Source organism: Nitrosomonas sp. Is37 (genome assembly GCF_033063275.1).
In the GTDB taxonomy this organism is placed as follows: Bacteria; Pseudomonadota; Gammaproteobacteria; order Burkholderiales; family Nitrosomonadaceae; genus Nitrosomonas.
In genome coordinates this window covers 57672-115342 of sequence record NZ_JAWJYP010000002.1, presented here as the reverse complement: position 1 = coordinate 115342, position 57671 = coordinate 57672, and the positions used below count along the sequence as shown (strand labels likewise).

Annotated in this window: 52 protein-coding genes (2 of these 52 cut by a window edge); 15 read left to right on the top strand and 37 right to left on the bottom strand. The window is 44.1% G+C overall.

Features of this window, described 5'->3' with window-relative positions:
- The 6 genes from R2Q26_RS01560 to R2Q26_RS01535 form a co-directional block, all read right to left on the bottom strand.
- A protein-coding gene (locus R2Q26_RS01560; protein WP_317534653.1) for an ATP-binding protein crosses the window boundary here: on the bottom strand, positions 1 to 1163 show its 5' portion. 175 nt of this gene lie to the left of the window's left edge; the window shows 1163 of its 1338 coding nt (coding positions 1-1163); its start codon is at positions 1161 to 1163; its stop codon lies beyond the left edge, outside the window.
- Entirely contained in the window at positions 1160 to 1843 is a 684-nt protein-coding gene (locus R2Q26_RS01555; protein WP_317534652.1) for a response regulator transcription factor, read from the bottom strand. Before R2Q26_RS01555 ends, R2Q26_RS01560 begins: the two co-directional genes overlap by 4 nt.
- Positions 1844 to 1860: 17 nt before the next feature.
- Entirely contained in the window at positions 1861 to 2079 is a 219-nt protein-coding gene (locus tag R2Q26_RS01550; RefSeq protein WP_317534651.1) for a hypothetical protein, read from the bottom strand.
- A 127-nt stretch (positions 2080 to 2206) separates the two neighbouring features.
- A complete protein-coding gene (locus tag R2Q26_RS01545; RefSeq protein ID WP_317534650.1) occupies positions 2207 to 2491 on the bottom strand; it encodes a PepSY domain-containing protein in 285 nt (94 codons plus the stop codon).
- A gap of 60 nt (positions 2492 to 2551) precedes the next feature.
- Positions 2552 to 2917, bottom strand: a complete 366-nt coding sequence (locus R2Q26_RS01540) for a hypothetical protein (RefSeq protein ID WP_317534649.1) — start codon at positions 2915 to 2917, stop codon at positions 2552 to 2554.
- A 463-nt stretch (positions 2918 to 3380) separates the two neighbouring features.
- Complete coding sequence (locus R2Q26_RS01535) at positions 3381 to 3710, bottom strand: hypothetical protein (protein ID WP_317534648.1); 330 nt, start codon at positions 3708 to 3710, stop codon at positions 3381 to 3383.
- Between the two features lie 328 nt (positions 3711 to 4038).
- Here R2Q26_RS01535 and R2Q26_RS01530 point away from each other — a divergent pair, with 328 nt between their 5' ends.
- From R2Q26_RS01530 to R2Q26_RS01495, 8 genes are all read left to right on the top strand, one after another.
- Positions 4039 to 6534 carry a 3-hydroxyacyl-CoA dehydrogenase/enoyl-CoA hydratase family protein gene (locus tag R2Q26_RS01530; protein ID WP_317534647.1) on the top strand — a complete coding sequence of 832 codons (2496 nt, stop codon included), beginning with the start codon at positions 4039 to 4041 and terminating at the stop codon, positions 6532 to 6534.
- 43 nt (positions 6535 to 6577) lie between these two features.
- Positions 6578 to 7777: an acetyl-CoA C-acyltransferase gene (locus R2Q26_RS01525; RefSeq protein ID WP_317534646.1), complete on the top strand. Its 1200-nt coding sequence runs from the start codon at positions 6578 to 6580 to the stop codon at positions 7775 to 7777.
- A gap of 1363 nt (positions 7778 to 9140) precedes the next feature.
- On the top strand, positions 9141 to 10805 hold the full coding sequence (ettA, locus tag R2Q26_RS01520) for an energy-dependent translational throttle protein EttA (RefSeq protein WP_317534645.1): 1665 nt from the start codon (positions 9141 to 9143) through the stop codon (positions 10803 to 10805).
- 29 nt (positions 10806 to 10834) lie between these two features.
- A complete protein-coding gene (locus R2Q26_RS01515; protein ID WP_317534644.1) occupies positions 10835 to 11617 on the top strand; it encodes an N-acyl homoserine lactonase family protein in 783 nt (260 codons plus the stop codon).
- A gap of 316 nt (positions 11618 to 11933) precedes the next feature.
- The gene (gene rimO, locus R2Q26_RS01510) at positions 11934 to 13250 is read left to right on the top strand and encodes a 30S ribosomal protein S12 methylthiotransferase RimO (protein WP_317534734.1); all 1317 of its coding nucleotides are present in this window, start codon (positions 11934 to 11936) and stop codon (positions 13248 to 13250) included.
- 41 nt (positions 13251 to 13291) lie between these two features.
- Complete coding sequence (locus tag R2Q26_RS01505) at positions 13292 to 13744, top strand: SixA phosphatase family protein (protein ID WP_317534643.1); 453 nt, start codon at positions 13292 to 13294, stop codon at positions 13742 to 13744.
- A gap of 34 nt (positions 13745 to 13778) precedes the next feature.
- Positions 13779 to 14318 carry a pseudouridine synthase gene (locus tag R2Q26_RS01500; protein WP_090568580.1) on the top strand — a complete coding sequence of 180 codons (540 nt, stop codon included), beginning with the start codon at positions 13779 to 13781 and terminating at the stop codon, positions 14316 to 14318.
- A gap of 178 nt (positions 14319 to 14496) precedes the next feature.
- Complete coding sequence (locus R2Q26_RS01495; protein ID WP_317534642.1) at positions 14497 to 15687, top strand: fatty acid desaturase; 1191 nt, start codon at positions 14497 to 14499, stop codon at positions 15685 to 15687.
- Between the two features lie 204 nt (positions 15688 to 15891).
- Here R2Q26_RS01495 and rng read toward each other — a convergent pair whose 3' ends face one another.
- From rng to R2Q26_RS01450, 9 genes are all read right to left on the bottom strand, one after another.
- Positions 15892 to 17346, bottom strand: a complete 1455-nt coding sequence (gene rng, locus R2Q26_RS01490; RefSeq protein WP_317534641.1) for a ribonuclease G — start codon at positions 17344 to 17346, stop codon at positions 15892 to 15894.
- 34 nt (positions 17347 to 17380) lie between these two features.
- Positions 17381 to 18004, bottom strand: coding sequence for a Maf family protein (locus R2Q26_RS01485; RefSeq protein WP_317534640.1), 624 nt, complete (start codon positions 18002 to 18004; stop codon positions 17381 to 17383).
- 101 nt (positions 18005 to 18105) lie between these two features.
- Positions 18106 to 18573 carry a 23S rRNA (pseudouridine(1915)-N(3))-methyltransferase RlmH gene (gene rlmH, locus R2Q26_RS01480; protein ID WP_317534639.1) on the bottom strand — a complete coding sequence of 156 codons (468 nt, stop codon included), beginning with the start codon at positions 18571 to 18573 and terminating at the stop codon, positions 18106 to 18108.
- Positions 18574 to 18599: 26 nt separating this feature from the next.
- Positions 18600 to 18953, bottom strand: coding sequence for a ribosome silencing factor (gene rsfS / locus R2Q26_RS01475; RefSeq protein ID WP_317534638.1), 354 nt, complete (start codon positions 18951 to 18953; stop codon positions 18600 to 18602).
- Entirely contained in the window at positions 18940 to 19626 is a 687-nt protein-coding gene (gene nadD, locus R2Q26_RS01470; protein WP_317534637.1) for a nicotinate-nucleotide adenylyltransferase, read from the bottom strand. The genes rsfS and nadD overlap by 14 nt, the downstream gene beginning before the upstream one ends.
- An 87-nt stretch (positions 19627 to 19713) precedes the next feature.
- Positions 19714 to 21063 (bottom strand): dihydrolipoyllysine-residue acetyltransferase, encoded by a 1350-nt coding sequence (gene aceF, locus R2Q26_RS01465; protein ID WP_317534636.1) that lies wholly within the window; start codon positions 21061 to 21063, stop codon positions 19714 to 19716.
- Between the two features lie 82 nt (positions 21064 to 21145).
- The gene (aceE, locus tag R2Q26_RS01460) at positions 21146 to 23803 is read right to left on the bottom strand and encodes a pyruvate dehydrogenase (acetyl-transferring), homodimeric type (protein ID WP_317534635.1); all 2658 of its coding nucleotides are present in this window, start codon (positions 23801 to 23803) and stop codon (positions 21146 to 21148) included.
- Positions 23804 to 23844: 41 nt separating this feature from the next.
- Entirely contained in the window at positions 23845 to 24702 is an 858-nt protein-coding gene (gene folD, locus R2Q26_RS01455; RefSeq protein ID WP_317534634.1) for a bifunctional methylenetetrahydrofolate dehydrogenase/methenyltetrahydrofolate cyclohydrolase FolD, read from the bottom strand.
- 153 nt (positions 24703 to 24855) lie between these two features.
- Complete coding sequence (locus R2Q26_RS01450) at positions 24856 to 25524, bottom strand: hypothetical protein (RefSeq protein WP_317534633.1); 669 nt, start codon at positions 25522 to 25524, stop codon at positions 24856 to 24858.
- Positions 25525 to 25727: 203 nt separating this feature from the next.
- On the opposite strand from R2Q26_RS01450, the gene argS reads away from it, so the two are divergent.
- From argS to R2Q26_RS01435, 3 genes are all read left to right on the top strand, one after another.
- On the top strand, positions 25728 to 27479 hold the full coding sequence (gene argS, locus R2Q26_RS01445) for an arginine--tRNA ligase (RefSeq protein ID WP_317534632.1): 1752 nt from the start codon (positions 25728 to 25730) through the stop codon (positions 27477 to 27479).
- A gap of 29 nt (positions 27480 to 27508) precedes the next feature.
- A complete protein-coding gene (locus R2Q26_RS01440; RefSeq protein WP_090568612.1) occupies positions 27509 to 28120 on the top strand; it encodes an SPOR domain-containing protein in 612 nt (203 codons plus the stop codon).
- 80 nt (positions 28121 to 28200) lie between these two features.
- A complete protein-coding gene (locus R2Q26_RS01435; protein ID WP_317534631.1) occupies positions 28201 to 28842 on the top strand; it encodes a thiol:disulfide interchange protein DsbA/DsbL in 642 nt (213 codons plus the stop codon).
- A 58-nt stretch (positions 28843 to 28900) separates the two neighbouring features.
- Here the strand turns inward: R2Q26_RS01435 and R2Q26_RS01430 are convergent, their stop codons facing one another.
- The 7 genes from R2Q26_RS01430 to ilvD form a co-directional block, all read right to left on the bottom strand.
- Positions 28901 to 31045 carry a bifunctional (p)ppGpp synthetase/guanosine-3',5'-bis(diphosphate) 3'-pyrophosphohydrolase gene (locus R2Q26_RS01430; protein WP_317534630.1) on the bottom strand — a complete coding sequence of 715 codons (2145 nt, stop codon included), beginning with the start codon at positions 31043 to 31045 and terminating at the stop codon, positions 28901 to 28903.
- 419 nt (positions 31046 to 31464) lie between these two features.
- Positions 31465 to 31668: a DNA-directed RNA polymerase subunit omega gene (gene rpoZ / locus R2Q26_RS01425; protein ID WP_090568623.1), complete on the bottom strand. Its 204-nt coding sequence runs from the start codon at positions 31666 to 31668 to the stop codon at positions 31465 to 31467.
- Positions 31669 to 31717: 49 nt separating this feature from the next.
- Positions 31718 to 32323, bottom strand: a complete 606-nt coding sequence (gene gmk, locus R2Q26_RS01420; RefSeq protein ID WP_317534629.1) for a guanylate kinase — start codon at positions 32321 to 32323, stop codon at positions 31718 to 31720.
- Positions 32324 to 32448: 125 nt separating this feature from the next.
- On the bottom strand, positions 32449 to 32913 hold the full coding sequence (gene msrA / locus R2Q26_RS01415; RefSeq protein WP_317534628.1) for a peptide-methionine (S)-S-oxide reductase MsrA: 465 nt from the start codon (positions 32911 to 32913) through the stop codon (positions 32449 to 32451).
- A gap of 269 nt (positions 32914 to 33182) precedes the next feature.
- The gene (locus R2Q26_RS01410; RefSeq protein ID WP_317534627.1) at positions 33183 to 33494 is read right to left on the bottom strand and encodes a c-type cytochrome; all 312 of its coding nucleotides are present in this window, start codon (positions 33492 to 33494) and stop codon (positions 33183 to 33185) included.
- A 20-nt stretch (positions 33495 to 33514) separates the two neighbouring features.
- Positions 33515 to 35584, bottom strand: coding sequence for a thioredoxin domain-containing protein (locus tag R2Q26_RS01405; RefSeq protein WP_317534626.1), 2070 nt, complete (start codon positions 35582 to 35584; stop codon positions 33515 to 33517).
- Between the two features lie 105 nt (positions 35585 to 35689).
- The gene (ilvD, locus tag R2Q26_RS01400; RefSeq protein ID WP_317534625.1) at positions 35690 to 37363 is read right to left on the bottom strand and encodes a dihydroxy-acid dehydratase; all 1674 of its coding nucleotides are present in this window, start codon (positions 37361 to 37363) and stop codon (positions 35690 to 35692) included.
- Positions 37364 to 37476: 113 nt separating this feature from the next.
- Between ilvD and lgt the strand changes: the two genes are divergently transcribed.
- Positions 37477 to 38292, top strand: a complete 816-nt coding sequence (gene lgt, locus R2Q26_RS01395; protein ID WP_317534624.1) for a prolipoprotein diacylglyceryl transferase — start codon at positions 37477 to 37479, stop codon at positions 38290 to 38292.
- A 544-nt stretch (positions 38293 to 38836) separates the two neighbouring features.
- Here the strand turns inward: lgt and R2Q26_RS01390 are convergent.
- Together R2Q26_RS01390 and R2Q26_RS01385 are read right to left on the bottom strand one after the other, a co-directional pair.
- Positions 38837 to 39058 carry a type II toxin-antitoxin system HicA family toxin gene (locus R2Q26_RS01390; RefSeq protein ID WP_317534623.1) on the bottom strand — a complete coding sequence of 74 codons (222 nt, stop codon included), beginning with the start codon at positions 39056 to 39058 and terminating at the stop codon, positions 38837 to 38839.
- Positions 39051 to 39272, bottom strand: coding sequence for a type II toxin-antitoxin system HicB family antitoxin (locus R2Q26_RS01385; protein WP_317534622.1), 222 nt, complete (start codon positions 39270 to 39272; stop codon positions 39051 to 39053). The genes R2Q26_RS01390 and R2Q26_RS01385 overlap by 8 nt, the downstream gene beginning before the upstream one ends.
- A 760-nt stretch (positions 39273 to 40032) precedes the next feature.
- On the opposite strand from R2Q26_RS01385, the gene R2Q26_RS01380 reads away from it, so the two are divergent.
- Complete coding sequence (locus R2Q26_RS01380) at positions 40033 to 40749, top strand: Crp/Fnr family transcriptional regulator (protein WP_317534621.1); 717 nt, start codon at positions 40033 to 40035, stop codon at positions 40747 to 40749.
- A gap of 25 nt (positions 40750 to 40774) precedes the next feature.
- On the opposite strand, the gene R2Q26_RS01375 is transcribed toward R2Q26_RS01380, so the two are convergent.
- From R2Q26_RS01375 to ppsA, 4 genes are all read right to left on the bottom strand, one after another.
- Positions 40775 to 41077, bottom strand: a complete 303-nt coding sequence (locus tag R2Q26_RS01375; RefSeq protein WP_317534620.1) for a hypothetical protein — start codon at positions 41075 to 41077, stop codon at positions 40775 to 40777.
- 475 nt (positions 41078 to 41552) lie between these two features.
- Positions 41553 to 41870: a hypothetical protein gene (locus R2Q26_RS01370; RefSeq protein ID WP_317534619.1), complete on the bottom strand. Its 318-nt coding sequence runs from the start codon at positions 41868 to 41870 to the stop codon at positions 41553 to 41555.
- A gap of 645 nt (positions 41871 to 42515) precedes the next feature.
- Positions 42516 to 43346: a pyruvate, water dikinase regulatory protein gene (locus R2Q26_RS01365; protein ID WP_317534618.1), complete on the bottom strand. Its 831-nt coding sequence runs from the start codon at positions 43344 to 43346 to the stop codon at positions 42516 to 42518.
- Positions 43343 to 45715: a phosphoenolpyruvate synthase gene (gene ppsA, locus R2Q26_RS01360; RefSeq protein WP_317534617.1), complete on the bottom strand. Its 2373-nt coding sequence runs from the start codon at positions 45713 to 45715 to the stop codon at positions 43343 to 43345. The genes R2Q26_RS01365 and ppsA overlap by 4 nt, the downstream gene beginning before the upstream one ends.
- 352 nt (positions 45716 to 46067) lie before the next feature.
- Between ppsA and R2Q26_RS01355 the strand changes: the two genes are divergently transcribed.
- Entirely contained in the window at positions 46068 to 46229 is a 162-nt protein-coding gene (locus R2Q26_RS01355; RefSeq protein WP_317534616.1) for a hypothetical protein, read from the top strand.
- A 336-nt stretch (positions 46230 to 46565) separates the two neighbouring features.
- On the opposite strand, the gene R2Q26_RS01350 is transcribed toward R2Q26_RS01355, so the two are convergent.
- The 9 genes from R2Q26_RS01350 to R2Q26_RS01310 all read right to left on the bottom strand — a co-directional run bounded on the left by R2Q26_RS01350 (position 46566) and on the right by R2Q26_RS01310 (position 57181).
- Complete coding sequence (locus tag R2Q26_RS01350) at positions 46566 to 47123, bottom strand: hypothetical protein (RefSeq protein WP_317534615.1); 558 nt, start codon at positions 47121 to 47123, stop codon at positions 46566 to 46568.
- 320 nt (positions 47124 to 47443) lie between these two features.
- Positions 47444 to 50020 (bottom strand): cyanophycin synthetase, encoded by a 2577-nt coding sequence (gene cphA, locus R2Q26_RS01345; protein WP_317534614.1) that lies wholly within the window; start codon positions 50018 to 50020, stop codon positions 47444 to 47446.
- A 20-nt stretch (positions 50021 to 50040) separates the two neighbouring features.
- Complete coding sequence (cphA, locus tag R2Q26_RS01340) at positions 50041 to 52344, bottom strand: cyanophycin synthetase (protein ID WP_317534613.1); 2304 nt, start codon at positions 52342 to 52344, stop codon at positions 50041 to 50043.
- Positions 52345 to 52673: 329 nt separating this feature from the next.
- Positions 52674 to 53144: a DUF1854 domain-containing protein gene (locus tag R2Q26_RS01335; protein WP_317534612.1), complete on the bottom strand. Its 471-nt coding sequence runs from the start codon at positions 53142 to 53144 to the stop codon at positions 52674 to 52676.
- Complete coding sequence (locus tag R2Q26_RS01330) at positions 53141 to 55408, bottom strand: ABC transporter ATP-binding protein (RefSeq protein ID WP_317534611.1); 2268 nt, start codon at positions 55406 to 55408, stop codon at positions 53141 to 53143. Before R2Q26_RS01330 ends, R2Q26_RS01335 begins: the two co-directional genes overlap by 4 nt.
- A 166-nt stretch (positions 55409 to 55574) precedes the next feature.
- Entirely contained in the window at positions 55575 to 55769 is a 195-nt protein-coding gene (locus tag R2Q26_RS01325; protein ID WP_317534610.1) for a hypothetical protein, read from the bottom strand.
- A gap of 100 nt (positions 55770 to 55869) precedes the next feature.
- Entirely contained in the window at positions 55870 to 56256 is a 387-nt protein-coding gene (locus R2Q26_RS01320) for a DUF3106 domain-containing protein (RefSeq protein WP_317534609.1), read from the bottom strand.
- Complete coding sequence (locus tag R2Q26_RS01315) at positions 56235 to 56612, bottom strand: DUF3619 family protein (RefSeq protein WP_317534608.1); 378 nt, start codon at positions 56610 to 56612, stop codon at positions 56235 to 56237. The genes R2Q26_RS01320 and R2Q26_RS01315 overlap by 22 nt, the downstream gene beginning before the upstream one ends.
- Positions 56609 to 57181: an RNA polymerase sigma factor gene (locus tag R2Q26_RS01310; protein WP_317534733.1), complete on the bottom strand. Its 573-nt coding sequence runs from the start codon at positions 57179 to 57181 to the stop codon at positions 56609 to 56611. The genes R2Q26_RS01315 and R2Q26_RS01310 overlap by 4 nt, the downstream gene beginning before the upstream one ends.
- Before the next feature lie 438 nt (positions 57182 to 57619).
- Between R2Q26_RS01310 and R2Q26_RS01305 the strand changes: the two genes are divergently transcribed.
- A protein-coding gene (locus R2Q26_RS01305; RefSeq protein ID WP_317534607.1) for an acyltransferase crosses the window boundary here: on the top strand, positions 57620 to 57671 show its start. It continues 1061 nt past the right edge of the window; only the first 52 of its 1113 coding nucleotides appear in the window; it begins with the start codon at positions 57620 to 57622; its stop codon lies beyond the right edge, outside the window.

Below are 57671 nucleotides of genomic sequence, written 5' to 3'. Positions count from 1 at the left end.
TTGATACCGGGACCATCGTCTTCTACTTTGAGCACGATATCATCGTGTGCATACCGGGCTGATATGGCAACTGCTTGCCGACACCATTTGAATGCGTTATCAATTAAATTCCCGAGCAGCTCCATCAAATCACCCTCATCCATCCTCAAACAAAGCTCAGGCTCAATTTCAATGACAATCTCTGGACATTTCTCGAAATGGGCGCGATTGACCGTATTAACAATTTTCTCAACAACTGGGCGTAATGCAGTCAGCCTTGTTCCAGGCGAGCTACCAGCTGTCGCAGCACGACGTAACTGATACTGAATAATGCTATCCATCTGATCGATCTGTTCATCGAGAACAGCTTGCATATTCTGTGAAAGTTTTTCAGTTCTGCTTGCACCTCGCAGAATAGTCAGAGGTGTTTTAAGGCTATGCGCTAGATCGGCTAGTGCATTGCGGTAACGCTGTTGATGTTTTCGTTCGTGTTGAATCAACGAATTGATATTGTCGGTAAGGCGTTTTAATTCGACTGGGTAGATCCCTTGCACACTTTCTTGCATTCCTGATTCAACGGCATTCAGCTCTGACGAAACCTGTCGCATCGGTCGAAGTCCCCAATGCAACACCAGCATCTGCATAATCAATAATAATAACCCCATCACCCCCAGCCAGCCCCACAAATCTCTACGATAGCTGTCTATTTGTGCTTCAAGCGAGATACTCTCCATGATCACATGAAAAGTAAGCGGATAATCACCCCCATCTGTTTCCCAGTCTACAGCAAAACTATAAATGAAGTGTGGCTCATCATTAAGCATAATCTGCTCGAATTTTTTCTCTCCCTCTAATAGAATGGCTCGTGCCGGTATGGGGATACTCAAAGTAGAAAACGATCTCCAGATAGGGGTATTTGTCTGATCAGTAATAAATGCATAAACACCTGAATTGAGCTGCTCGAATTCAATTAGAGCCGGGAGCTCTTCTGGCATGGATAAACTACCATTGTCATCCACTTCAACCTCCCCCATCAGTAGAAAAAGCTTGCCAAGCATCCGATCTTGTAGCGCTCTCTGACCACTATCGTAAAAAGCACGATCCAGCGTCAACGCAGTACCCACAATAAAGATAAAAAGCACCAATGAGGCACTGAATAGAATACGCTGATTAAGTGATTTCATGATGATGAGGATTTGATCGCAAAGCGGTAGCCACGTCCACGTAACGTTTCTATTGGGTTAAGCTTTCCGTCAGGATCAAGTTTACGGCGCAAACGTCCAATCATAACCTCTAACACATTACTATCATGATTATCATCGTGGGAATAAAGATAATCAGTAAGTGTCTGTTTTGAAATGACTTCACCCTGATGACGCATAAAATGCTCCAGTAAGCGATATTCAAAAGTAGTCAGATCAACGAGGTCATCACTTAATTTGACCGTTTGTTCGGTCAAATTAAGTGTAATAGGTCCAGACTTCAACGTTGTACTCGGAATGGCAGTTGCACGACGCAGCAGTGCCTTGAGTCTGGCTTGTAATTCTTCCATTTGAAATGGCTTGGCAAGATAATCATCCGCACCCATCTCCAAACCTTTAACCTTATCTTGCCAGCTATTGCGTGCTGTAAGAATAAGTATGGGCAGCAAGCTTCCCCGCTTTCGTAAAGCAGCAATAACTTCTAGGCCAGATAAACCAGGCAAACCGATATCAACAATAGCTGCATCTAATGGATACTCACTTGCGATATACAAACCTTCCTCACCGTTATCACAAGTATCGACCATGTATCCATCCGCTTCCAGTTGCTGACTAATTTGCTTTTGCAACTTGGTTTCATCTTCAATAACTAAGATTCGCATGATGTCAATCGAGTAGCTTAAATAGTCAGATATTGTGTTAAACCTAAAAACCGCAGTTGGACGGGATGGAGCGTGTGGTGATCCAGGTGCGAGGCAAGGCGCGATGAAGTCGCAGGGTCTCCTCCCACAACAAAGAGCAACGCCGTATTCGTGCCTGGAGCGACATACGATGCACCTTGTAGCGGCCTCACCATTCTAGTGAACAAGAAAATCTCTAAAATACCTCTATATATCATGGGATTAACTCTCCAATCAAGCGGTCAACTGCGGTTTTTAGGTTAAGTGTTTATTCAGTAAAGATCTGCAAACTTGATAATCCAGTTGGGCAGAATTGCATGGAGATACTCTCTGTTTTAATGAGTATTAATGAGTAGCGATAACCGCACCACTATTAGCGTCTATTGTCACAATGCGTACAGTTCCTCTGCTACTTAAAATCTTGACACGATAGCTATCAGACGCACGCTGGACAGATAAAAGGCGCCCTGGAATATGTTGCTGTGCAATGGTAACTGCTTGTTGTTGGGAAATTTCCGTATGCTGAGTGCTTGGTTGATAATAAGGAGAATTTTTCTGCGCAAGAGTGACCGCAGGCATAAAGAATGCAATAAAAATAGCAATCACCAAGCAATATCGATATGTCATCATTCTCTAATAGCTATAAGCCAGCCGGTGGCAGAATAACGTTTTCTACACCGGGCATGATCCTTAATAGCCTAACATAAAACGGGCATCTCCCGTGCCAATACCCAGGAAAAAGTTACCCGGTGCTACGCCATAAGCGGGTGGATAATAAGGTTGGTCATAATAAATGTTCCGCGTAATGTAATGATTATGGTGATGATGCGGCCGGCCATAACCACCATATCCTGGTCCGGGGTCGTAATAATGATGTTCATGATAGTCATCATAATCATCGTCATAGTCATCGTCATAGTCATCATCATGGTCATGATGATGGTAGTAGTGGTGACCTCTTCCAGCTTCAACTACCATGGGAACCGCTAGCGCAACACTCAACAACAATGCAGCTAACAATTTTATTAGCGTATTCCTTTTAGTTCTCATCTTCATGGTATGCCTCCTTGATTATTTTTATTGATCAGAATTTCTTCTGTTGGTGATCACTTTATCCTGGAGATCATAAACACAAGCTGAACAATCAGAAAAGAATAAAAAATAGGATTTGCTATTTGCAGGAATCATGGGTACGCATGATCGCAGCACATTTGGTCAATGCTAAATAATAAAACATTATTATTTGGACTGCCCGCTGAATCTGGCGATCCTTGCCCGAATATTTCGCCAGGACGCAGAATGAGAGAGTGAAGCGTTCTGTGCGCAGGTTTGCGTGTATTGCGTCAAGCTAATAACCGAGTCTATTGATGTGAAGCAGAGGCACAAAAATGCCACAAAACGATCGCTAGCGCCAGCAAAGGTCAGTCAGTGCAAGTTGGTTTTATCCCTAAGATACCCTAGCATCCTGATTCTTGCCCCTTTGCATTGATACAAGCATCGGTCTAGTAAAATACTCCAGTTAATAGCCTAACATAAAACGGGCATTTCCCGTGTTAATGCCAAGGAAGAAGTTTCCCGGTACTGCGCCATAATAACCACCATAAGCGGGAGGATAATAGGGTTGGTTGTAATAAATATTCCGTGTATTGTAATGATGATGGTGGTGACGATGGTCATGATGATGGTGACGATCATGATCATGATGATGGTGGCGATGATGATGATGATGGTGGTGGTGGCGATGATGGCCTCTGCCAGCTTCAACTACCATGGGAATCGTTAAAGCAACGCTCAACAACATTCCAGATAATAATTTTACTGGTATGCTTATTTTAGTTCTCGTTTTCATGTTACACCTCCTTAGTTGTTTTTTTATTGATCAGAATATTTTTCTTCTGTTGCTGATCACTTTATCCTGGGGATCATGAATACAAGCTGAACAATCTAAAAAGAAAGAAACAGGATGGCAAATGTTTGTACCTTATTTTGCTTAAGTAATTAACATCAATCTTTACAAAAATGAAACAGTTCCCGCTTGCTCTTTGAAGTTCATACTTGTAATCTTTTGATCAAAGAGCTTGAAATAGTCATCTGAATAAGATGTAATCAAGGAATCATGCAGGAATGTGCTGCCTTAGCAGCTTCATCCAATAACCAGATCGAGCGGAGGGATAAAATTGAGTGACTATCGCTTTATTGTGCGCAAAGCCGCAGTACTGGGTGCAGGAGTCATGGGGGCGCAGATTGCAGCGCATTTGGTAAATGCTAACATTGAAACACTGTTATTTGAGCTGCCCGCTGAATCTGGCGATCCCAGTGCGCCAGCAGCGAAAGCAATCGAAAAACTAAAAAAACTCGAGCCTGCTCCGTTATCTATAGCTTCCAAAGCAGCTTGTATTCAACCCGCGAATTATGATCAGCATCTCGGGTTACTCACGGACTGTGATCTTGTTATCGAAGCGATCGCTGAACGTATAGATTGGAAAACCGATCTGTATACTAAGGTTGCGCCTCATCTCGGTCCGCATACCATTTTTGCCAGCAATACGTCTGGTTTATCGATTAATCAATTGGCGCAAGCCTTCCCTGAGGAATTACGTCATCACTTTTGCGGTATCCATTTTTTTAATCCACCGCGTTATATGCATTTGGTCGAGATGATTCCTTGCAAAGAGAGCGACGTCAGAATACTTGATGATCTGGAAGCATTTTTAGTGACTTATCTGGGTAAAGGAGTCATTCGTGCGAAAGATACGCCTAACTTTATCGCTAACCGTGTAGGTGTGTTTTCCATGCTGGCGATTATGCATCATGCCAGAGAATTTGGCTTAGGCTTTGATCTGGTTGACAAGCTGACAGGGTCCCTCATTGGTCGCCCTAAGAGCGCCACTTTCCGCACTGCGGATGTGGTGGGACTGGATATTCTGTCACACGTCATTGATACCATGCATAAAGCACTGACCGATGATCCCTGGCATAACTATTACATCACTCCCAGTTGGTTACAAACCTTGATCGATCAAGGCGCACTCGGCCAAAAATCAGGAAAAGGAATCTATCAAAAAATTAATAAAGAAATTCGGGTACTCGATTTAGCTACAAATACTTACCGTCTTTCTGAAGGTACATTGGATAGCGATGTTGAATCGCTGCTCAAACAAAAGAATCCAGTCGAAAAATTTGCAGCTTTGCGAACCAGCGAGCATCCACAAGCTCAATTTTTGTGGGCAATACATCGCGATCTGTTCCATTACTGCGCTGTACATTTGACCACAATTGCAGATAATGCACGTGATCTTGATCTCGCGATTCGCTGGGGGTTTGGCTGGAATCAGGGGCCATTTGAAATCTGGCAAACTGCCGGTTGGAATCAGATAGCTGCCTGGATCAATGAAGATATCGCTGCAGGCAAGAGCATGAGTAACACTCTCCTCCCTGCCTGGGTCCAGGAGGCAGGACAAAATGCCGTACAAGGTGTACATACCACGCAAGGCTCCTACGCACCGCTAGCGCATGCAATGCAACCACGATCAACATTGCCGGTATATCGCAGACAAGTGTTTCCTGATCGCTTGGCAGGTGAAGAAAGGAAATACGGTGAAACCATCTTTGAAACAGATGCTGTTCGGATGTGGCATACCGGCGATGAAATTGCGATTGTCAGCTTCAAAAGTAAGATGCATACAATCGATATCGAAGTGCTCAATGGGTTACAGCAGGCAATCGAGGAGGCAGAACGTCATTGGCGTGCACTTGTGATTTGGCAAACCGCCCCCCCTTTCTCGGCAGGTGCCAATCTGCAGAAAGCCAGTGAAAAACCAAAAAGCGAGGAGCCTCCTTCTGCTTTTGATCAATTCATGAAGAAGGTCAAGAAAACAGCTCAATCGACCATTCTGCAGGCTGCGCGTAGCCTGGATCTGACGGATGCTCTGATGGCTGGTAAGCTTGCGGAAGTAGAAACGCTGATTACGCGCTTTCAGCAGCTATCGCAGCATCTCCGATACTCCACGATTCCAACGGTGGCAGCTATTGATGGACTTGCTCTGGGAGGAGGCTGTGAGTTCGTGATGCATTGTGATCGCGCCGTAGCCACACTGGAGAGCTATATCGGTCTAGTTGAGGCAGGCGTGGGCTTATTGCCTGCCGGTGGGGGCTGCAAAGAACTGGCGTTAAGAGCAGCACGAAATGCAATAGATGGTGATCCTTTTCCCCAATTGAAACATTATTTCCAGACAGTCGCAATGGCCCAACTCGCAAAAAGTGCTGAGGGAGCAAAAGAACTAGGCTATTTACTGCCGGCTGATCCGATCATCATGAACCGTTTTGAGCTTCTTCACGCAGCGAAGATACAAGCACTTGCCCTGGCAGAATCAGGTTATCGTCCACCTTTGATACCGCGCGGAATCCCAGTTGCAGGATCTACTGGGATTGCGACAATCAAAGGAACATTAGTCAATATGCTAGAGGGGCACTTTATTTCTGAGCACGATTATCTGATCGGCAGCAAAATCGCCCATGTCATGTGTGGGGGTGACTTGACGCCGGGCAGTCTGGTTGATGAAGAGTGGTTTCTCAGGTTGGAGAGAAAAGCATTCATTGAATTACTGGCAACAGAGAAAACTCAAGCGCGTATCGCGCACACCTTGAAAACAGGGAAACCACTCAGAAATTAGTCATCGTGATTAGATCCTTATTTAAAGATTGATGGAGAAAACCATGAACAAACAAACTCAGGATGCCTATATCGTCGCTGCTGTACGCACACCCGTCGGTAAAGCCCCACGCGGAATGTTTAAAAATGTTCGCCCCGATGACATGCTTGTCCACGTCCTGCAAGCAGTGTTGAAACAATGTGAGGGACTTGATCCGGCTGCAATCGAAGATGTGATCGTCGGTTGTGCTATGCCGGAGGCGGAACAAGGAATCAATGTAGCGCGTGTGGCATTGTTGCTGGCTGGATTGCCCAATAGCGTATCAGGCATGACAGTCAATCGCTTTTGTGCGTCCGGGTTGCAGACAGTTGCATTGGCTGCAGACCGTATTCGCCTGGGGGAAGCGGATGTGATGATTGCGGGTGGCACTGAAAGCATGAGCATGATACCAATGATGGGCAATAAGGTTGCCTTGAATCCAGCTATGTTCATGCACGATGAAAATGTAGCTATTGCATATGGAATGGGTATCACCGGCGAGAAAGTGGCTCAGCGATGGAAAGTCTCTCGTGAACAGCAGGATGAGTTTGCGTTGATGAGCCACACACGAGCCTTGAAAGCAATCGAAACGGGCGAATTCAAACAGGAAATTGCTCCCTACCCGATCGAAGAAAAAAGACCGGATTTAACTTCACACGAAGTCATAACTGTGAAATCTGTGAAAGACACCGATGAAGGACCTCGCGCCGATACCAGTTTAGAAGCGCTTGCGAAATTGAAATCAGTCTTTGCAGTCAATGGCTCGGTCACGGCAGGAAATAGTTCACAAATGTCAGATGGTGCAGGTGCAGTAGTGCTCATGAGCGCAACCGCATTACAACGCTTCAATTTAGAGCCAATTGGGCGGTTTATTGGATATACAGTAGCAGGCGTTCCACCCGAAATAATGGGAATTGGTCCAACCAAGGCGATTCCCAAGGTACTGAAACAAGTTGGTATGAAACTGGAAGATCTTGACTGGATTGAACTGAATGAAGCATTTGCTGCACAAAGTCTCGCTGTTATCAATGAATTAGGACTGGATCGAGTCAAAGTGAATCCCCTGGGAGGGGCTATTGCACTGGGTCATCCACTTGGCGCAACGGGCGCAATCCGCGTCGCGACGCTGCTGCACGGCTTACGTCGACATCACCTGAAATATGGCATGATTACAATGTGTGTAGGCAGCGGGATGGGAGCAGCTGGAATATTTGAAGCATTATAAACTAGCCTGATTAGGTTGACGTTTTTTTGAGTCATTCCATTTCCAAATCAAACATGACGCAAGAGCGAGCCGCAGACAGTATAAATAATACGGCAAAGTGAAGCCGACAATGTCAGGTTTGATTTAGAAATGAAATATAAAGTCGAAGAAATTTATTTTGCTAATACGAGAACGTATTCATTTTTTGTAATTTCGCTTTTTTCTGAATGAATTCTACTCTATGAACGTATCCTCCTACAGCTTCTGCGACTCGTCGAAATTCAACAGCAGGAATATCTTGAGGAACGATAAATACTTGACTAGCACCTGATCTGAAATAAACCAGAACTCTCATAATATTTCTCCCTGTAGTTCGTTTTTGTTTAATTCAATATTCCTTCTTTGGGAAAAACCCCCGAATCTTCTCCTTAACGCCAAGATGAATAATGGTTTTTACCGTATCAATCGGAATTGAATGAGTAGGACGTTCAGACACTACTTCTAAAAGGAATTTGATGGTCTCAGACATGAAGGCTTGCAGTTTACTCAAGCGGCTCACCCCCATGGTATGTGATAATAATACTTCATCTCGCGTCCCATCTGGTAATCCTTTTTGTCTTATAAAAACAGTGATATCCAGCGATACAGCTCAGAATATTAAATCACTGATTCCATCCAGGTAAATTGCCAAATATTAATAATTAAAGACTATATTAAAATTGAAAATAATTAAATACGTGCAAATACGTAAAGGCTAATCTTTAATTAAAATCAAAGTCTGAAAAATCAATACTAATATACGATTTATTTCAATAATCTGTCTAAGACTTTATCAAAAAATGGGGAACATTTGTGATGTTTGTGAATCTCATAATGATAACAATATCAATATTGACGCCCAGCCCCATCCAAGCTAGGAAAATAGCTTACAAAATCCTTGATAATACCTATACCCGGATAGACGCAGCTCACTGTAATGTCTTGTCGGTTACTATCTTATTAACTATAGAGAGTAGGCGCTGTCGGTAATTGATTTTGGTCGCACCTTAAAATCATCGACTAAAGGCTTAGTAATATAGTGATTACCTATCTATTTTAAATAAGTCATAACTTACATAATAATCAGTTGCTTACTCTAATGACTTCCTTTAGATCTTTTAGAAACACTAAGCTATAGAAAATCTGGATTTAATGGAGTAATCATCAAATGAGTAATAATTGAATTAACTCCCAGTAGATGGGATGGGCTGGTAAAATATGATGTAATTTAGCAGCTAGACACGAAGTTCATTTGGTGTCTGCTGCCTGGCAGTAATAAAAGCTCAAATTTTAGAGTAACGATTAAATCCAAGTTCTTAATAATCCACATCTTTTCCCATACTTTATGGCTCAATATGTTTTGATCATGAATCGTGTAAATAAGGTTGTTCCACCTAAACGCACGATTCTTAAAGATATTTCACTCAGTTTCTTTCCCGGCGCAAAAATAGGATTACTGGGGCTAAATGGCTCAGGTAAATCGACGTTATTAAAAATCATGGCTGGTGCAGACAAGGATTTTGAAGGTGAAGTCACGCCAATGCCTCATCTCAAGATTGGACATTTACCGCAGGAACCACAGCTTAACCCGGAACAGACTATACGTGAAGCAGTCCAGGAAGGATTAGGTGATATATTCAGCGCTCAGCAGAAACTGGAAGAAATTTACGCGGCTTATGCTGAACCGGATGCAGATTTTGATGCGCTGGCTGCAGAGCAGACACGACTGGAAGCCATCCTTGCAACAAGTGGGGGTGATACTGCTCAGCAAATGGAAGTAGCCGCTGATGCGCTGCGTCTCCCTGAATGGGATGCTGTCATAAAGAATCTTTCAGGTGGTGAGAAACGACGTGTAGCACTGTGCAGGCTGCTGTTATCAAAACCGGACATGTTATTGCTGGATGAACCTACCAACCACCTGGATGCTGAATCTGTGGAGTGGCTGGAACAATTTCTGGTGCGTTTTCCTGGTACAGTAGTAGCCGTAACGCACGATCGTTACTTCCTGGACAATGCCGCCGAATGGATACTGGAACTCGATCGCGGTCAGGGCATTCCCTGGAAAGGTAATTATTCAAGCTGGTTAGAGCAGAAAGAAGTTCGCCTCAAACAGGAAGAATCTTCCGAATCTGCTCGGCAGAAAGCGCTCAAAAAGGAACTGGAGTGGGTACGACAAAATCCCAAGGGACGGCAGGCCAAATCTAAGGCGCGGATTGCCCGTTTTGAAGAGCTCAACTCTCAGGAATATCAAAAACGCAACGAAACACAGGAAATCTTTATTCCGGTGGCCGATAGACTGGGTAACGAAGTCATTGAATTTACCAATGTCTCCAAAGCATTTGGCGATCGATTACTGATCGACAATTTGAGCTTCAAAATACCGGCCGGTGCCATTGTCGGTATCATCGGTCCCAATGGTGCAGGTAAATCAACCTTATTTCGCATGATTATCGGTCGTGAACAACCAGATACGGGTGAGGTTAAAATCGGCGAAACAGTCAAATTTGCTTACGTCGATCAGTCGCGTGATATCCTCGATAGCAACAAAACTGTCTTTGAAGCTGTGTCAGATGGGAACGATATCTTCACTGTCGGCAAATATGAAACGCCATCTCGTGCTTACATTGGTCGCTTCAATTTCAAAGGACCAGACCAGCAAAAAATGGTAGGACAGCTTTCCGGGGGCGAACGGGGGCGGTTACACTTAGCCAAGACATTGATTTCTGGCGGCAACGTGCTGCTGCTCGACGAGCCATCCAATGACCTCGACGTGGAAACACTGCGGGCATTGGAAGATGCACTGTTAGAATTTGCAGGTTGCGTACTGGTCATTTCGCACGACCGCTGGTTCTTGGATCGTATTGCGACGCATATTCTGGCATTTGAAGGTAATTCCCAGGTCACCTTCTATGCCGGTAATTATCAGGAATATGAAGCAGATAAACGTCAGCGACTGGGTGAAGAAGGCGCCAAACCGAAACGGATCAGATATAAACCGATTACACGCTAACTAAATCACTGGCTACGGTTATTAAGAAAATGCCCCATGCACTCAAAATCTGGACGTTGCTTACCGGAAACATCCGCTATGAGAAAATCATTTCAACGCGTAATCGTGGCCATGGACAGTGGATTGAAGCGCCTATTCTGGCTTATCTGATAGAAACACCCAATGGGCGTATCTTGTATGACGTAGGGTGCGACTACCGGAAATTGGCTAACCCCGCTCTTCGTACACGCCATTTTACTTCAATGCACTCTACTGTAGAAACGCCCAGGATGCAGGCAGACCAACGTGTTCCCCACTATCTTGAACGATTAGGCTTAACGCCTGCCGATATTGATTTAGTATTTATCAGCCATCTGCATTTCGATCACGCAGGCGGTTTGTGTGATCTGCCTGGATGTGAGGTTCACATTCATCGGGATGAGCTGACAGCGGCCCGGACAGGGCTAGATAACGGAGTATTTGCAGATGAACTGGCTAACTCGGATCAATGGTACTTACAAACGGATGAATACGAAGTAGCTCCAGGAGTAGAGGCCATTACTACGCCCGGTCACACTGCAGGGCACATGTCGCTGTTCATACACTTGCCCAAAGGCCGTCCGGTCATTCTCTGTGGTGATGCAGCCGATCTGAATGAAAATCTGACTGATGAGATTGCGCCTGGCTGCTGCTGGCAGGATAACGTAGAGCAAGCACTCGCCAGTATTCGTAAGCTTAAATCACTTGCTCTCATCGAGAATGCGCAGCTATGGCCCAACCACGACCTTGCATTTTTCAAAACTTTACCTGAATTTCCGCAATGGCACGACTGATACGGACCTGGCAACCACCATCACCCGCTTATCCATTACCACTTTATGATCTTGATAATGCTCCAATATCAGCTTATTTAACGGTCAATTTGTTTTAAAATAGTGCACCTACCCCAAAAAGATACAAATGTAATTCCATTTTATAAATCAAACATGACACAAGAGCGGGCCGCAGACAGTAATTCATAATACGGCAAGGAGAAGCCAACAAAGTCAGGTTTGATTTAGAAACAGAGTAAGTTTTTATCCTTGATTATCCTGCTTTCTTTATAATTTTAATCAGTCGATCTTCATCTTTAGCAATAAATAAATGAATATGCACAATAAAATCCCACGCGTTGGTTTCGTTTCACTTGGTTGCCCCAAGGCAACCGTTGATTCCGAGCGCATCCTGACACGTTTGCGGACAGAAGGTTATCTTATTTCACCCAACTACGAAGATTCAGATTTAGTTGTGGTCAATACTTGTGGTTTTATCGACAATGCCATTGCTGAATCACTCGATGCTATTGGCGAGGCGCTCACCGAAAACGGTAAAGTCATTGTCACCGGTTGTCTTGGCGCGAAAGGAGATATTGTGAAGCAGGCACATCCCAATGTACTGTCTGTCACGGGCCCGCAGGCAACCGATGAGGTCATGGAGGCCATTCATACGCATTTACCCAAATTGCACGACCCTTATGTTGATCTGGTACCGCCACAAGGGATAAGGCTGACACCTAAACATTATGCCTATGTAAAAATTTCCGAGGGCTGTAACCATCGCTGTACCTTTTGCATTATTCCCAGTATGCGCGGCAATCTTGTCAGTCGCCCGGTAGGCGATATCATGCAGGAAGCGCAGAACCTGGTGGATGCTGGTGTCAAGGAATTACTCGTCATTTCACAGGATACCAGCGCCTATGGCGTTGATCTGAAATACCGCAGCGGCTTCTGGAAAGGTAAATTTGTTAAAACACGCATCACTGAACTTGCTCAAACTATGGGAGAACTAGGTGTATGGGTACGCCTGCATTATGTCTACCCCTATCCCCATGTCGATGAACTCATTCCGCTGATGGCAGAAGGTAAGATTGTTCCCTATCTGGATATCCCCTTTCAGCATGCAAATGCACGTATTTTAAAGCTTATGAAACGCCCTGCTGATAGTGAGGATGTGCTTGCCCGTATCCAACAATGGCGCAAAATCTCCCCTGACATCACGCTGCGGAGTACGTTTATCGTTGGTTTCCCGGGGGAGACAGAACAAGAATTTGAAGAACTACTGAATTTTCTTAAGGCAGCTCAACTGGATCGAGTCGGTGCGTTCATGTATTCGCCAGTTGATGGTGCAGTTGCCAATAGTTTACCCAATCATATTCCGCCTGAATTACAGCAAGAACGTTTAGCGCGCTTGATGGCGTTACAGGAAAAAATCAGCGCACAACGGCTTGCACAGAAGGTAGGCAAGACTATACAGGTGCTGGTTGATGAGGTCGATGAGCAAGGTGCAGTCGCACGCAGTCATGCTGATGCACCGGAAATCGATGGGCTGGTCTATGTTGAAAACGGGCATTCACTACAACAAGGTGACGTAGTAAAAGTACGTATCACACATTCTGACGAACATGATCTTTGGGCGGAAACTATATGATCGATCAGCTCTAGCCGTTATCTATGCTAAAGGAGGACAATTTGGAACTTATCTTGTGGCGCCATGCAGAAGCAGAAGATGGATTCCCCGACACTGCACGCAAACTGACTGAGAAAGGATTAAAGCAGGCTCACAATATGGCTCAATGGCTCAAACCTAGACTACCTAAAAACACACGCATCATGGTCAGTTCCGCAAAACGAGCTCAACAGACTGCTTTGGCACTGAGCAATCATTTTGAAACTACGCAGGAAGTAGGAACCAGCACCACTGCCGATAGAATACTTGCCGCTGCTAACTGGCCCTACGAGGAAAGCTCAATTCTGGTAGTTGGTCATCAGCCCACTTTGGGAAATGTTGCTGCTTCATTGATCTGCCAAAACCACGCTGGCTTTAGCATCAAAAAAGGAGCAATCTGGTGGTTTAGCTATAAACAAAGCGCCGATACTGAAAATACCATCCTGCGTGCCGTTATTTCTCCCGATATGGTGTAAACATAACAATACATTCTCCCGCTGGAATTGAGTCATGGCACACTTGATTCTTTTCAATAAGCCGTACGGAGTAATTTGTCAATTTACACCCCAGGCTGGATATCAATCATTAAAAGATTTTGTTCCCATACCTGATTTTTACCCAGCTGGACGACTAGATGCCGATAGCGAAGGATTAGTCATCCTCACCGATGATGGGGAATTACAACATAAAATTAGCGATCCAAGGTTCAAGCAACCGAAGAAATATTGGGCGCAAGTAGAGGGTATACCCGATCAATCAGATCTCCAGCAATTATGTGAAGGAATAATATTGAAAGGTTATAGAACCCAACCCGCAAAAGTACGTCTCATACATGAACCGGATCATCTTTGGTCACGAAATCCACCCATACGCTTTCGCAAAAATATCCCTACTTCCTGGTTAGAACTTATCCTTACCGAAGGTAAAAACCGACAAGTACGCCATATGACTGCAGCGATTGGATTCCCCACCCTACGATTGATTCGCACTACTATTGGTAAGTACAGACTGGCAGGTCTTCCACCAGGTAAGTGGAGGATTATTAAATAATTTCCTGCTTGGATATCTATTAAACAATTTCGATTTCCACATAAAATAACAAGCAAAAAAATTGCATAACTTTTCTGTAATAAATTGTCACGAAATTTCTTGACTAACCTTATACATCTCTTTAGATTGCATTATTCGACCATGGCCCGTTTTTAAGAGGAGGAATTAAAATAATATTATGGATATAGACATTGTTTCAGCATTATCTGGACTAATTGATTTACCGTGGTGGGGGTATATCATCGTTACATTAGTAATTACCCATATCACGATTGCAAGCATCACGATTTATCTCCATCGGCATTCGGCTCACCGAGCATTGGATTTGCATCCTATCCCTAGTCATTTCTTTCGTTTCTGGCTATGGTTGACTTCCGGTATGGTTACCAAAGAATGGACCGCTATTCACCGCAAGCATCACGCAAAATGTGAAACTTTAGATGATCCGCACAGCCCTCAGATCTTTGGAATTAAAAAAGTATTGTCCGAAGGAGCAGAACTTTATCGCTTAGAAGCAAAAAACAAAGAAACTTTGGAAAGGTACGGGCACGGTACACCAGATGATTGGATAGAACGCAACGTTTATACAAAATTTAGCGCATCTGGTATTGGGCTGATGCTAATTATCAATTTCATTCTGTTTGGCCCTATTGGTATTACTATATGGGCAGTACAAATGATGTGGACGCCTATATTCGCTGCGGGAGTCATTAATGGCATTGGTCACTATTGGGGATATCGTAATTTCCAAGCAGAAGATGCCAGTCGCAATGTCTCTCCCTGGGGCATTCTGATTGGGGGAGAAGAATTACACAATAATCATCATGCCTACCCTACTTCAGCCAGACTATCCAATAAATGGTTTGAATTTGATATTGGCTGGCTGTACATACGTATTCTGGAAATGATGGGATTAGCAACCGTCAAGAAAATTGCACCTAAGCTTAACATCAACAAAACCAAAACCAAGTGTGATTCTGATACCCTCCAGGCAGTTATTGCCCATCGTTATGAGGTACTGGCGAAATATACCCAGTCTCTCAAGGCAATGCTCAAGAAAGAAGTGGAACATTTACGAGAAGCCGCTTCCCAGCATGGGATAGATGGAAACACACTGAAACGTTGGATATTGGCAGATGCGAAAACCTTGCAAGAAGAAGAACGTATCAAACTAAATCTGGTTTTAAGTAAAACCAAGAACCTTGATAAGGTTTATACGATGCGCGAGGAACTTGCAGCTATATGGCAACGCTCTGCCGCTTCGAAAGATGAATTAGTTAAACAACTCGAAGATTGGTGCCATCGTGCAGAAGAAAGCGGAATTGAAGTTCTAGAAAAATTCTCACGTCGGCTACGTTGCTATGCATAATTAAGTTATAACTCCGGGCAAAGGCTTTGGGATTAACGCTTATCCTTTGCTCGGTAACCCTGTAATCCCATTTCTAAATCAAATCTGACTTTGTCGACTTCTCCTTGCCGTATTATTTATACTGTCTGCGGCTCGCTCTTGCGTCATGTCTGATTTGGAAATGGAATTACCTTCCCCCGACAATCTCAGTATTCATTCCTAAATTTATATCAAAATAACATCATATTGCTCTTGTGTGTAAGACGCTTCCACTTGTAAGCTAATAGGTTTTTCAATAAAATCAGCAAGTTGAGCCAAACTTTGTGATTCCTCATCCAGAAATAAATCAATCACTTGCTGCGAAGCAAGAATACGAAATTCATGAGCTTCAAATTGTCGTGACTCCCGTAACAACTCACGTAAGATTTCATAACAGATCGTTTGCGCTGTCCGGATTTGCCCTCGTCCCTGGCAAGTTGGACATGGCTCACATAAAATGTGAGCAAGACTCTCGCGCGCGCGCTTCCGTGTCATCTCTACCAAACCTAAGGCAGAAAATCCATTGACCGTCATACGTGTCCTGTCTCTCATCAAAGCTTTGTTGAATTCTGCCAATACTGCCTTTTTATGCTCTTCATCCTCCATGTCGATAAAATCGATGATGATGATGCCTCCCAAATTGCGTAAACGGAGTTGCCGCGCTATGACCTGTGCTGCTTCCAAATTGGTCTTAAATATGGTGTCATCAAAATTACGCACACCAATGAAGCCACCCGTATTGACATCCATGGTAGTCAGCGCTTCGGTCTGATCAATAATGACATAACCGCCTGATTTCAGATTAACTCGCCGAGCGAGTGATCGTTCAATTTCTTCTTCGACGCCATATAAATCGAAGAGAGGGCGCTCCCCGGTATAATGATCGATTCTGCTTACAACATTGCTCATATAGTTTTGAGCAAAAGGGATCAATTTCTGGAAAGTTTCGCGCGAATCTACCAGGATGCGGTATGTATCATCATCAACAAAATCGCGCAAAACACGATGACTTAGATCTAAATCCTGATAAAGGAGCGCAGGAGTATTAACTGTTAATGCCCTATTCTGAATATCATACCAAAGCTTGTGCAGGTACTCTATATCTGCATGCAGATCTGATTCGCTTGCCGCTTCGGCCATTGTTCGTATGATGTAACCTCCCTTGATATCAGCTGGAAGAATATGTTGCAGCTTCTCGCGCAATAATTCACGCTCAACATTATCTTCAATACGCTGAGAAACACCAATATGAGATTCTTGCGGTAAATAAACAAGCATTCGCCCAGCAATACTGATTTGAGTAGAAAGTCTTGCCCCCTTTGTTCCAATTGCGTCTTTAATCACTTGAACGAGGATATTGTTTCCCTCGTGCAGTAATCTCTCAATGGGTCTATCCTCTGTACCATTTGAACTTAATTCCTTAATATCTCCCACATGGAGAAATGCTGCTCGTTCCATGCCGATATCGATAAAGGCAGATTGCATACCAGGTAGTACACGGCTAACCCGACCATTGTAAATATTACCAACAATACCCCGGCTGCTCGCTCGCTCTATATGTAATTCTTGCACAACACCTTGCTCTATAACAGCAACACGTGTTTCCTGTGGTGTAACATTGACAAGAATTTCGTTACTCATTTAGAAGGTATAGCACAATCTAATTTCCTGGTTCTCAGGAAAATACTTTTATTCCTGACTCTTCCAGTAATTGAGCCGTCTCAAATAATGGTAGCCCCATGACTCCACTATAACTACCAAAAATCTCAACAATAAATGCAGCTGCCATACCTTGGATTGCATAAGCCCCTGCTTTATCAAAAGCCTCACCACTTGCAATACATGCTTGAATCTCTCGTTTACCAATATCGCGAAACCGCACTGTAGTGATTGACAAACGATTTTTGATATTACCCTGCAGATTCAGAGCGATAGCAGTCAATACCTGATGCGTTCTGCCCGAAAGTGCAGCCAACATCTCCTCGGCATGAGCGGCATCTCTGGGTTTCCCGAAAATACATCCATCCAATGCAACGATCGTATCAGCAGCTAAGACAGGAAACAATGGCAACTTGCGTTGTATCAGACGTAACCTCCCTGCCTCCGCCTTGGCATGAGTAATACGATAAACATAATCAGTTGGAGATTCGTTCAGAAGGGGTGTCTCATCAATATCAACAGCCCGAGATGCAGTTTCTCGCATGAGCAACACGCTGTGCCTTACCCCAATTTGTTTCAGCAGCTCCCTTCTACGGGGACTACGAGAAGCCAGATAGATATAATTTCCAGCAAGCGTCATAATGTTTAAAGTTTATAGAGTGAGTGTTTATTTCAGTTTATTTTTTAATAACTTCTTTTAGACAGTAGACTCGCTACAACTTAGAAACAATCTACCGCAAGCTACATACGATGGTAAGGATGCTGCCTGATAATTGATAAAGCTCGATAAAGTTGCTCTGCCAATAATACACGTACTAAACCATGGGGAAGCGTAAGTCTTGAAAGTGCCAGCATTTCATTAGCCATACTCTTGATATTACGATGCAATCCATCTGCACCCCCAATAATAAATGCAATATCTCTACCATTTCTCATCCAGTCAACCAATGTCTCAGCTAACTGGATTGTAGTGAATTGTTTACCTTGCTCATCCATGGCAACAATGTAACAAGTCGATGGTATTGCCGCCTGGATACGTTCGCTCTCAGCAAATAACAACTGTTCGTTTTGCTTACTGCCTCGTTTCTCTGGTTTAATTTCGATCAGATGAATGGGTATTTCCCTTGGCATGCGTTGGGTATATTTCATAAAGCCGGCAACCACCCAATCGGGCATTTTATTCCCTACGGCTAGGATATAGAGTTTCATTATTTAGATGCGCTTGCCCTCTCATATTACCTCAAGGAATTTTTTTCCTTGACTGCGCTGGACTCTGCCCATAACGATTCCAAATCGTAGTATTCACGAATGGCGGGTTGCATGATATGCACAACGACATCGCCTAAATCCACCAATAACCATTCGCCAGCTTGCTCGCCTTCGATACTATAGACTTTACCTCCCGCGGTTTTTACTTTTTCCTGCACATGATGAGCTAACGCTTTGGTCTGGCGGGTTGAAGTTCCGCTAGCAATGATCATGTAATCAAATAATGAGGTAATCTTCCCCGCTTCCAATACAAGAATATCTTGCGCCTTCAAATCTTCTAATGCAGCAATGACTACCCTTAATAGCTCATCTGTTTTCATTTTTCCTCGTGTAAACATGATGTGTGCCAATATAATTCAATACATTATCGGGAAGCAGATAACGTGCACTTTTTCCTGCTGCGATATAGGTTCTGATGGTTGTTGAAGAAATATCCAATAATGTGGTCACGGCTGTAAAAACAAACCCGGATGATACACGCCTCAAGGCGTTTACATCATCTGTCCAGCGATCTAAGCATGCATCTCGTAACTTCGGTGGTAAACACGCTTGATTCATAACAGAAATATGACCTGGACGATTGACGATTACCAAATGACTTAATTCAAACAACTCACGCCAAAGATGCCAATCTGGCAGCTTCAGGAATGCGTCTACTCCAATAATAAAACAGAATGCTACCTTTTCTCCTATGAATTCATCTCTTAACTCACGCAGCGATTCCACACTATAACTTTCTTCAGAACGCCTGAGCTCTCGATCATCTAGAAAAAATCTTCTGTTATCACGAATAGCTTCATGAAGCATGACCTTACGGTGATGCTGCGAAGCAACTGGTTCATTCCGCAAGCGTGGACGCCCTGCAGGAAGAAAACGAACTTCATCCAGTTGTAAAATTTCAACAAGCTCTTCTGCAACCCTTAAATGTCCAAAATGCACTGGATCAAATGTCCCTCCATAAATTCCGATTAGGGAGAACGGATCATCAGACATCGTTTAAGAAGTAATTCAGAGGAAGAAATGTTGAGAAATACGCACTATTAGCAGAATAATGCTATTTTATGACCATATCAGAAATTATCAAAATAATGCAAGACGCATATCTGCCAATATATTCGCCAAATGTGAAGTAAAACGAGCAGCCGATGCACCATCAATCACTCTGTGATCATAAGATAGCGACAGAGGAAGAATCAGACGAGGAATGAACTCTCCATTACGATAAATTGGCTTCAAGCTTGCTCGCGAGACTCCCAAGATTGCAACTTCAGGAGCATTGATAATAGGTGTAAAGGCTGTACCACCTATTCCGCCAAGGCTAGAAATAGTAAAACTAGCCCCTTGCATATCAGTCGGTTTTAATTTTCCTTCGCGCGCAAGTGAAGAAAGTCTCCCTAGCTCATCAGCTATCACAATCACACCTTTCTGATCAGCATCGCGAATAACAGGTACGACAAGACCATTGAGCGTATCTACCGCGAATCCTAGGTGATAATAGCGTTTAAGTATCAGAAAGAATTCTTCATTACTCCTATCCAGTGAGGCGTTAAACTCGGGATATTTTTTTAATGCTGTAGTTACGGCTTTCATGAGGAAAGCAAGTATGGTTAGTTTGATTCCATTCTTCCGATGACTTTCGTTATATTCTTTTCTGAGCGCCTCTAGATCCGTAATATCAGCCTCGTCAAACTGGGTCACATGTGGAATCATGACCCAATTACGATGCAGATTAGCGCCTGAAATTTGCTTAATACGAGTTATCGGCTTTGATTCAATGGGTCCAAATTTTGCAAAATCGACCTGAGGCCATGGTAATAAATCAAGCCCACCACCTAGCCCTGGCTTTTGTAATTTCATCAACTCTCGTTTGACAAAAGCCTGGATATCTTCCTTCAGTATCCGCTGTTTTGGGCCGCTTCCAACAATCTTGCTTAAATCCACACCCAATTCCCTAGCAAAACGTCTAACTGATGGACCCGCATGGGGCATGCCCGCAGTAATAAGCTTGGACTGATTCACTTCTGCAAACTGTGCAGGCAGCTGTAGTGGCTTGCTCTGATAGATTTCTTGACTTGGGGAAGTAACTTCAAGTGCGATTTCAGGTTTAGTGCTCACAGTCTCACTGATACTTGCTATTTCTTCAGCCCGAACAGCCTCAGTAGTCATAACCTTACTCTCTTCTTCAGAAGGAGCTACTTCCATGACAAGAATTTCAGAGCCTTCAGAAACCTTATCACCCACTTTGATACTAATTTCCTTGACAGTACCGGAATAAGGCGAAGGAACTTCAATTGTAGCCTTATCTGATTCCAGCGTAATAAGCGAATCCTCAGCCTTGATGGTATCACCGGCTTTGACGAGTATTTCTATGACTGGCACATCCTTAAAGTCGCCAATATCAGGAATCTGTACCTTTTTAATTTCGCTCACACGCTTTCCTCAGTTTACATTCAATCTATATCTATCAACCACAAAATGATTACTTTCTTGGGTATTTAAATATACTCGCCGTCTATTGGGTAACGGGATCTGGCTTATCCGGGTCGATACCAAACGCTTTGATTGCCTGCGCGACCTGTTTTGCCGGGACCTTGCCTTCTTCTGATAAGACCTTAAGTGCCGCAACCGCAATGTAATAGCGATCCACTTCGAAAAAATGTCTGAGTTTCTCGCGCGTATCAGAACGCCCAAACCCATCCGTACCCAGCACACAATAGCGCTTTGGAATGAATGCGCGTATCTGATCTGCATAGATCTTCATATAATCAGTTGCAGCCACCACAGGTCCTTCGCGATCTTTCAAACAAGTTTCAACATAGGATAATTTAGCAGGTTCAGTTGGGTGCAACATATTCCAGCGCGCAATACTGAGTGCTTCACGACGCAATTCAGTGAAGCTTGTGACACTCCAAATATCTGCGACAACATCGTATTCTTTTTGCAAAATGTCTGCTGCTGCAATAACTTCACGCAATATCGTCCCTGAACCAAGCAGTTGTATTCGTGCTCCTTTACTACGCTTACTGCCTTCCCTAAGCAAATAAATTCCTTTCAATATACCTTGCTCAACCCCTTTAGGAAGATCAGGTTGAGCGTAATTTTCATTCATCACAGTAATATAGTAAAACACATCTTCCTGTTCTTGATACATGCGCCGCAAGCCATCTTGAATGATTACCGCTAGTTCATAGGCATAAGTAGGATCATAAGATATGCAGTTTGGAATAGTAGAAGCAGCAAGATGACTATGGCCATCTTCATGCTGCAGACCTTCGCCATTTAATGTGGTTCGCCCAGCTGTGGCACCTAGCAGAAAACCACGACAGCGCATATCACCCGCAGCCCAAATAAGATCTCCGACACGCTGAAAGCCGAACATAGAATAATAAATATAAAAAGGAATCATCTGCACACCATGTGTGCTGTATGCAGTGGCTGCTGCAATCCAGGAAGACATGGCTCCAGCTTCGTTGATACCTTCCTGGAGAATCTGACCATGCTTATCCTCTTTGTAAAACATAAGCTGATCAGCATCCTCGGGGATATAAAGTTGTCCTATTGATGACCAGATAGCGAGTTGGCGAAACATTCCTTCCATACCAAACGTTCGTGACTCATCCGCGACGATAGGTACGATATGTTTACTGATATTTTTATCCTTGGTCAGAATATTAAGAATACGCACAAATGCCATTGTAGTAGAAGATTCTCGTCCTTCACCACTACCTTTCAGTAAAGTTTCAAATGCTGACAAAGGGGGCGTTTGCAAGGCTTCTGCCTTTCGTCGACGATGATGTAAAAACTTACCCAAGGCCTTACGTCGGGCTTGCATATAAGTAAATTCCGGCGAATCCTTGTCAAATTTAAGGTAGGGAATCTCGTCGATTTTGTCATCCGGCACAGGCAGACCAAATCGATCACGAAATGCCTTGAGTGAGGTCGTGCCCATTTTCTTCTGCTGATGAGTAATATTCTGTGCCTCGCCCGACTCACCCATACCGTACCCCTTGACAGTCTTGGCAAGTATCACGGTAGGCTGCCCTCGATGCTTGACTGCAGCAGCATATGCAGCATAAACCTTATGCGGATCATGCCCACCCCGATTTAACCGCCAAATATCATCATCTGACATATTAGCAACCATTTCGAGTAACTCAGGGTATTTACCAAAAAAATGCTTTCTGACATAAGCACCGTCTCGCGCTTTGAAAGTTTGATACTCTCCATCCACACATTCCATCATGCGTTGCTGAAGAAGCCCTTTAGTATCTTTTGCCAGAAGAGGATCCCAATAGGAACCCCAAATTACTTTGATAACATTCCAGCCTGCTCCTCTAAATGTTGCCTCTAATTCCTGTATGATTTTGCTGTTACCCCTGACAGGACCATCAAGACGTTGGAGGTTACAGTTCACCACAAAAATCAGGTTATCCAGATTTTCGCGTGAAGCAAGTGAAATTGCTCCTAGCGACTCAGGTTCATCCATTTCACCATCACCCGTGAAAGCCCAGACTTTGCGACCTTCGGTGCTGGCTAATTGGCGACTATCCAGGTATTTCATAAATCGTGCCTGATAAATTGCCATGTGTGGTCCCAATCCCATTGAGACGGTTGGAAATTGCCAGAAATCTGGCATCAACCAGGGATGGGGATAAGATGACAATCCTTTTCCGCCTATTTCCTGACGGAAATTATCAAGTTGCTCCTCAGTTAATACCCCATGCAGAAATGCATAGGCATAAATTCCCGGAGATGAATGCCCTTGAACATAAACGAGATCACCTCCTCTCTGCTCGTTCGCTGCTCGCCAGAAATGATTGTAACCAACATCATATAAGGTCGCTGCTGAGGCAAAACTGGCGATATGTCCTCCCACATTTGTATTTCGATTAGCGCGCGCAACCATCGCCAGAGCATTCCAGCGTACATAAGAACGAATACGATGCTCTATGGCATGATCCCCGGGCGAACGCTCCTCTTTACCTACTGGGATCGTGTTGATATAAGCCGTATTGGCACTATAAGGAAGATATGCACCAGAACGCCGCGCTTTTTCAACCAATTTCTCCAATAAATAATGAGCGCGCTCCGCCCCTTCATTGACAAGAACAGACTCCAATGCCTCCAGCCATTCCTGTGTTTCCTGTGGATCAATATCCTGTGAATTCATAATGGTTTGGAAATAATATACTGGTCAGTTTTAGACAAAAATTACGTAGCCGCCCTGGCGCGCTCAGCTGCTTCAATGGTATTACTCATTAACATGGTAATCGTCATAGGCCCAACCCCTCCCGGAACGGGTGTAATATGGCTGGCTTTTTCTTTTACCGAAGTAAAATCCACATCACCGCATAATGTCCCATCATCCATCCGGTTAATCCCAACATCAATCACAGTTGCGCCTGACTTGACCATTTCGGCAGTAATCATACGCGGTTTCCCGGTAGCCACTACTAAAATATCCGCACTCCGGGTATGTTCCGCCAAATCTCTTGTTTTAGAACTACAAATAGTGACTGTAGCCCCTTTCTCCAGAAGCATCAATGCCATAGGTTTACCCACAATATTACTGCGCCCTACAACGACTGCATGCTGTCCCTCGATTAGCACATCTCGCTCTTTTAACATCATCATGACACCATAAGGTGTACAGGGAAAAAACAAAGCATTGCCTGTTGCGAGTGCGCCGACGTTACAAGGATGGAATCCATCCACGTCTTTCTCAATCGCGATGGCAGCAATAATTCGATGACTCTCAAAGTGTGGTGGCAAAGGTAACTGCACTAAAATTCCGTGAATCTCGGGATTTGCATTCAATGCATGAATCTGCTGAAGCACGGTCTCTTGAGATGTCTTACCAGGAAAATTGTAAACCTCAGAGCGCATTCCTGATTCTCTACAGGCTTTGGCCTTATTACGCACGTAAATAGCAGAAGCTGGGTCATCGCCTACTAGAATAACAGCCAAACCAGGCTGCATTCCATGCTTTGCAAGATTCTCAGCGCGTAATTTTAATTCTGTACGGATTTTACTCGCAATTACTTTGCCGTCAAGGATATCAGCATTCATTACTTTATAAGAAATAGGCTAAATTGAATACTTGCGCAAAAAGATATCTTTTAGCTCACAACCATTGCAGCTGTACTTGCTTTGATAGAAATTTGGATAATACACGATGCTAATTCTTATCTGAAAATTAAAATGAATGCTTAAGAATTCATATCATTTTACTTTTGCAGCAGCTGTTGTTTCCGAATGTTTTCTTTTCTTGAACTTAATCCGATAAATCAGCAAGCCGATCAGAGACACTGAAAATACAAAAAGAAATGCTGTCAGTAAGCCAGAAGCTAAAATAAAAATATCGCTACTTTCAGGCATAAAAAGGGTGACAAACCATACTCCGGCAAAGCCCGTCAATAATCCACCAAATAATATGATTTTCTTCCCTAGATCATAATGTCGCCATAAAGAACCAGAAACTCCAACCTCATCAACATAATGATCAAAAATCTCAGCCAAACTCTCATCTCCCGGTTTTGATTCATAACCAATTGCTATCGCCAAAGCATCATCCCCGTCTTCCAGACTAGACATTTTCTTTAGAAAGTCTACTTGTTTTTGTGCTCGCTTAGGTTTGATGCCATCCTTAATCATCATTGAACATAGGGTTGAGAAAGCTTTCTCACGAGCTATTTCCGCAGAATCATGCATTTCATAGAACTGCCACATCACTCCGACCAGATAAAGCTGGATTGTCATTTCCTTGAATTGAGGAGCAAAATCATAGCGTTTGCGCTTGATATGCGAGATCTGTTCATTCAGCACTTCTTTCGCATGCTGAATGCAATCATCTAGTGTTACCGCTTCTTGATTGACCATTGAATCATTCATGCTTATAACCTTTATTTTTCCGAGGAAAATTTATAACCTAACACATTATAACCTGCTAGCGAACACTAAAACCCAGAAAATAGGAGATACGCAAATTAAATAGTAAATAGTTACTACTACCTAGGGTACAAACTATTAATACTATAGACTTGGCTTGCCTCTTCCTCGTTATAATAGCGCCTTATTAAATTGATTTTCTCATCATGACAGTATCAACTCAATGTAATTATAAATCCCATCTCTCCCAATTACTGCTCCTGGCCACCAAAAAGATTCTTCCTCAAAATTACGAAATTAATATTGAATTAGTGCGCCCCAAGCAAGCTAATCATGGTGATTATTCAAGTAATCTGGCAATGCAATTAACCAGGTATTTACACAAAAATCCGCGTGAAATTGCAACAGCACTTATTGATGCGTTACCTGATTCCCCTTATCTGGAAAAAGCTGAAATCGCAGGCAGTGGTTTTATTAATCTCTTTTTGAAAGTTTCAGCAAAACAGCAGTTTTTATCTGGTGTGTTACAACAGGGTGATAAATTTGGCCATAATAATTTAGGAAAAGGAAAAGAAATTCAGGTTGAGTTTGTTTCTGCCAATCCTACTGGACCTCTACATGTTGGGCATGGGCGTGGTGCAGCCTATGGCGCTAGCTTGGCAAACATCATGGCCGCCAATGGTTATTCTGTCACTCGAGAGTATTATGTTAATGATGCAGGTAGACAGATGGATATATTGGCACTCTCTACCTGGCTACGTTACCTTGAGCTATGTGGATATACCTTTCCTTTTCCCGAAAATGCCTATCAAGGCATCTATGTAACTGACATGGCCAAGTTAATTCATAGTGCGCATGGTAATCGCTATGTTCACCAATCTAATTTAATATTACAGACACTCGTCCCAGTTGAAACAAAGCTTGCAGCTGATGAACACCTGGATCAGTTGATCGCTATAGCAAAAAAAATGCTAGGAGAAGATTACGCCTATATCCACAATTTTGTGCTGACTGAACAACTAGGCGATTGTCGCAATGATTTAATGGAATTTGGTGTGGAGTTTGATACCTGGTTTTCAGAACAATCGCTATTTGACAACGGCATGGTTGCGCGTGCTACTCAATTACTTGATGAAAAAAATACTTTGTATAAGCAAGACGGTGCTACTTGGTTTCGCTCTACTTCTTTTGGAGATGAAAAAGATCGTGTAGTACAACGCGAAAATGGGCAATATACTTATTTTGCTTCCGATATAGCCTATCATCTCAACAAATTTGAGCGTAATTTTGCTTATATCATCAATGTGTGGGGAGCAGATCATCACGGTTATATTGCGCGAGTAAAAGGTGCAATTGAAGCATTAGCGCTTGATCCCGATAAACTTGAGATTGCTTTGGTTCAATTTGCTGTGCTCTATCGGGATGGCAAAAAAATTTCTATGTCTACCCGCTCTGGAGAATTTGTTTCACTACGGGAATTACGTCAAGAAGTTGGCAATGATGCGGCACGGTTCTTTTATGTATTACGTAAAAGCGATCAACATTTGGACTTTGACTTGGATCTTGCAAAATCACAATCCACTGATAATCCAGTATATTATGTGCAGTATGCCCATGCACGCATAAATAGTGTACTCATGCAATGGGGGGAAGATGAAACCACACTCTCGATGGCTGATACCGATTCGTTGACGAACCAGTCAGAACTAATGCTTCTGCAAAAATTAATCGATTACCCAGATATAGTGGAAGCAGCGGCAAGGGAACGCGCTCCTCACCTGATTGCTTTCTATCTTAAGGAATTAGCTAGCGAATTCCATAGTTATTATAATTCAACTCGCTTTCTCGTGCCAGAACAATTACTTAAACTAGCGAGACTAGCATTGATTGCAGCTATTAAGCAGGTGCTAGCAAATGGGTTGAAATTATTAGGAGTAACCGCTCCCAGCAAAATGTAGCAGAAATCATATATAGTATAGGAATTTTCATGAGCAGAGACTACAAATCCAAGGGTATGGCAACCGCAAAAAGCAGTGGTTCACTTATTCTAGGACTCTTTATCGGATATGCGCTTGGCATAGCAAGCGCAATAGGTGTATGGGCATTAATCAATCAAGCTCCAAGCCCGTTCCTAACTGAAGAAAAATCAGCCAAAACTAAACCTCACGAAAGTATTGCCAAAAACTCACAGAATGATAGCGTTAACAAGGAAATTGATCAGGTAAGTGCGAATAAGCCTCGCTTTGATTTCTATAATATACTCCCAGGCATAGAGGAGCCTTTAGCCGAAGAACCATTCGGTCAAGGAGTGAAGCAGTCACCTCCTCCCGTAACAAATGATGCGAGCTCGGCAAGTAATTATTTCCTACAGATTGGCTCGTACAAAAACTCAGGTGAAGCGGAAAGAATGAAAGCAGAACTGGCATTACTCGGCGTGATTGCTTCTGTTCAAACGGCAGAATCTTCTGACAAAGGTACGCGATATAGAGTTCGTATAGGCCCTTACGCAAAAATCACTGAAATTGATCAAATACGCGCTTCATTGCAAGAAAATGGAATAGAAGCCAGTTTTGTCAGAGCTCCCAAGAAAACACCATAGCAATATAGCAATCCTGATTGAGTAAACTTAATTACTGGGTAGTAGTTAGCTAAACAACTTATAGAAGAGCAAAATAAAATATGAATAAATTCTTTAAATTTTTCCTAACATTCATTACCCTTAGTCTCTCAGGGATGTTGCTTGCACATGCAGAAATCATTGAAGGACGCGATTATATTGTTCTCGCGAATCCTCAGCCAACTGAAGATCAACGAAATATTGAAGTCATTGAGTTTTTCTGGTACGGCTGCCCGCATTGCTATGAATTACATCCATATATAGATAATTGGCGCAAGAATGCTCCCAAGGATGTGAAATTTCGATATATTCCAGCAATTTTCCGTGCTAATTGGACACCTGCAGCAAAAACTTTCTATGCGATGGAAGTGTTAGGTATTACAAAAGAACTTCACGATAAGGTATACAAAGCTATTCATCGTGACAAAATTGATTTGTCGAAGGAAGCTGTACTATTTGATTGGATTGAAAAACAAGGAATTGAGCGCGAAAAATTTATCAATGCCTATAATTCTTTTTCCGTTCAAAATCAAGTAGCAAAGATTTCACAAATGACAAGACAATATAAATTAACCGGTGTACCGGCTTTAGTGGTTGAAGGAAAATATTTAACTAGTGGAAAGATGAGCGGTACACCGCGCGACACGATTCAGGTATTGAATGAATTAATTGACAAAGCGCGGAAGGAGCGAGCTTCGAATTAAACTATTCTAAAAACCATTATAGAATGATTGCTTGCTGAGCTTTTTAGGCAATACACGCCTAATTCTTCGCTCGGCCAAGTTTCACAACTTCCTGAATATGCCTCAAACCTCGCATGATTTGAGCAAGATGACGGCGATTCCTAGCCTGCAAAATGAAGTGCATCATGGTGTAATCTTTATCGCTTTCCATAGTGACATCATCGATATTCGAATCAGCCCTAGCAATTTCTGCGGCGACTCTAGCAAGTACACCACGTTGATTTACCACTGTCATGTTAATGACTACTTCAAAAGTTCTAGATATATCTTTGCCCCATGTCACATCCAATACATTCTCGGATTTTCTCTGAATTCTCATCACAACTGGACAATCATGGACATGAATCACTAATCCCTGATCTTTTTTAATCAACCCAACAATCGTATCCCCAGGAATAGGGTAACAGCATCGAGCAAACTGTACTGTCATACCTTCCGTCCCAAGAATCACAACGGGATTACTGGCGCCAGGGACTTCAGATATTGATTCTCCAGGTACCGCTAAACGCTTAGCAACGACGGCTGAAAGTTGTTTTCCTAAGGTGATATCGGCAAGCAAGGCTTTTTTTGACTTAGCACCGCTGTCCCTGACAAGTCTCTCCCATTGTGTGTCAGTGATAGAATCAGGGTTGATCCCAAATGAGGATAGAGCTTGATTGAGTAAACGCTCACCTAATTTTACTGACTCGTCATATTGAATGGTTCTAAGAAAATAACGAATGCTTGAACGCGCTCTTGCTGTAGCAACATAAGAGAGCCAGGCAGGATTGGGGTTAGCATTGGGCGCAGTTACAATCTCAACACGATCGCCATTCATTAATTCAGTACGCAATGGCACATTCTCTCCGTTAATTTTTGCTGCAACACAACAATTACCCACATCTGTATGTATCGCATAAGCAAAATCAACTACTGTAGAACCTCTTGGTAACTCAAGTATTTTTCCTTGGGGCGTGAACACATAGACCTCACCAGGAAACAGATCGACCTTGAGATGCTCCAGAAACTCAATTGAATCGGAAGAATCGCTTAAGGTTTCCAGTAAGCTTTTTAGCCACTGATTTGTTTTTAGATGCAGCTCATTCACCTCTGCACCATTGCTTTTATAGAGCCAATGGGAAGCTACGCCCATTTCAGCAATCCGATGCATCTCATAGGTTCGAATTTGTATTTCTATTGGCAAACCATAAGGCCCCAGCAATGTATTATGAAGCGATTGATAGCCATTAAGCTTAGGAATCGCAATATAATCCTTAAATTTACCAGGGATGGGTTTATACAAACTATGTAAGGCGCCTAATGCCAGATAACACGAAGGAATATCCCTCACTAACACACGAAAGCCATAAATATCCAGCACCTCCGAGAAGCTCAGATGCTTCTCAAGCATTTTTTTATAGATACTATAAAGATGCTTCTCTCTCCCGGTTACAATGGCATCTACACCGGCATCTTTAAGTCGATTTTTTATCGCTTCAAGAATTTTGCCCACTACTTCGCGACGGTTGCCACGAGCTGCTTTAGTTGCTTTCACCAGCACCTTGTAACGATTGGGATAGAAATAACGAAAGCTAAGCTCCAGCAATTCTTGGTAAATACTGTTTAAACCCAAGCGATGTGCAATAGGCGCATATATCTCCAAAGTCTCCCGTGCGATGCGACGCTGCTTTTCAGGACGCATAACTTCCAGCGTGCGCATATTATGTAAGCGGTCAGCCAATTTAATAAGGATAACCCTTACATCATGCGCCATAGCTAATAACATCTTACGGAAATTTTCAGCTTGTGCATCAGCTTGGGTCTGGAATTCAATCTTCTTCAATTTAGAGACGCCATCTACCAGCTCTGCAACTGATACGCCAAATCTTTCGGCAATTTCTTCCTTGGAGATAGTCGTATCTTCAACAACGTCATGTAATAATGCAGCAGCAAGCGTGATTACATCTAGATGGAGTTCACAAAGGATATGAGCAACCGTCACGGGATGAGAAATATAAGGTTCCCCAGTCATACGGAATTGCCCAGAATGGGCACCATGACTGAAAAAATACGCATTCTTGAGTAAAGCTAGATCTTCAGGCTTAAAATATTTCGATACCTCAGAAAATAACGACTCAGCTCCAGACGTTATTACATGAGAGTTCGATAATGAAAACTCTGACATAAGCATTTCCCAATTTTTCGCGGTGCTAATTCAACTTTATTTTACAAATAGCAGATTATTCCATTTCTAAATCAAGCCTGACTTTATCGACTTCTTCTTGCCGTATTATTTATACTGTTTGCAGCTCGTCTCCGCGTCATGTTTGATTTGGAAATGGATTTTTTTCTGTAATTGCAACTACGATGTTGGAATTACAAATATTTCTGATCAAATACGTTTGAGATAAAAATCAACATAATATATCCAGGATACTCCTGAATTTATAGTGATTTTTGTATTATGCAAGATCAGAGGAGTGAAATTAAAAAATTTTAATAGGCAATTTAATAATACTACACGTTCTATCGCCAGAAAATTTGTTACTTATAGATTATTTCAATTTTTTTCTGTTATGGTTTAATTTTCTTACTACTTATCTTTTAACGGATGGTATTAAGAATTTCAAGTCCTACCTTCCCTTTAGCCAATTCACGTAGTGCAATGACAGTGGGCTTATCTCGAGCAGCATCTACCATTGGAGCAGAACCAATTGCTATCTGCCTTGCCCGAGCAGTAGCAGCCATTGTCATATCAAAGCGATTGGGAATAATTTTTAAACAATCATCAACAGTGATACGAGCCATAATTTATTCCTTTTCTTTTTTCGTTAAAAATTTTACTAAAAAATATTATTTAGGCAAATTGCGCTAACAGTGCATGCTGTTTGACAAGCTGACGCTTCATTCTGAGGCGCTCTGCTCGAATAATACAACAAATATCTTTGAATGCTTCATCCAGTTCATTATTGATCACAACGTAATCAAATTTGTTCACTTGACTTATTTCTTCTCGGGCTGCCTTTAAACGCCGCGCAATTGTTTCTGGATCATCTTGTCCACGCTGTCTCAAACGAGCTTCTAACGATGCTAGAGAAGGAGGTAAAATAAAAATGCTTACTGCCTCGGGAAAAATTTGCCGTACCTGCTGCGCTCCCTGACAGTCAATCTCCATCAAAACATCTTGACCTGATTCCATCGTTTCCTTTACCCAATGTTGTGAAGTGCCATATAAATTCCCATAAACTTCTGCACTTTCAAGAAATTCTCCTCGTTCCAACATTTGATTAAAAGTGTCTCGATCGATAAAAAAATAATCTTGCCCATTTATTTCATTGGGGCGTGGTTGGCGAGTGGTGTGTGAAATCGATAGATTTAAACCAATACGAGCCTGAAGCAATGCTTTGATCAAGCTGGTCTTACCAGCCCCTGAAGGAGCACTGATTATAAATAAGCTACTCATATTATGATTATATTGAATTTCCCTTACATTTTGAGAAGAAAATTTCTATTAAGGTGAGTCAATATTTATTTAGTATGCCTAATCACTTCATGATGTTTTCAATCTGAGAAACCATTAAAGTTATTTTAATGCACTCCATGTTTCTCAAAATAACGTTGGTGATATTCTTCCGCAGGATAAAACTCAGAAGCAGGCAAAATTTCGGTTACGATCGGATCTCGCCAATGCCCGCTTTGCTGCAATGCGTCCCGTGAAGCTATTGCGGCAGCTTTCTGCTCCGGTGCATAAAAAAATATAACTGACCGGTATTGAGAACCTTCATCCGGCCCTTGACGATTAAGGGTAGTAGGATTATGGCAATGCCAGAAAGTATCAAGTAAATTTTCAAAAGAAACCAGCGAAGGATCATATTCTACCAGCACAACTTCTGCGTGGCCTGTCTGATCTGAGCAAACATCATGGTAAGTAGGAAAGCGAGTATGGCCACCGGCATACCCAGACGTGACATTAACTACACCATGGACACCACGAAAAGTAGCTTCCACACCCCAGAAACAACCAGCACCAAAGATAATTTTCTCGATAGCCATAGCCCAAAATATATTTCCTTGGATAACACTATCTACGAACGCCGCTCATTCCAAAATAAAAATAATCCTAAAAGCGGTTTTTTATTCCATTTCCAAATCAAACATGACGCGAAGGTAAGCCGCAGATAGTATAAATAATACGGCGGAGAAGCCGACAAAGTCAGGTTTGATTTAGAAATGAAATTAGGATTATACAGAGTATTTTATCAGGACAAAACAATAGGCCGATGCACCTTTAGCACGCATCGGCCTTCCCTCCAAGATTCGTATTACTTAAGCGTCAGAATAAATTCCGCTAGAGTCTTAGCGTTTTCATCGCTAACATTTGCGTTAGGTGGCATCGGAATGGTTCCCCATACTCCACTGCTACCATTTTTAATTTTTCCTGCCAAGTAAGTAGCTGCATCAGCTTGACCTGCGTATTTTGCAGCAACATCTTTAAGTGCTGGACCAACCAATTTGGTGTCAACATTGTGGCAGTTCAGGCAACCACTGCTTTTTGCCAATTCAGCACTTGCTTGTACATTGCTAATCAACAATACAGCAGATGCTGCCATTACACCTAACAAAACTTTTCTCATCTTTTTTTTCCTTATTTGAATTATAAAGGGAATAACATTCTACCCTTAACTTTACAGGCTTGCAGCAATTCCTGTAAGTCTGTAATTTCTGGTAAACATTTCTCACCTTGACAAACCCAGGCATTGACACCTTGATCTACGGATAAGGGTTTATTCAAACTTGGCGGTAATCCAGTTAACTCCATCGGTAACGCCAGCACAATCGTAGCGGGTGCATGCAAGACCAGTGCTCGATGCCACTCACTCAAGAGAGCGCCTTTCCCACGCAAAATAACAATTTGAGGTGGCGTAAGCCATTCTTTCAACGCGATCAATAAACTGCAGTAAACGCTTGGATGGTGCCGCATTTCAGGATAAAACAATTTAAGTGTTCGTTCAGCTGATTGCAAATAACGATATTCGCCAAGCAAATGGCCAAGTCGTTGGAGCGATATCGCTGCTAAACCATTACCAGACGGAATCGCATTGTCCTGACCTGTTTTAGGTCGATGAATCAGCTTTTCATGATCATGGCTCGTAAAAAAGAATCCACCTAGCTGTTTATCTTCGAACTGATCTAGCAATACCTCTGCCAGCGCTATAGCAAAATCTAGATCAGATTGACGAAATTCCACTTGCATGAGTTCCAACAGACCATCTAGCAAAAAGGCATAATCATCAAGATATGCATTGAGATGCGCCTTGCCATCCTTGAAGGTAGCGAGTAGCCGGTTATTTTTCCAGAGGGTGGTACGGATAAAATCTACCGCCAGCATGGCGGATTTTATCCATTCGCTACCTCCAAAAATCATACCTGCTCGCGCCATACCCCTGATCATTAAGCCGTTCCAACTAGCCAGGGTTTTTTCGTCACGACCAGGATGAACGCGCTGTTCCCGCTTATTGAAAAGCTTGTGCCGCGCCGATTCAATCCGCTGTTGCACTTCCTCTTGGCTAATACCCATATCGTTAGCTATAGCTGCAACAGACTGATTGATTTCGAGATGCCAATATTTGTTTTCAAAATTGGGAAGACGCGAAAGACCATAGTAAGGTGCGATTACAGTATATTCATCGGCTGTCAAGACACATGCGATTTCATCTTTATCCCAGACGTAAAATTTTCCTTCTTCATGTTCTGAATCAGCGTCTAGAGCTGAGTAATAGCCTCCTTCCTTTTGTCCGAATTGCATCTCCCGCATCACCCAGGCAGCTGTCTCTTCTACAATTCGTTTAAACAAGGAATTATGGGTTGCAAGCCAGGCATCAGCATAGAGCTGTAACAAGGGACCATTGTCGTACAGCATCTTTTCAAAATGGGGAATACGCCAGTACTGATCTGTACTATAACGATAAAATCCTCCCCCTAACTGATCGTAAATGCCTCCGTTAGCCATTTTCTCCAAGGTATAAGCCACAATATATTGTGCTTGGGTATCATTTTCAGAGAAGTAGCATTGCAAGCAGAATTTTAGTTCTGCAGGATGAAGAAATTTTGGCGCAGAACCAAACCCACCATACTCTCGATCAAAGTTTTCTAACAACTGAGTGATTGCCTGCTCAATAAGATGGCGAGAAAATACAGAAATATTGACACTTGTAGCGGGTAAAGTCTCCGCAAGTATTTTCAGTAGTGCACTATTTTGCTGCTCAATATCTTCTCTACGCGTATGATATATCTCAGCAATCTTTGGCAATAACTCAAGAAAACCAGGCATACCATGACGAGGCTCTTTAGGAAAATAAGTACCCCCAAAGAAAGGCTTCTGTTCTGGCGTGAGAAACATGGTCAATGGCCAGCCGCCATGACGATGGTTAAGCATGTAATGTGCTGTCTGATATATTTGATCGAGGTCAGGGCGCTCCTCACGATCTACTTTAATATTGATAAAGTATTCATTCATCGCCGCTGCCACTTCTTGATCCTCGAATGACTCTTGCGCCATGACATGGCACCAATGACATGCAGAATAACCAATAGAAAGCAGGATTGGCTTATTTTGGGTACGTGCCAGTACGAGTGCTTCCTCTCCCCACGGGTACCAGTCTACCGGGTTATCTGCATGCTGTAACAGATAAGGACTTGTTTCACCTGCCAGATGGTTGGGCATAGCATTGCTCAATAAATAATTGAATATGCATTCATAGGATTAGCAATGTGATTCACCGCTAAGAGGTTGTGAAAACTTCGTTTTCACAACCTCTCGGTCATTTCTTTAATCGGTAATCGCTCCCCGACTGGCAGTCGATACCAGTTTTGCAAACTTCGCCAACACACCACGTTTATAACGTGGCTCAGGCGGTTGCCATGCCGCACGGCGTCGCGCGAGCTCCTCCTCAGAAACATTGAGCTGTAATAGGCGTTGGTTCGCATCAATAGTAATGGAATCACCCTCCTTCACCAGCGCAATGGCTCCTCCCACAAAGGCTTCCGGTGCGACATGCCCAACCACCATACCGTAGGTTCCGCCGGAAAATCTGCCATCCGTAATTAATCCAACTGAATCCCCTAAACCTTCACCAATCAACGCCGAAGTGGGCGACAACATTTCTCGCATTCCCGGTCCACCCTTGGGGCCTTCATAACGAATTACCACGACATCTCCTGGTTTAATTTCCCTGGCAAGAATGGCATTCATACATGCTTCCTCTGACTCGAACACACGCGCAGGTCCAGTAATTTTTGGATTTTTCACGCCAGTGATTTTGGCGACCGATCCTTCCGGCGACAAATTTCCTTTGAGGATGGCCAAATGACCTTGTGCATACAAAGGATTGTCCCATTGCCTGATGACATCCTGATCCTCGCGTGGCTTCTCGGGCACATCGCGTAATACCTCTGCTATCGTTTCACCGCTGATCGTCATGCAATCACCATGCAGCAAACCATGCGCCAGCAATATCTTCATAACCTGAGGTATGCCACCTGCTCGATGCAAATCAGTTGTCACATAGCGCCCAGACGGCTTCAGATCGCACAAGACAGGTACTCTTGCACGGATTTCCTCAAAATCATTAATACTTAGCTCGACCTCGGCAGCGTGCGCAATCGCCAATAAATGCAGTACCGCATTGGTCGACCCACCCACTGCCATCACCACAGAGATGGCATTTTCCAGTGATTTGCGCGTAATCAGATCGCGTGGACAAATTTGCTTTCTGATTGCGTTGACCAAAACTTCTGCAGAACGTGCAGCGCTGATCCGTTTTTCTTCATCTTCTGCTGCCATAGTCGATGAATAAGGCAAACTCATTCCCATTACTTCGATTGCTGACGACATGGTATTGGCGGTAAACATGCCACCACAAGCACCCGCACCAGGACAGGCATGCCGCTCCACTTCCAGTAATTCCTTGTCATCGATTTTATGGGCAGTATATTGTCCCACGGCTTCGAACGCGCTCACGATCGTCAGATCTCGATCTTTGTAATGACCTGGTTTAATGGTACCGCCATAGACAAAAATAGCAGGCACATTCATTCTTGCCAGCGCAATCATGGCACCCGGCATATTCTTGTCACAACCACCAATCGCAATCACGCCATCCATGCTTTCTCCCTGCACAGCCGTCTCAATGGAATCAGCGATCACTTCGCGTGATACGAGCGAATATTTCATGCCTTCGGTTCCCATGGAAATACCATCGGAAATCGTAATCGTGCCAAACATTTGCGGCATTGCCCCTGCCTTTCTCAAGGCACGCTCAGCGCTGAGGGACAATTCATTTAACCCCATATTGCAGGGAGTGATAGTAGAAAATCCATTGGCAACGCCCACGATGGGTTTATCAAAGTCTCCATCACCAAAGCCCACTGCCCGCAACATGGCACGATTGGGCGAACGTTTTGCTCCTTGAGTGATGGCTTGACTACGTTTATTGTCTGGCATGATTTCTCCTGAAAAACCAAAAATGCAATCTAATTGATTAAGAAGCTACGCACTGCTGTGATAAGCTTACTTACCGTATAATGTGCATTTTACCGTAAATCAGCACCTAACCCATGCTTATCCATCCCCAATTCGATCCGGTCGTAATCTCCATTGGTCCCCTTTCCATTCACTGGTACGGCCTAATGTACCTGCTTGGCTTCTTTCTGTTTATTGTACTTGGCCGTTATCGCATCAAACAAAATCCGCAAGCAATATTTACCCATACCCTACTCGATGATGCGCTCTTCTACGGAGTCCTCGGTGTTATTTTGGGTGGAAGACTAGGACACGTGCTGTTTTACCACTTCAGCTATTACTTACAACATCCGCTGGAAATATTTGCGATATGGCAAGGTGGCATGTCGTTCCATGGCGGCTTTCTCGGGGTCGTCGTAGCGATGGTGCTGCTGGCGCATAAGCACAAATTAACATGGCTTGCAGTGACTGATTTCATTGCGCCTCTGGTGCCGCTTGGGTTGGGAGCGGGTCGCATCGGCAATTTTATCAATGGCGAATTATGGGGACGCCCTACAGATGTTGCCTGGGGTATGATTTTCCCACACGTCGACAATCTGCCACGTCATCCCTCCCAACTGTATGAATTTGCTTTGGAAGGGATTGCGCTGTTCATTTTGCTGTGGCTCTATTCAAGCAAACCACGGCCAGTAGGCGCCGTCTCCGGTATGTTCCTGATTGGTTATGGCACATTCCGCTCGTTTGCAGAATTTTTTCGCGAGCCTGATGATGGCTTCATGGGGGTATTAACCTTGGGTGTCAGTATGGGGCAATGGCTGTCACTGCCGATGATTGCCGCAGGCATAGGAATGCTGTTCTGGGCATACCGCTCCTCGAACAAACCATTGCAAAAAACTAGAAGTCGTCGTTAGCAAGCCAGTAAAAGTGAGATTCCTTGCGCCAAATGTCGTGATCTATGCATCATATTTGTGGATCTAACAAAGTTTATTATGATAAAAACTAAATCGACACAATTCTATAAAATTTAAGAAGATAGCATGCAGCTTGATTTGTTAGATTTCATTTTTGACGTAATATATTGTGTCATTTCAGAGGTCTAATTCTAGTTAGCCACAATCCTATGACACCCCAAAGTATTTGCTCTCACTTAGCCCCATATTCAATCCTTTCCAAACGAAGAACTACCGTTGCCCACGCTTTTGCATCTGCCCTTGCACCTTCTGATGACTTCGACAAAGAACGAGTGGAGGCAGCGTTAGAGGCCTTGGGGCAAAAGAACTTAAAACAATTAACGTGTGTTTATTGCGGCAAGTTGGCCCAGACCTGGGACCATTTGGAGAACTTGGTCAAGGACGGAAAACTGAATGGGTATGGTCACCAAATTGGAAATCTCGTACCTAGCTGTCCAGTTTAGGTAAAAGGCAAAGCTCCATTACTTTCTTGTTTCTTACTTGATCATGACTCGAATTCACTCTTGGAAATGCTGGATTGACGGATGATTGACTGAAGCGTACCAATACGGAGTTCGTCATGGTTTGGAGCTGGCACGGTGATCGTTGTCCCCGGGAGTCTCTTCTGCATAACGATATGACTGCCCCGTTGATGTACTTCCAGAAAACCATGACGTGCAAGAATAATACAGACTTGCTTCCCAGAAAGAACGCGTAGCTTACCCAATGGTAACCTCGACTTGGGTTATATATACTTCTTCGTGTAACCGTGCCTGAATTTCTTCTTGAGATGCAGTTTCAAAAAAAAGCTCAAGTGCCTCTCTAAGATTATCACGGGCGTCAGCGACTGTTTCTCCTTGACTGGCGATATCAAGCTCTGGGCAGAGCGACACATATCCAGTCCCTTCACGTTCAATAATGGCTGTAAGCTGTCTTCGCATAATTCTTACTCTTAAAAGGTATCAGTCATTGCATCTTGCAAAATGAACGAATTGACCGACTAACAGTACTGTAATGAACATTAAAATACACTGCAATTTCAAATATTGTGTAATGCCCCATTTTGTATATCGCATTCATTGCCTCTCTTCTATCAGTAATGTCAGCAACAATTTCGTCCATTGGTTTCTTGGACGATTTCTTCGATCGCTTGTTAATATGAATACTATCACTTTGTTTCAAACTAATATGTTTCTGACTCTCTTCCAACATGAAATGAGTCTGGAAGGTTTACATCTTCTCAACGAGAAATGAGTCTGAGCAAGTAGATTCTAGATTCTGAATTGGTCATTATGCGAGGCATGGTGATCGACATGGATGAAGCAAAGCACTGCATGCACTATGCAATGACTGACACCTTTTATCTGACACCTTTTATCACCAGTGCTAATACAGGTTTGGTTGCGATATTCATGAAAAACCCCTTTGCATGAAAATAACGTTAACAGCTTAAAGGTATGATCGTGCGTTGTCTGTACGGTACCACACATAATTCTACTGGCGGTGATTGAGCTGAATTGCCAGCAGCTGCTACGCCGGGCAGGGACTTGATACCCTACTCAGTAACTTGAAGATCAGAACTCTCTGTGTTATACAGGACAGAGTTGAGTTTAATTCATAATCAAGGCCCTTGGTTTTCTACCAGACTGATAAGTTTATTAGGGGTTATACCACCTTGCTTCACTGATAGGAGTAGAAATTATGATTGACACACCGAACCCTCGACAAAACTACCTCCTCAACGCTTTACCCTCAACCGAGTATGAGCGTCTTCTACCTCATCTAGAGCTGGTCCAGATGCCCTTAGGTGACATTCTTTATGAGCCAGGAGAAAAGTTGCATTTCGTCTATTTCCCCACGGATTGCATCATATCGCAACTTCACGCCATGCAGGATGGAGGGTCTTCGGAAATCGCCGTTATCGGCAATGAGGGTGCAATCGGGATTACCCTATTCATGGGCGGCGGAACCATGACGAATCGGGCTTTAGTGCAGAGCGCGGGCTATACCTATCGGATACGGCAATCTTTGTTTATGCAGGAATTTAACCGCCACGATACGCTACTTCATTTATTGTTGCGCTACACCCAGGCGCTCATTGCTCAAGTGGCTCAAACGGCAGTTTGTAATCGGCATCATTCGGTAGACCAGCAACTTTGCCGCAGGCTACTGCTCAGCATCGATCGGCTTCCTTCAAACGAGTTAACCATGACTCAGGAATTGATCGCCAATATGTTGGGTGTACGCCGTGAAGGTGTTACAGAGGCTGCTGGAAAATTGCAGCAAGCAGGATTGATTCATTACAGCCGGGGGCACATCACGGTGCTGGATCGATCTGGACTGGAGGAACGGGTCTGTGAGTGTTACCACGTAGTCAAAAATGAATTCGATCGCCTTCTGCCCTTGAGGATGTCCTGAATTTTACTAATAGTAATAGAGATATTCAATCTTTAAACTTTTCTTTCAATTTGGCAGCACTATCTCGAACAGCATTACTTAATGTACTCCAAGCACTTTCTGCACCGTTCTTAAGGTGTTCCCAAGCATCCTCACTAGCTTCTCCCAGCTCTTTCAGCTTGGCTTTCGTAGCATCAATCTTATCTTCAAGTTCTTCAATGTGCTTATCATATTGGATACGGGCGTCGGCTGCAGAACTCTTCGCTTCGGCTTTCAAGTCTGCCAATTTGGCCTGTGCTCGTTCTATCTCGGCTTCTATCTTTTGTTTGTATGCATCTTTCGTGCTCATAATGTCTCTCCTTTATCAATAAATTTAGGATTGATTCTTAGACTTCACGATAATCCTCGCTAAAATTAGTAACACTGCAGCTCCTGCTATGGCTGCTAATATTGAACCGATGAGTCCCAATAGACCAAACAAGAGACCACCAGCAATGGCGCCAATAATGCCAATGATAATGTTACTCAGTAGACCAGCGCTTCTTCCTTTTATAAATATTCCAGCCAACCAACCTGCTAATGCGCCGATTACCGCCAGTGGTGTTCGATGCTGACTGTCAAAAATACGATATAGTAAAGCGTAATCATCCGCGGCGCCCTCATCTCATCACCTAATACTTAAATTTTGGTGACAAAATTAAAAGCTGTCTGTGCGGCACCGCACATATGGAAGATACAATCTGCTTTCAATATTTCCAGGAGTCTGCCCAGCAGAAGACAAATAGCCACTTTGCTCTTTTACTGTGACCTGACACCTTCTGTGATTAGGCTTCACCGCCTTCCATCGCTGTTTCAGCCAGGATCCAGTCGATAGCCTCATTAAGGCTCGCGTCTCTGCGCGCCGCGTCCGAAGCCCAGTGATCAAACTGCCTCCCTTCCACCTGAATGATCTTCTCGGTATCCGCCTTCATTCGAGAGAGCGTCCATTCCCACAGATCGCGTCGTGTCGCGTAGCTCCACCAGTCCGAGAAGTGGCATATGAGCAACGGTTGTGTTGGCTTCGTGCTTAGTTCACCTCGAATGTATGGCCAGTATTTCAGTAAGTTAGATAGCGGTATCGCACCTGTCTCGAACTCGACCACGACCCTCCAGTTTCCTACCTGAGCGGAGAGATCGCCGAGCTCAAACCGCTCTCCTGCCTTAGCGATTCCGGGCCGACGGAGACCAGCGTTCACTGGTAGCGCCGCAGTATTGGATAAGACTTGCCCGCCTGTCCACTGGATACCTTGACCTGCCTTAGCTAGAAAGGCCTCGCGGAAGACGGTGAGGAAAGAAGCTTGAGATTTACCCACGATTCAGTGAAGGATGGATGTGCGGCCTAACGACTAAGGTCAGCGAACAGTCCGACAGCGCAGCTGGCGGACTGTTCGCTGGATCAGATTGTTAGCCGTTTCGCCGACAACGAAGTATGTGTGCATACTGATCAGCTTTCTGCATAAGCTCCAATATCTCTATTTGAATAGCGTTAAATTTTTCAAGGGTTACCTTACCCTCTTCATCTAGCGTAGCCATATTAAATGGTTTAGCTGAAGACAGATGCCTCTCAAGGCGCGCAATCAGCTCGGATTTTTCAGAGAGGGTAAGGTTTAAACTATTTACATAGTCACGAAATGGCTTGCCACCTTTCGCGGAATTGCAGTCGCGACAACTAGCCTCAGGGTAACCCCTAGCGCTGTCACCTTTCGTTGCGACTGCTGAGGAGCATAACGATTAACGAAATAGGCAAACTAACCATACAACTGCCTTTTCAAACCACTGCGGTCAAGGATAATGGCACTAATTTCTTCAATAGAAATGTGCGTCGTATCCAGGTAGGGAATATGAAATAGTTGAAACAAGGATTCCTGCCATTGAATCTCGCGCTGACACTGGGCGAGCGACGCGTACTGACTATGAGGGCGACGTTCCTCGCGAATAAAATGCAGTTGTGCTGCGCTGAGTGTCAAGCCAAAGAGCTTATTTCTGACAGGTTCAAGCACTTTGGGAAGCTGGTTAGCAAGCATGTCTTCCTGCGTGAGCGGATAATTTGCGGCAGCAATGCCGTACTGTAATGCCAGATAGAGACAGGTAGGTGTTTTACCGGCGCGAGAGACCCCCACCAGAATAATGTCGGCATCGGTAAAATTTTTCGGATTAACCCCGTCATCATGTCCCAGCGCGTAATTGATCGCCGCAATCCTTTTAAAATACGATAAAGGCTGCTGAAGACCATGAGAGCGTCCAGCCATTCGGGCAGATGGTTGCTGAAGTTCTTGCTCGATTGAGCTAATGAATGTTTCAAAAAAATCATACACTCGGCAGTTTGCCTGCCGGATAACTTCCAGAATGTCCGCTTTAAGCAACGTACTAAAAACCAGTGGTCGATAGCCATCGCATTCTGCAGCATGATTAATTCGTTCCACCAAAGTACGGGCTTTTGCCATATTATCCAGAAAGGGTACATTGATTTTTTTCCATTCAATCCCGTCAAACTGGGTCAATAAGCTATGCCCAAGCGTTTCTGCAGTAATGCCGGTACGATCCGACAAATAGAAGACAGTGCGCTTCTGCTTGGTCACTGTTTGTTCAAACTAGCAAGATGCAACCAGGTATTTACAATGGTATCCGGATTGAGCGATATGCTCCCAATCCCCTGCTCAACCAGCCAAGCTGCAAAATCTGGGTAATCGGATGGTGCCTGACCACAGATGCCGATATATTTCCCTTGTTTGCGACAGGCATCTATCGCCATCTTTAGAATCCTTTTAACGGCCGGATTGCGCTCATCAAACAGATGGGATACGAGACTGGAATCACGATCGATCCCCAGCGCTAACTGGGTCATATCATTCGAGCCAATAGAAAAACCGTCAAAGAATTGCAAAAACTCTTCTGCCAGCATCGCGTTGGAGGGAATCTCGCACATCATAATCAAACGTAAACTATTCTGACCTCGCGCAAGACCCTGCGAGGCAAGCAGTTCCGTAACTTGCCGGGCTTCTTCCACAGTACGGCAGAATGGGATCATGATCTCAACATTGGTCAAACCCATCTCATCACGTACTTTGCGCAACGCCTGGCACTCCAGCTCAAAACAATCGCGAAATGCAGCTGCCACGTAACGTGATGCGCCACGAAAACCAATCATGGGATTTTCTTCCTGCGGTTCATAACGATCCCCTCCGAGCAGGTTGGCATATTCATTGGATTTAAAGTCGGAAGTGCGTACGATCACAGGGTGAGGATAGAAAGCTGCAGCTAATGTAGCAATGCCTTCCGCCAGTTTATCTACGTAAAAGCTGACTGGATCCGCATAACCAGCGATTCGCTGCCCAATCTCGTCTTTCAATTCTTGCGGTAAATGAGCAAACTCTAGCAATGCTTTCGGATGGATGCCGATAATATTATTGATGATGAATTCCAGTCGCGCTAACCCAATCCCTTGATTGGGCAAACGGGAAAAAGCAAATGCATGGGATGGGTTACCGACATTCATCATGATTTTAACTGGCAGATCGGGCAACTTGCCGGTCTCGGCAGTCGTATGCTCAAAGCGGAGCAACCCTTCATAAACATAACCGGTATCTCCTTCAGAACAGGAAATGGTGGTTTCCACTCCATCCTTGATTTGCGTCGTGGCATCGCCACAACCGACCACTGCCGGAATCCCCAGTTCGCGTGCCACAATCGCAGCATGGCACGTACGCCCCCCACGATTAGTAACAATCGCGGCAGCACGTTTCATGATCGGTTCCCAGTCCGGATCAGTCATATCGGTAACCAGCACCTCTCCTGCTTGAAGACTTTGCATCTGGTCAGTTTGCATGATCAGACGCGCCACCCCCTGCCCTATTTTCTGCCCGATAGCACGGCCTTCGGCCAATACCTTTCCTTGCTCGCTCAATTTAAAACGCTCTACTGTCGGGCTCTTTCGACTTTCAACCGTTTCAGGACGGGCCTGAACGATATAAAGCTGTTTATCGAGCCCATCCAGAGCCCATTCAATATCCATCGGACGACCATAATGCTTCTCGATGAGCAATGCCTGTTGTGCCAGCGCTTCGACTTGCGCATCAGACAAGCAGAAATGCTGACGCCGCGCTGCTTCCACTTCACGTATCAGCGTGGATGAGCCCTTCTCACCCTTTTCATCATAAATCATTTCAATGGCCTTAGTTCCTAAACGTCGCGAAAGAATGGCCGGACGACCTGTTTCTAATCCTCGCTTGTAAACATAGAATTCATCTGGATTGACCTTTCCCTGCACTATGGTTTCTCCTAAGCCATACGTTGCCGTGATGAAAATAACATCCCGAAATCCTGACTCAGTATCCAATGTAAACACTACGCCACTCGCTCCCAGGTCGCTGCGTACCATTTTCTGAATCCCTGCGGACAGAAATACTTTGTCATGCTGAAAATGATGATGAACACGATAGGCAATGGCACGATCGTTATATAGCGATGCAAACACAACTTTGATCGCCGCAAAAATTTGATCGAGGCCACGGACATTCAGCAAAGTTTCCTGCTGCCCGGCAAATGAGGCATCGGCCAAATCCTCTGCTGTCGCTGACGAACGCACAGCAAACGAAACCGTATCATCACTATCAGCGACCAGCTGCTGGTAGGCCTGAGTAATTGCTTGCAGCAAAGCATCGGGCAACGAGGCAGCCAGTAGCCAACCACGAATTGTTTTGCCTGCAGTCGTCAGCGCGTTGATATCACTGACATCCAGTTGATCCAGTAAGTGCTTAATGCGCTCAGTGAGACCATTACTCGCCAGAAAATCACGATAGGCGTGCGTAGTGGTGGCAAAACCATTCGGCACATTGATCCCTGCTTTGCTGAGATGGCTGATCATTTCACCCAATGAGGCATTCTTACCACCGACAACGCCAACATCATCCTTACTCAACTGATCAAACCACATAATATAATCATTCATCGTGACCTCCTGATTTTTTGGAATAAAAGTCTCCAGTTACAATCATTATAACTATGGATACCAGCACCCCGTAATTGTCTTCTAATTCAAAATATGATCCAGCTAACAGTTCTTCTTGCACCTAATTCCATTTCTAAATCAAACATGACGCAAGAGCGAGCTGCAGACAGTATAAATAATACGGCAAGGAGAAGCCGATAAAGCCAGGTTTGATTTAGATAATGGAATAACCTTTTTGACAGCCATAGACTATCAATATCTCAGCGTTAAAAGTAGCTTGGCGCTGCACCATTCACTTATTGACTCAACAATAGTTGATTAGGCAAGGTGCAGGAGCCTATCCGGTCGAGTTTTGCATGCATTAATCGCCTGCATTACGACCACCATGGTTTGTCACGCAGCCGCACGTGAAATTAAAATTGAAGCGGTCGATTCCGAACTTGAAGGTAATCTCGATTTGCGCGGATTCCTTGATCTTGCAAAAGATGTGCGTAAGGGATGTAAGGGATATTAGGAGATCCGTATCAAAATGCGCGTCAAATCTCAGCGACAGCTGATACCTTAAAAGAATTAACCAAATTTTCGCCTGTATTTGATGTGGCGTCCAATTCAGTATCGGTAAAGGTTAATATCGAGACTTATTAATACTATCGGGAGCAGACGCTGGTAAGTGAAATCAGAAATCAACATAGTATTACGGTATTGAGGAGGCGACTAGCCTGACTCAGGTATCAATGGTGAAACGAGTTTTTGGTCTCACTTGAGACAGCATAAAAAAGCCCCCGGCTAACGGAGGCAATTAACTTCTCTTATCATGTGATCATTAATGTGGTTTAACTACCTGATTTATCTATGGGTGACGAGAATCGAACCATGCACGCCAGCGTCCCGATTGTACCAGCCGATACATCAACCAAGATAAGAATAGCATCGCTATTAGAGGGCCTGCCCAGGCACGTGCTACCTTTCCATAATCGACCATTTCCACGCGAAGTTGATAAGAATAATTCAAAGGTGGAATACCTTCTGCTGTAACCACTACTGAGTAGAGTCCTTTATCCAGCTTACCTATTCCGCTGATCACGCCCTCAGGATGATAATCGGCCTTAACCTGGGCAATAGTCTCACCCTCATTATCATTGCCACGAAAAACTTTTAAGCTCACTGGCATATTACGCAGGGGCTGGTCAACCAGATCTACCACAAGATAGGTATCTCCTGCCACTGGAATCTCCGTACAGTATTGTTCCTTTTGGTCATACTGTGGCTGGTATGCAGTTAAGTGCACCATATTTCCACCTACATAGCGCGTACAGACATCTTCTGCAAGTGGAATTTTTCCGTGCCCCATAGCTGTGCTTGCATAAAACGTCACGACTAAAACGCAAGTTGTAATAATTGACTGCATTGATTGCCTCATCAGAACTAACTCTCCCTTAAAATATAATTAATAATTGTTCTCTTGCCATCTGAACAAGATAGCACCTTCCATTTTTATAGGGTTCTTTCCATTTAGTGCTCAAGAAATCCGACAATACAAATAATATTTTGTTCTGAAAAAAAACAATAAAAAATATCAACACACCTTTTGCCTTACGGTCAAATCCCAACTTACTCTACTTGAAAGGCAAAGCAAGACTCTTCTGCAGCCCCGCGATGTATTTACAAAAATCATGCAATCTATTAATGCCAGTTTGGTAGCACCTCTTTTATTGATTGATTATTACTTTAGCATGCGTTAGCTATCCGATTATAGATGTGGCCAAGCGCCTGCTCCACCTGGTCAACCAGGATGAGGCAAAGTTCGCCTGCTTGCAGATTGGTTAGCGCCGTATCAATTGCTTTGAACTCACCATGTATTTCGCTCACTTTGCGCACACGCTTGGCATTCTCCAACCCTTCTCGTAATAATCCCAGTACTTCACCGTCAGCACGTCCACGTTGGCATTTATCCTGATAAAGTACAACTTCATCAAACACGTCACCTAGAATCTGGGTCTGTAACCGAATATCTTCGTCACGGCGATCACCCGCTGCGCTGATGACGACCGTCCGTCTTTTTGCGGGTATGCGATTAATTGCACTTGCCAGCGCTTCTATTGCATCCGGATTGTGTCCATAATCTGCGATCAATGTTGCATTCCGGTAATTGAAAAGGTTAAATCGCCCTGGAGCAGTCTGCATATCACTGATGAAATTAGCCAAACCGGCACGAATAACAGGCCAGTCCAGCCCCAGTGCCCACCCCACACCAATGGCTGCCATGGCATTCTCAATCTGAAAACTGACGAGGCCATTTTTGGTAAGCGGGATCTCGCTTAGTGGTATTCGTTGCTCAACATCTGCTTCTGATGCAACAATGAAATGGTCTTCAAGATAGATCACACGTTTACGTTGCGCACGTTGCGTCAGTACTACTGGATTATGGCTATTTTTGGAAAAGAATATGACAGCGCCTGGGCAATGATCAGCCATCTTGACGACCAGAGGATCATCTGCATTGAGCACAGCGGTACCGCTCCCAGGCGTAACATTCTCTACCACAAGTCGTTTAACGACTGCCAATTCATCGGTTGTATTGATATTAGCAAGACCGAGATGATCACCCCTGCCGATATTAGTTACTACAGCCACCTGGCAATGATCAAAACCTAATCCTTCGCGCAGCATACCTCCTCGCGCAGTTTCTAGCACGGCAGCATCGACATCAGGGTGGAAGAGAACATTTCTGGCACTTTTGGGTCCACTGCAATCCCCGGTATCTACACATTGGCCATTGAAGAAGACTCCATCAGTACACGTCATGCCAACGCGCAGCTGGTTACTTTCAAGAATACTGGCTATCAGGCGCACCGTTGTCGTTTTGCCGTTGGTGCCCGTTACAGCAACAACAGGAATACGCGCATCATCACCTTGCGCAAACATATTATCGATAATTGCCTTTCCTACTGGACGCCTCTGACCGTATGAAGGTTGCAAATGCATACGCAAACCAGGCGCTGCATTGACTTCGACGACTGCACCGCCTTGCTCCTCCAACGGTTGCATGATGCTCTCGCAAATCACATCAATCCCGCAGATATCAAGCCCCGTCATTTGTGCAGCAGCAATCGCGTTTGCCACAATTTCCGGATGAACATCATCTGTTACATCTGTTGCCGTGCCACCTGTGGACAAATTGGCATTATTGCGCAACACAACCCGCATACCTTTAGCCGGAATAGTTTCTGCTGTCAGTCCTTGACTAGCGAGGTGGGTCAGCGAAATCTGATCCAGGTGAATTTTGGTCAGTAAATTTGCATGACCTTCACTACGCAGCGGATCGCGATTAATTTGCTCCACCAATTGATAAATGCTATGAACACCATCCCCCACTACCTGAGGTGGATCACGCCTCGCTGCAGCCACCAGCTTATTGCCCACGACCAGCATACGATAATCATGCCCGATCACATATCGTTCAACCAGCACATTGTCACTAATTTCAGCAGCTTTCACATAAGCAGCTTTGATCTGTTCATAATCAACGAGATTGGCTGTCACGCCTTTGCCCTGATTGCCATCCTGGGGTTTAACAACCACTGGTACACCAATTTCGCAGGCAGCAGCCCATGCATCCTCAGCGTCATTGACTGGTCGCCCAATCGGAACAGGAATTCCCGCCGCATGCAGAAGAGCTTTGGTCAGTTCCTTATCTTGCACAATGGATTCTGCGACTGCACTGGTTAAATCGCTTTCAGAAGCTTGGATACGCCGCTGCTTACTTCCCCAGCCAAACTGCACCAGACTTCCGTTTGTCAGACGACGGTAGGGAATGCCACGCGCGACAGCAGCTCGCACAATAGCACCGGTACTTGGTCCGAGACGGATATCCTCATAAAGCTCTCGTAGACGGTGTAACGCCTTGGACAGATCAAAGGATGTATTTTCCATTGCAGCGTGATAAAGTTCTAAAGAGAGTTCAAAAGCAAGCCTTCCCACTGCTTCTTCACTATATTCAACGACGATCCGGAAAGTATTGGCTTCCGATGTCTGAGTAGTATGACTGAATGTAACTGGACAACCTGCTTGCACTTGCAAACCGAGCGCGGCAAATTCGAGAACATGGGCCACAGTCACCATTTTAGGGCGGCCGGCGGGCTGGAGCAGCGCGATCTCCGGAAAGCGTTCACGCAGGCGCATTTCAAAACCTGGGATTCTGTCGATAGTACATTCGCTCTTGCTAAAAACAACTGTTGCTTCAATGGATGTATGTTTACTCCATAGATTAGGACCACGCAATGCACGGATTTGTATCACTTTCATAGTAAATTTCCTTAAATCTCTTATTTTTTTGGAGAATACTGATATTGAGGTTTACTTTTCTCTTGGCCGAATCCGAATGTTTCAATGCCCAGCCGAATAAGCTGAAGCGCAATACCGAGTGCCCAAGCAGCGCCTACCGCAGCTAATACATGCTCTATTTCTCTTACTGCACGATCACCCACAGCAGGATGCAAATCAGCCAATTTGATTAATGGCGTTTCATCTGGTCCATTAGCCAATACAATTCTTCCGTTACGGACAATGACAGCTCGCTTGCCTTGTGTGGGGCCTGTCCCTTGCTGGCGATGCGCGTTGACAGCCGGTAACTCTGGATCACAGCTGAAGTAAATGACTTCACCATGACATAACTCAGACATCTCGATTAGCATAGGATCTTTTGCATTGAGAACCGCTACACCTGTCGGCAAAACCACGTCTTTCAGAATATCGTCAATCGCAGCTGCGGTCGGTGTCACGACATCAACCTGGGTACGCAGTACAGTAAAAACTTGTTTGGATGTTTCAATGTCATACCGACCATAATGCAAAGTCGGCTCAACATTGGTCACGACACCTACCTGACAGCTATCGTAAGCCAATCCTTCTTGCAGAATGGTATCGAAGCCGTTTTCAAAAACCGCCGCTTCAATCGTACGATTCATTAATGTGCGATTAGCTGCTTGCCACTTGGCACAATCGCTTTTATCAATTTGCTTATGATCAAGATAGAGTCCACTGCTGCATGCCAACCCTGTGCGCTTACCTGAAAGCGTGAGTAATCGAGCGACGAGATGCGCTACCGTGGTTTTTCCATAACTGCCGGTAATGCCAACAATGGGAATGCGACCATGGTCTTGATTCGGAAAAAGATGATCTACAATCGCCTGACCAACGGGTCGGGACTTCCCTACGGCTGGTTTAATATGCATCAGCAGACTAGGACCAGCGTTTACTTCCACAATTGCCCCACCTTGCTCAGCTAATGGACGTGAGATATCACTGACCACCAGATCGATACCGGCAATATCCAGACCAATCACACGCGCTGCTAAGGCTGCCGTTTTAGCAATGCTTGGATGAACATCATCCGTTACATCAAAAGCATGATTACCATTGCGTTGAATCAGCACTTTGGTCCCAACTGGTACAACAGAATCAGGCGTATATCCTTGATGAGCAATCTCCATCTGGGCTGCACTATCTAGACGAATGATGTTGAGTGGATGGTCTTCAGTGGTTCCTCGCCGTGGATCTGAATTAATCTGCTTATCAATCAAGTCAATTATAGTGGAAATACCATCACCGGTGACCGATACCGAATCACCCCTCGTCGCTGCTACGAGTTGTCCTCCCACAATGAGTAAACGATGCTCAGTACCCGGAATGTAGCGTTCAACCAGCACACCCGTTCCTTCTTCTAATGCGATAGAAAAGGCTGATTCGATTACTTCACGCTTGCTTAGCTCGATAAATACGCCCCGCCCGTGATTGCCATCACATGGTTTGACAACTACTGGCAAGCCTATTTCCAAAGCCGCTTGCCATGCATCCTCAGGACTGTTGACCATACGTCCCTCCGGAACAGGTACACCGCACGTGCTAAGCAATGTTTTGGTCAGATCTTTATCACGTGAAATACTTTCAGCAATGGCAGGTGTCCGCTCTGTCTCAGCCGTCCAAATATGCCGACTGCGTGCACCATGTCCTAACTGAACGAGATTTCCTTTGGAAAGCAATCGCATAGCCGGAATATTGCGGGCTATAGCTGCATCCACAATGCACGCAGTTGAAGGGCCGAGCCATAGCGAATCGACCATGTCACGCAAATGTTCAATAGCCCCCTTTACATCATAAGACTGTTGATGAGGATCAAATCCCATTGCCGCCAAAATGAGCTCCCTGGCTAAGAATAAGGCCCTCTGTGTAATCTCCGCATGCCAGGCACTCACAACCACTTTGTAGACGCCCCTTGTCGAAGTTTCGCGCGCTCTGCCAAATCCACCGCGCATACCTGCAAGATTTTGCAGTTCGAGCGTCACATGCTCGAGAATATGGCAAGGCCATGTCCCTTCCTTGACACGGCGCAGAAAGCCACCACGTTCTTCGTAACTGCAGCGATGCTCAATCAGGGTTGGTAACCACGAAGACAAACGTTCATAAAAGCCAGGAATGATATCTGACGGAAAATCCTCAAGTTCACCAATATCGACAATCGCTTCAAGCACCGGGTAGTAGGTCCAGATATTGGGTCCATTCAGGTGGCGAATTTCAAGAAACTTAAGGTCTTTTTTACTACTGCTCTCCAGATTGGAATTATTTGACATAAGTTATAAGTTGAAAACTGGGAATGAGTAACATTTTAATTAACGCATCTAGCGTCAATCGGTTTACATCAATATAAAGATTTACGTTCTTTTCCTATAAATAGGAACGTAGATACAGGAGGGGCGTAGATACAGAGAGAGGAGCGTAGATATAGCTTTCAGCTTGATATTCCATGCCAAGTTTATGTCACCAAAATATCAAAAATAAAAGGAGCTGTAGTAGATTAGCTTAACATCCAAGCTAATCTACTACAGCCCCATATTTAAATTGAACGAGTGTAACTATCAGAAATTGAAGAATCTTAGACAAATAGTATTGTTGTCAAAATTTAAAGAAAACGATCTAGCAATTTGCAGCTGTGACGATCAAGCATCGAACGATCGCGAATCAGGAAATGTATGCCATAACTATCAGTGATCAACAAGGCAGTAGACGATAAACGGCGGATATCTTCTTCACCCTTGAGCATGAAGGTAGTATCCCCCCGATCCGTTTTGACCCACCAGGTGCTCGGAGTGACAAAACTTGACACTTTATCAATACACTTTATCTCTGGCATAAACTCACGATTAGCAAGTTCTGTCTCGAGCAGGACACGAAATTCTTCGGGTAACTCAGCCAGACATTCGATCCAGGCTAGTTCTTGACCATGCGCATTGACTAGCGCGATACCCTGATCAGATGCTGTAATTGGAAATGCTCGTACTGGCACGATACCTTCATGCACCTGCTGATCTTTATCCACGAAAACCAGTCGTCCAAAGGCATTTCGACTCAGTTGATAATCAGGCTGACTCATGCTCGCTCCCCCTTTGCACCCCTTCTGGCATCCAGCTCGAGCAAATGATCTTCCATATCGACATTACGCGACTGAGATTGGTAAAGATGGTAATAATATCCCCGGCTGGCCATCAGTTCAGCATGATTGCCTATTTCGATGATTTTTCCCCCATCAAGCACCACCAATCTATTAGCCTCACGCAAGGTAGACAAACGGTGGGCGATGGCGATCGTTGTACGACCATGGACCAGATTATTGAGCGCTTCTTGAATCTCTTTCTCGGTTTTACTATCAACAGAAGAGGTCGCTTCGTCGAGGATCAGGATGCGTGGATCAATCAGCAAGGCACGGGCAATCGAAATACGCTGGCGCTCGCCCCCTGAAAGTGCTTGCCCGCGTTCGCCCACCAGAGAGTCGTAACCATGAGGTAGTCGCAGGATAAATTCATGCGCATACGCAGCGCGTGCCGCTGCGATAATCTCCTTGCGTGTTGCGTTGGGCTTACCATAAGCAATGTTTTCTGCGATCGTGCCAAAGAAAAGAAATGGCTCTTGTAGCACCAGACCAATATGTTTGCGATACTCGGCTACAGGTAGTGAACGAATATCCACTCCATCGATCAGAATCGCACCTTCGCTCACATCGTAAAAACGGCAGATTAGATTGATGAGTGTACTCTTACCCGAACCGCTATGCCCAACCAGTCCAATCATCTCCCCGGGCTCGATGACCAGGCTGATATCTCGCGTGACGCTCCGTGTTCCATAGCGGAAACCGACATTGCGCAATTCAATGTGGCCTGTGATCGTAGGTAAATGAGCAGGTTTGATGGGCTCTGGCACACTAGAAACATGATCAAGAATATCAAAAATACGTTTGGTTCCAGCAGCTGCCTTCTGCGTTACTGAAACAATCCGGCTCATTGAGTCCAGTCTTAGATAAAAACGGCCAATATAAGCCAGAAAAGCAGTCAATACACCGACAGAAATCTGATTCTCCGATACTTGCCAAATACCAAAAATCCATACCACCAGCAAGCCAATTTCAGTCAATAGCGTCACGGTAGGCGTAAACACCGCCCAAATCTTGTTGACCCGATCGTTAATTTCCAGATTATGTTGATTAGCCGCACGAAAGCGCGCCACTTCCCGATCTTCTTGCGCGAAAGCTTTGACCACACGAATGCCGGGAATGGTATCGGCCAGCACATTATTGACCTCTGCCCAAACTCGATCGACTTTCTCAAAACCAGTGCGTAATCGGTCACGAACCAGATGAATCAACCAAGCAATAATTGGCAGAGGGAGCAGTGTCACCAGTGCCAGCCAGGGATTGATCGAAACCAGAATGATGGCGGTCATGCTCATCATGATCACATCCGTAGCAAAATCGAGCAGATGGAGTGAAAGAAAAAGATTGAGACGGTCTGTTTCCGCACCAATGCGCGCCATCAAATCACCTGTTCGTTTACCACCAAAATATTCATGTGAAAGCTTAAGAAGATGCTGATAGGTCGTAGTCCGTAAATCTGCGCCAATACGCTCGGATACTTTAGCCAGGATATAAGTTCGTGACCAACCCAATATCCAGGCAAGAAAAGCTGCGCCCAGCAAACCCGAAAGATACATGACAACAAGATCAACATCGATCGGCTTACCGTTCTGATAGGGAATCAGCACATTATCCATCAAAGGCATGGTCAGATAGGGAGGCACGAGCGTGGCCGCCGTACCGCCTAGCATCAGCAGGAAACCAGTGAGCAAGCGCCATTTATAAGGTTTCGCAAAGCGCCATAAACGAAACAAGGTCCAAGTGGAAGGAGGAACATGAGCATCCTGATCACATCCTGGACATGTTTCCTGATCACCTGTTAAAGTTGCTGCACATTTCGGACACTTAGCTGCTATGGGCTGTATCTGGGTGTCCCCGGTTAACTGGGCATTGAGTTGTTGGGTGAAATGCGCGATAAGACGATTTGCTCCAGCATCCCTGCTCAATGTATAGCACCAATGAGCAAGCCGCGCATGTGCATCAAATAGCTCAAGACTACCTACCCCGGCATGATCATGACATGTCAATACTAAACCTGGCTGATACTTCCACTCATGCCAGCTTTCTTCTTCCGCCATTTTTGCTATGAGTCGTCGATTAGTTATCACGACTATCCCGGAAGAAAAATGTAATTGAGTATCAAGATCAATCTCTAGCCAGACTGATACGGTTTCTTCATTTGTCAAACATGCTTCAACTTGAGAAGCCCAAACAGGAGGAAGCGTATGCATAGCATCACTATGCAATGGATAAAAATTCTGCTGCATTTACTTAAGTACAATCAAGAAGAATAGGGAAGAAAAATGGTTTAAGTAAAATACTTTTTATGAATAGAGCTTAAAGCAACAAACAAGCAAGTATGAGCTTTTTAAACTCATTCAAGGCATTCTGTTTAACCTAAAAACCGCAGTTGGACGCGGGGTGGAGCGTGTGGTGATTCAGGTGCGAGGCAAGGCGCGATGAGGCCACAGGGGTGTCCTCTGCAACTAAGAGCAACGCCGCATTCGCGCCTGGAGCGACATATGATGCACCTCGTAGCGGTCTCACCATTCTGATGAATGAGAAAATTTCGAAAATGCCTCTATATGTCATGGGCTTAACTCTCCAATCAAGCGGTTAACTGCGGTTTTTAGGTTTAATCATCACAAGAAAGTAATCATCAAGGGAGCTTAATTTAATCGATTGATGATTATTACTTACTGTTATTTTCTGGTAATTCCTCAGGCTTACGCCATTTTTGTTTGACTTCCTGACGTTTGTCAGTCGGTAGTTTTTTTATTTTTTTGTATCGTTCTCGAACTTGCTTACGCTGTTCAGGTGTTAAGGCGCTCCAGCTACGCATCTGAGATTGTATCCGTTGTTGTTCCTCGGGAGTCTTCTCTAAATAATATTTAGTGATCTTCACCCATTTCTTTTTTTGCGCCGGCTCAATCGTATCCCACTCCTGCTCAAGAGGATGCAAGATTATTTTTTGATAAGGTTTAAGTTCCGCCCATGAAGGCTGCTTTGATTCAGCTAAAGCTCCCGTAGAAAATGCAAAACAAACATAAAATGCCACTATCGAGTGGAATCGAGCCATAGATCAAACTCATCATCAAGATAAACATCGATTGGTAAATCGTCAGCGAGTAGCATTGTGTCGATTGCAGCACTTTCATCAATTTCGTAATTTGCTTTCCAATGAAGACTTCCCGTCAAAATAAGTAATACAGCTATTGATAAAAATAGTTTGTTGGCATGTGCAAAAAACCACCCTTCTCCACTATGTGCAGAAATACCCACACCGACATGAAATATCTTCTTCTCTGGCTGATAGTTCTCCAAGGCAGCTCTGCGTGCCGCTTGCAATCGATGCAGTGTATGCTGGTCAATATCACCTAAACTACGATTCAATAGTGTGGCTACTTCTTTTCCCATCCTATCTTCTTCGTTCATAATTTGACTCCTTTTTCTTTCAATAAAGTAGCAAGTGTATGTGTTGCACGAGAGCAATGTGTTTTCACACTTCCCTCCGAGCAACCCATGACCTTGGCAGTTTCACTTACATCCATTTCTTCCCAATAACGCAGCAGAAAAGCTTCCCGTTGACGCGCTGGTAATGTTTCTAACGCTTTTTCGATTAAATTGATTAATTGCGATTGCTCAAGTTCCCTATGAGGGTCGTTATCCAAACCACAATCTTTTGAAATCGGCAAAACTTCTAGCAAATCATAGTCATCATTTTCTTTTTCATCATTGGGCGAAAAAGCCGAAAATAGTGTTATCCATATTGATCGGGATTTCTGTCTTCGAAAAAAATCACGAATAGTATTCTGCAAAATACGCTGAAACAAGGGGGGGAGCTCTTCTGGCGATTTATCCGCATATTTCTCAGTGAGCTTCATCATTGAATCCTGCACAATATCCAAAGCCGTGTGTTCATCTTGCACTGCAAACAATGCTTGCTTGTATGCACGCAGTTCAACCTTGCTGAGGAAATCTGAAAATTCTTGTTGCGTAGCCAGAATGATTTACCTTAAATGAAGAGCTAGAATCATTTTTTGGCACAATAGTAACAAAAAATTTTCAATTCTATTCAGGAATAAATAATAAGCCAAATCCAGGCTTCTATTGAAAGATGGTTTGGAATAGGTAGCAAAATAGATATTAATGCAATAACGATAGAAAATGCTGATCTTTTTGTTATTAGCAACGAAAGAGGGTTTGCATAAGTGAGCGAAATGGATACAGAGCAATGCGCACAAAGTGCAGAACATGAGACATATTATATAGATAGGCGAATGGGCGAGCACACATAACGAAGCAGCAACTTATTCTTTCATTTCCAAATCAAACATGACGTAAGAGCGAGCCGCAGACAGTATAAATAATGCGGCGGAGAAGCCGACAAAGTCAGATTTGCATCCTTCTTTCATCTCCAATAACCAACAACGATAAAGTCAATGCAAACAGACTCTTCAAGAATGCCGCTTATTGATGCACTCAAAGCAATTT

Bases quoted from the DNA above. Each gene is read 5' to 3' on its own strand.
- R2Q26_RS01485 (WP_317534640.1), bottom strand. From the start codon at position 18,004: ATGACGCTTGCTGGAAATTATATCTATCTGGCTTCTCGTAGTCCCCGT.
- rsfS (WP_317534638.1), bottom strand. From the start codon at position 18,953: ATGAAAACAGATGAGCTATTAAGGGTAGTCATTGCTGCATTAGAAGAT.
- nadD (WP_317534637.1), bottom strand. From the start codon at position 19,626: ATGTCTGATGATCCGTTCTCCCTAATCGGAATTTATGGAGGGACATTT.
- folD (WP_317534634.1), bottom strand. From the start codon at position 24,702: ATGAATGCTGATATCCTTGACGGCAAAGTAATTGCGAGTAAAATCCGT.
- cphA (WP_317534614.1), bottom strand. From the start codon at position 50,020: ATGAAAGTGATACAAATCCGTGCATTGCGTGGTCCTAATCTATGGAGT.
- R2Q26_RS01450 (WP_317534633.1), bottom strand. From the start codon at position 25,524: ATGAATGATTCAATGGTCAATCAAGAAGCGGTAACACTAGATGATTGC.
- R2Q26_RS01435 (WP_317534631.1), top strand. From the start codon at position 28,201: ATGAATAAATTCTTTAAATTTTTCCTAACATTCATTACCCTTAGTCTC.
- R2Q26_RS01335 (WP_317534612.1), bottom strand. From the start codon at position 53,144: ATGAGTCAGCCTGATTATCAACTGAGTCGAAATGCCTTTGGACGACTG.
- R2Q26_RS01525 (WP_317534646.1), top strand. From the start codon at position 6,578: ATGAACAAACAAACTCAGGATGCCTATATCGTCGCTGCTGTACGCACA.
- R2Q26_RS01320 (WP_317534609.1), bottom strand. From the start codon at position 56,256: ATGGCTCGATTCCACTCGATAGTGGCATTTTATGTTTGTTTTGCATTT.
- rng (WP_317534641.1), bottom strand. From the start codon at position 17,346: ATGAGTAACGAAATTCTTGTCAATGTTACACCACAGGAAACACGTGTT.
- rlmH (WP_317534639.1), bottom strand. From the start codon at position 18,573: ATGAAACTCTATATCCTAGCCGTAGGGAATAAAATGCCCGATTGGGTG.
- R2Q26_RS01500 (WP_090568580.1), top strand. From the start codon at position 13,779: ATGGCACACTTGATTCTTTTCAATAAGCCGTACGGAGTAATTTGTCAA.
- R2Q26_RS01375 (WP_317534620.1), bottom strand. From the start codon at position 41,077: ATGAGCACGAAAGATGCATACAAACAAAAGATAGAAGCCGAGATAGAA.
- R2Q26_RS01535 (WP_317534648.1), bottom strand. From the start codon at position 3,710: ATGAAAACGAGAACTAAAATAAGCATACCAGTAAAATTATTATCTGGA.
- R2Q26_RS01540 (WP_317534649.1), bottom strand. From the start codon at position 2,917: ATGAAGATGAGAACTAAAAGGAATACGCTAATAAAATTGTTAGCTGCA.
- R2Q26_RS01545 (WP_317534650.1), bottom strand. From the start codon at position 2,491: ATGATGACATATCGATATTGCTTGGTGATTGCTATTTTTATTGCATTC.
- R2Q26_RS01430 (WP_317534630.1), bottom strand. From the start codon at position 31,045: ATGTCAGAGTTTTCATTATCGAACTCTCATGTAATAACGTCTGGAGCT.
- aceE (WP_317534635.1), bottom strand. From the start codon at position 23,803: ATGAATTCACAGGATATTGATCCACAGGAAACACAGGAATGGCTGGAG.
- R2Q26_RS01405 (WP_317534626.1), bottom strand. From the start codon at position 35,584: ATGCCCAACCATCTGGCAGGTGAAACAAGTCCTTATCTGTTACAGCAT.
- R2Q26_RS01550 (WP_317534651.1), bottom strand. From the start codon at position 2,079: ATGATATATAGAGGTATTTTAGAGATTTTCTTGTTCACTAGAATGGTG.
- msrA (WP_317534628.1), bottom strand. From the start codon at position 32,913: ATGGCTATCGAGAAAATTATCTTTGGTGCTGGTTGTTTCTGGGGTGTG.
- R2Q26_RS01410 (WP_317534627.1), bottom strand. From the start codon at position 33,494: ATGAGAAAAGTTTTGTTAGGTGTAATGGCAGCATCTGCTGTATTGTTG.
- gmk (WP_317534629.1), bottom strand. From the start codon at position 32,323: ATGAGTAGCTTATTTATAATCAGTGCTCCTTCAGGGGCTGGTAAGACC.
- R2Q26_RS01350 (WP_317534615.1), bottom strand. From the start codon at position 47,123: ATGCAGTCAATTATTACAACTTGCGTTTTAGTCGTGACGTTTTATGCA.
- lgt (WP_317534624.1), top strand. From the start codon at position 37,477: ATGCTTATCCATCCCCAATTCGATCCGGTCGTAATCTCCATTGGTCCC.
- R2Q26_RS01325 (WP_317534610.1), bottom strand. From the start codon at position 55,769: ATGACATATAGAGGCATTTTCGAAATTTTCTCATTCATCAGAATGGTG.
- R2Q26_RS01380 (WP_317534621.1), top strand. From the start codon at position 40,033: ATGATTGACACACCGAACCCTCGACAAAACTACCTCCTCAACGCTTTA.
- rpoZ (WP_090568623.1), bottom strand. From the start codon at position 31,668: ATGGCTCGTATCACTGTTGATGATTGTTTAAAAATTATTCCCAATCGC.
- R2Q26_RS01440 (WP_090568612.1), top strand. From the start codon at position 27,509: ATGAGCAGAGACTACAAATCCAAGGGTATGGCAACCGCAAAAAGCAGT.
- R2Q26_RS01495 (WP_317534642.1), top strand. From the start codon at position 14,497: ATGGATATAGACATTGTTTCAGCATTATCTGGACTAATTGATTTACCG.
- rimO (WP_317534734.1), top strand. From the start codon at position 11,934: ATGCACAATAAAATCCCACGCGTTGGTTTCGTTTCACTTGGTTGCCCC.
- ppsA (WP_317534617.1), bottom strand. From the start codon at position 45,715: ATGAATGATTATATTATGTGGTTTGATCAGTTGAGTAAGGATGATGTT.
- R2Q26_RS01385 (WP_317534622.1), bottom strand. From the start codon at position 39,272: ATGCGAAGACAGCTTACAGCCATTATTGAACGTGAAGGGACTGGATAT.
- R2Q26_RS01330 (WP_317534611.1), bottom strand. From the start codon at position 55,408: ATGCATACGCTTCCTCCTGTTTGGGCTTCTCAAGTTGAAGCATGTTTG.
- ettA (WP_317534645.1), top strand. From the start codon at position 9,141: ATGGCTCAATATGTTTTGATCATGAATCGTGTAAATAAGGTTGTTCCA.
- argS (WP_317534632.1), top strand. From the start codon at position 25,728: ATGACAGTATCAACTCAATGTAATTATAAATCCCATCTCTCCCAATTA.
- ilvD (WP_317534625.1), bottom strand. From the start codon at position 37,363: ATGCCAGACAATAAACGTAGTCAAGCCATCACTCAAGGAGCAAAACGT.
- R2Q26_RS01315 (WP_317534608.1), bottom strand. From the start codon at position 56,612: ATGAACGAAGAAGATAGGATGGGAAAAGAAGTAGCCACACTATTGAAT.
- cphA (WP_317534613.1), bottom strand. From the start codon at position 52,344: ATGTCAAATAATTCCAATCTGGAGAGCAGTAGTAAAAAAGACCTTAAG.
- R2Q26_RS01515 (WP_317534644.1), top strand. From the start codon at position 10,835: ATGCCCCATGCACTCAAAATCTGGACGTTGCTTACCGGAAACATCCGC.
- R2Q26_RS01555 (WP_317534652.1), bottom strand. From the start codon at position 1,843: ATGCGAATCTTAGTTATTGAAGATGAAACCAAGTTGCAAAAGCAAATT.